At 40.9% G+C, this 57,671-nt stretch carries 46 protein-coding genes (2 of these 46 running past the window's edge); 30 read left to right on the forward strand and 16 right to left on the reverse strand.

Features of this window, described 5'->3' with window-relative positions:
- Nucleotides 1-907 carry the 5' portion of an AraC family transcriptional regulator gene (locus tag AC3KVK_RS17535; protein ID WP_490310361.1) on the reverse strand. The gene continues 98 nt to the left of window position 1, outside the view, so 907 of the gene's 1,005 nt are visible here — the first part of the coding sequence; the start codon lies at nt 905-907; its stop codon lies beyond the left edge, outside the window.
- 105 nt (nt 908-1,012) lie between these two features.
- On the opposite strand from AC3KVK_RS17535, the gene AC3KVK_RS17540 reads away from it, so the two are divergent.
- Both AC3KVK_RS17540 and AC3KVK_RS17545 read left to right on the forward strand, forming a co-directional pair.
- The gene (locus tag AC3KVK_RS17540; RefSeq protein ID WP_518526954.1) at nt 1,013-1,423 is read left to right on the forward strand and encodes an SRPBCC family protein; all 411 of its coding nucleotides are present in this window, start codon (nt 1,013-1,015) and stop codon (nt 1,421-1,423) included.
- Complete coding sequence (locus tag AC3KVK_RS17545; protein WP_490310359.1) at nt 1,413-2,288, forward strand: sterol desaturase family protein; 876 nt, start codon at nt 1,413-1,415, stop codon at nt 2,286-2,288. The genes AC3KVK_RS17540 and AC3KVK_RS17545 overlap by 11 nt, the downstream gene beginning before the upstream one ends.
- A gap of 4 nt (nt 2,289-2,292) precedes the next feature.
- Here the strand turns inward: AC3KVK_RS17545 and AC3KVK_RS17550 are convergent, their stop codons facing one another.
- Entirely contained in the window at nt 2,293-2,751 is a 459-nt protein-coding gene (locus AC3KVK_RS17550; RefSeq protein ID WP_490310358.1) for a methyltransferase family protein, read from the reverse strand.
- 68 nt (nt 2,752-2,819) lie between these two features.
- Here AC3KVK_RS17550 and AC3KVK_RS17555 point away from each other — a divergent pair, with 68 nt between their 5' ends.
- Complete coding sequence (locus AC3KVK_RS17555) at nt 2,820-3,620, forward strand: ABC transporter substrate-binding protein (RefSeq protein ID WP_490310357.1); 801 nt, start codon at nt 2,820-2,822, stop codon at nt 3,618-3,620.
- A 198-nt stretch (nt 3,621-3,818) separates the two neighbouring features.
- Here the strand turns inward: AC3KVK_RS17555 and AC3KVK_RS17560 are convergent, their stop codons facing one another.
- Nucleotides 3,819-4,502 carry a TorF family putative porin gene (locus AC3KVK_RS17560; protein WP_490310356.1) on the reverse strand — a complete coding sequence of 228 codons (684 nt, stop codon included), beginning with the start codon at nt 4,500-4,502 and terminating at the stop codon, nt 3,819-3,821.
- Nucleotides 4,503-4,818: 316 nt separating this feature from the next.
- On the opposite strand from AC3KVK_RS17560, the gene AC3KVK_RS17565 reads away from it, so the two are divergent.
- Both AC3KVK_RS17565 and AC3KVK_RS17570 read left to right on the forward strand, forming a co-directional pair.
- Nucleotides 4,819-6,696, forward strand: a complete 1,878-nt coding sequence (locus AC3KVK_RS17565) for a putative bifunctional diguanylate cyclase/phosphodiesterase (protein ID WP_490310673.1) — start codon at nt 4,819-4,821, stop codon at nt 6,694-6,696.
- 130 nt (nt 6,697-6,826) lie between these two features.
- Nucleotides 6,827-7,549 (forward strand): tetratricopeptide repeat protein, encoded by a 723-nt coding sequence (locus tag AC3KVK_RS17570; protein WP_490310355.1) that lies wholly within the window; start codon nt 6,827-6,829, stop codon nt 7,547-7,549.
- Between the two features lie 25 nt (nt 7,550-7,574).
- Here AC3KVK_RS17570 and AC3KVK_RS17575 read toward each other — a convergent pair whose 3' ends face one another.
- The 5 genes from AC3KVK_RS17575 to AC3KVK_RS17595 form a co-directional block, all read right to left on the reverse strand.
- A complete protein-coding gene (locus AC3KVK_RS17575; RefSeq protein ID WP_490310354.1) occupies nt 7,575-8,138 on the reverse strand; it encodes a TetR/AcrR family transcriptional regulator in 564 nt (187 codons plus the stop codon).
- Complete coding sequence (locus AC3KVK_RS17580; RefSeq protein ID WP_490310353.1) at nt 8,135-9,541, reverse strand: coniferyl aldehyde dehydrogenase; 1,407 nt, start codon at nt 9,539-9,541, stop codon at nt 8,135-8,137. The genes AC3KVK_RS17575 and AC3KVK_RS17580 overlap by 4 nt, the downstream gene beginning before the upstream one ends.
- A 155-nt stretch (nt 9,542-9,696) precedes the next feature.
- Nucleotides 9,697-12,849, reverse strand: a complete 3,153-nt coding sequence (locus tag AC3KVK_RS17585; protein WP_490310352.1) for an efflux RND transporter permease subunit — start codon at nt 12,847-12,849, stop codon at nt 9,697-9,699.
- A 13-nt stretch (nt 12,850-12,862) separates the two neighbouring features.
- Entirely contained in the window at nt 12,863-14,053 is a 1,191-nt protein-coding gene (locus AC3KVK_RS17590) for an efflux RND transporter periplasmic adaptor subunit (protein ID WP_490310351.1), read from the reverse strand.
- Nucleotides 14,054-14,110: 57 nt separating this feature from the next.
- Complete coding sequence (locus tag AC3KVK_RS17595; RefSeq protein WP_490310350.1) at nt 14,111-14,425, reverse strand: hypothetical protein; 315 nt, start codon at nt 14,423-14,425, stop codon at nt 14,111-14,113.
- A gap of 254 nt (nt 14,426-14,679) precedes the next feature.
- Here AC3KVK_RS17595 and AC3KVK_RS17600 point away from each other — a divergent pair, with 254 nt between their 5' ends.
- Nucleotides 14,680-18,330: a pilus assembly protein gene (locus AC3KVK_RS17600; RefSeq protein ID WP_490310349.1), complete on the forward strand. Its 3,651-nt coding sequence runs from the start codon at nt 14,680-14,682 to the stop codon at nt 18,328-18,330.
- Between the two features lie 28 nt (nt 18,331-18,358).
- Nucleotides 18,359-18,652 carry a TapY2 family type IVa secretion system protein gene (locus tag AC3KVK_RS17605; RefSeq protein ID WP_490310348.1) on the forward strand — a complete coding sequence of 98 codons (294 nt, stop codon included), beginning with the start codon at nt 18,359-18,361 and terminating at the stop codon, nt 18,650-18,652.
- A gap of 29 nt (nt 18,653-18,681) precedes the next feature.
- On the opposite strand, the gene AC3KVK_RS17610 is transcribed toward AC3KVK_RS17605, so the two are convergent.
- On the reverse strand, nt 18,682-19,569 hold the full coding sequence (locus AC3KVK_RS17610) for a cation diffusion facilitator family transporter (RefSeq protein WP_490310672.1): 888 nt from the start codon (nt 19,567-19,569) through the stop codon (nt 18,682-18,684).
- A 220-nt stretch (nt 19,570-19,789) separates the two neighbouring features.
- Here AC3KVK_RS17610 and AC3KVK_RS17615 point away from each other — a divergent pair, with 220 nt between their 5' ends.
- Nucleotides 19,790-21,007 (forward strand): M24 family metallopeptidase, encoded by a 1,218-nt coding sequence (locus AC3KVK_RS17615; protein ID WP_490310347.1) that lies wholly within the window; start codon nt 19,790-19,792, stop codon nt 21,005-21,007.
- A gap of 166 nt (nt 21,008-21,173) precedes the next feature.
- Complete coding sequence (locus AC3KVK_RS17620) at nt 21,174-22,688, forward strand: leucyl aminopeptidase (RefSeq protein WP_490310346.1); 1,515 nt, start codon at nt 21,174-21,176, stop codon at nt 22,686-22,688.
- Nucleotides 22,689-22,703: 15 nt separating this feature from the next.
- Here AC3KVK_RS17620 and AC3KVK_RS17625 read toward each other — a convergent pair whose 3' ends face one another.
- The gene (locus AC3KVK_RS17625; protein WP_490310345.1) at nt 22,704-23,396 is read right to left on the reverse strand and encodes a transporter substrate-binding domain-containing protein; all 693 of its coding nucleotides are present in this window, start codon (nt 23,394-23,396) and stop codon (nt 22,704-22,706) included.
- Between the two features lie 148 nt (nt 23,397-23,544).
- On the opposite strand from AC3KVK_RS17625, the gene AC3KVK_RS17630 reads away from it, so the two are divergent.
- The 14 genes from AC3KVK_RS17630 to AC3KVK_RS17695 all read left to right on the forward strand — a co-directional run bounded on the left by AC3KVK_RS17630 (nt 23,545) and on the right by AC3KVK_RS17695 (nt 42,215).
- Nucleotides 23,545-23,970: a GFA family protein gene (locus AC3KVK_RS17630; protein ID WP_490310344.1), complete on the forward strand. Its 426-nt coding sequence runs from the start codon at nt 23,545-23,547 to the stop codon at nt 23,968-23,970.
- A gap of 71 nt (nt 23,971-24,041) precedes the next feature.
- Nucleotides 24,042-24,725, forward strand: coding sequence for a tRNA (adenine(22)-N(1))-methyltransferase TrmK (locus AC3KVK_RS17635; protein ID WP_490310343.1), 684 nt, complete (start codon nt 24,042-24,044; stop codon nt 24,723-24,725).
- A gap of 52 nt (nt 24,726-24,777) precedes the next feature.
- Nucleotides 24,778-25,293 carry an NUDIX hydrolase gene (locus AC3KVK_RS17640; protein WP_490310342.1) on the forward strand — a complete coding sequence of 172 codons (516 nt, stop codon included), beginning with the start codon at nt 24,778-24,780 and terminating at the stop codon, nt 25,291-25,293.
- An 11-nt stretch (nt 25,294-25,304) separates the two neighbouring features.
- Nucleotides 25,305-26,060, forward strand: a complete 756-nt coding sequence (locus AC3KVK_RS17645) for a ribonuclease H family protein (RefSeq protein WP_490310341.1) — start codon at nt 25,305-25,307, stop codon at nt 26,058-26,060.
- Between the two features lie 147 nt (nt 26,061-26,207).
- Nucleotides 26,208-26,804, forward strand: coding sequence for a hypothetical protein (locus AC3KVK_RS17650; protein ID WP_490310340.1), 597 nt, complete (start codon nt 26,208-26,210; stop codon nt 26,802-26,804).
- Between the two features lie 63 nt (nt 26,805-26,867).
- Nucleotides 26,868-27,254 carry a hypothetical protein gene (locus tag AC3KVK_RS17655; protein WP_490310339.1) on the forward strand — a complete coding sequence of 129 codons (387 nt, stop codon included), beginning with the start codon at nt 26,868-26,870 and terminating at the stop codon, nt 27,252-27,254.
- Between the two features lie 45 nt (nt 27,255-27,299).
- Entirely contained in the window at nt 27,300-28,544 is a 1,245-nt protein-coding gene (locus tag AC3KVK_RS17660) for a TMEM143 family protein (RefSeq protein WP_490310338.1), read from the forward strand.
- Between the two features lie 47 nt (nt 28,545-28,591).
- Nucleotides 28,592-29,605: a LacI family DNA-binding transcriptional regulator gene (locus AC3KVK_RS17665; RefSeq protein WP_490310337.1), complete on the forward strand. Its 1,014-nt coding sequence runs from the start codon at nt 28,592-28,594 to the stop codon at nt 29,603-29,605.
- A 34-nt stretch (nt 29,606-29,639) separates the two neighbouring features.
- Nucleotides 29,640-30,872 (forward strand): glycosyltransferase, encoded by a 1,233-nt coding sequence (locus AC3KVK_RS17670; RefSeq protein WP_490310336.1) that lies wholly within the window; start codon nt 29,640-29,642, stop codon nt 30,870-30,872.
- Nucleotides 30,873-31,022: 150 nt separating this feature from the next.
- Nucleotides 31,023-32,249 carry a threonine/serine exporter family protein gene (locus tag AC3KVK_RS17675; protein WP_490310335.1) on the forward strand — a complete coding sequence of 409 codons (1,227 nt, stop codon included), beginning with the start codon at nt 31,023-31,025 and terminating at the stop codon, nt 32,247-32,249.
- Between the two features lie 180 nt (nt 32,250-32,429).
- Nucleotides 32,430-33,767, forward strand: coding sequence for a tetratricopeptide repeat protein (locus tag AC3KVK_RS17680; protein ID WP_490310334.1), 1,338 nt, complete (start codon nt 32,430-32,432; stop codon nt 33,765-33,767).
- Between the two features lie 9 nt (nt 33,768-33,776).
- Nucleotides 33,777-35,420 (forward strand): FecR family protein, encoded by a 1,644-nt coding sequence (locus AC3KVK_RS17685; RefSeq protein WP_490310333.1) that lies wholly within the window; start codon nt 33,777-33,779, stop codon nt 35,418-35,420.
- Between the two features lie 6 nt (nt 35,421-35,426).
- Entirely contained in the window at nt 35,427-40,004 is a 4,578-nt protein-coding gene (locus AC3KVK_RS17690) for a PKD domain-containing protein (RefSeq protein WP_490310332.1), read from the forward strand.
- Nucleotides 40,005-42,215: a CHASE2 domain-containing protein gene (locus AC3KVK_RS17695; RefSeq protein WP_490310331.1), complete on the forward strand. Its 2,211-nt coding sequence runs from the start codon at nt 40,005-40,007 to the stop codon at nt 42,213-42,215. It begins immediately after the preceding gene.
- Between the two features lie 3 nt (nt 42,216-42,218).
- On the opposite strand, the gene AC3KVK_RS17700 is transcribed toward AC3KVK_RS17695, so the two are convergent.
- A complete protein-coding gene (locus AC3KVK_RS17700; RefSeq protein ID WP_490310330.1) occupies nt 42,219-43,436 on the reverse strand; it encodes an iron-containing alcohol dehydrogenase in 1,218 nt (405 codons plus the stop codon).
- 268 nt (nt 43,437-43,704) lie between these two features.
- Here AC3KVK_RS17700 and AC3KVK_RS17705 point away from each other — a divergent pair, with 268 nt between their 5' ends.
- The 4 genes from AC3KVK_RS17705 (at nt 43,705) to AC3KVK_RS17720 (ending at nt 47,793) form a co-directional block, all read left to right on the forward strand.
- A complete protein-coding gene (locus tag AC3KVK_RS17705; RefSeq protein ID WP_490310329.1) occupies nt 43,705-44,184 on the forward strand; it encodes a hypothetical protein in 480 nt (159 codons plus the stop codon).
- Between the two features lie 105 nt (nt 44,185-44,289).
- Complete coding sequence (locus tag AC3KVK_RS17710; protein WP_490310328.1) at nt 44,290-45,522, forward strand: PqiA/YebS family transporter subunit; 1,233 nt, start codon at nt 44,290-44,292, stop codon at nt 45,520-45,522.
- On the forward strand, nt 45,506-47,164 hold the full coding sequence (pqiB, locus tag AC3KVK_RS17715; RefSeq protein ID WP_490310327.1) for an intermembrane transport protein PqiB: 1,659 nt from the start codon (nt 45,506-45,508) through the stop codon (nt 47,162-47,164). Before AC3KVK_RS17710 ends, pqiB begins: the two co-directional genes overlap by 17 nt.
- Nucleotides 47,161-47,793: a PqiC family protein gene (locus tag AC3KVK_RS17720; RefSeq protein ID WP_490310326.1), complete on the forward strand. Its 633-nt coding sequence runs from the start codon at nt 47,161-47,163 to the stop codon at nt 47,791-47,793. Before pqiB ends, AC3KVK_RS17720 begins: the two co-directional genes overlap by 4 nt.
- A gap of 38 nt (nt 47,794-47,831) precedes the next feature.
- Here AC3KVK_RS17720 and AC3KVK_RS17725 read toward each other — a convergent pair whose 3' ends face one another.
- Nucleotides 47,832-49,037 (reverse strand): aromatic amino acid transport family protein, encoded by a 1,206-nt coding sequence (locus AC3KVK_RS17725; RefSeq protein WP_490310325.1) that lies wholly within the window; start codon nt 49,035-49,037, stop codon nt 47,832-47,834.
- Nucleotides 49,038-49,207: 170 nt separating this feature from the next.
- Nucleotides 49,208-50,623, reverse strand: coding sequence for an MATE family efflux transporter (locus AC3KVK_RS17730; protein WP_490310324.1), 1,416 nt, complete (start codon nt 50,621-50,623; stop codon nt 49,208-49,210).
- Nucleotides 50,624-51,059: 436 nt separating this feature from the next.
- Between AC3KVK_RS17730 and AC3KVK_RS17735 the strand changes: the two genes are divergently transcribed.
- The 3 genes from AC3KVK_RS17735 to AC3KVK_RS17745 all read left to right on the forward strand — a co-directional run bounded on the left by AC3KVK_RS17735 (nt 51,060) and on the right by AC3KVK_RS17745 (nt 53,533).
- The gene (locus AC3KVK_RS17735) at nt 51,060-52,430 is read left to right on the forward strand and encodes a DNA-3-methyladenine glycosylase 2 family protein (protein ID WP_490310323.1); all 1,371 of its coding nucleotides are present in this window, start codon (nt 51,060-51,062) and stop codon (nt 52,428-52,430) included.
- Complete coding sequence (locus AC3KVK_RS17740; protein ID WP_490310322.1) at nt 52,427-52,972, forward strand: methylated-DNA--[protein]-cysteine S-methyltransferase; 546 nt, start codon at nt 52,427-52,429, stop codon at nt 52,970-52,972. The genes AC3KVK_RS17735 and AC3KVK_RS17740 overlap by 4 nt, the downstream gene beginning before the upstream one ends.
- 66 nt (nt 52,973-53,038) lie before the next feature.
- Nucleotides 53,039-53,533 carry a peptidylprolyl isomerase gene (locus AC3KVK_RS17745; RefSeq protein ID WP_490310321.1) on the forward strand — a complete coding sequence of 165 codons (495 nt, stop codon included), beginning with the start codon at nt 53,039-53,041 and terminating at the stop codon, nt 53,531-53,533.
- Nucleotides 53,534-53,587: 54 nt separating this feature from the next.
- Here AC3KVK_RS17745 and AC3KVK_RS17750 read toward each other — a convergent pair whose 3' ends face one another.
- The 3 genes from AC3KVK_RS17750 to AC3KVK_RS17760 form a co-directional block, all read right to left on the reverse strand.
- Nucleotides 53,588-54,694, reverse strand: a complete 1,107-nt coding sequence (locus AC3KVK_RS17750; RefSeq protein ID WP_490310320.1) for a DUF418 domain-containing protein — start codon at nt 54,692-54,694, stop codon at nt 53,588-53,590.
- Between the two features lie 111 nt (nt 54,695-54,805).
- Nucleotides 54,806-55,312, reverse strand: a complete 507-nt coding sequence (locus AC3KVK_RS17755) for a GNAT family N-acetyltransferase (RefSeq protein WP_490310319.1) — start codon at nt 55,310-55,312, stop codon at nt 54,806-54,808.
- Nucleotides 55,313-55,530: 218 nt separating this feature from the next.
- Nucleotides 55,531-57,671, reverse strand: partial view of an insulinase family protein gene (locus tag AC3KVK_RS17760; RefSeq protein ID WP_490310318.1) — the 3' portion only. 736 nt of this gene lie beyond the right edge of the window; 2,141 of the gene's 2,877 nt are visible here — the last part of the coding sequence; its start codon lies beyond the right edge, outside the window — the gene reads right to left on this strand; the stop codon is at nt 55,531-55,533.

A 57,671-nucleotide genomic window follows, 5' to 3' on the forward strand; every position in this document is an offset into this window, starting at 1 on the left:
ATCCCAACAACCCTGCAATGGTGCCAAAGCTATGTTCATTGACTAATAACTCAAATCGCCTTTTGCGCTCTTGATCGCGTAATTCAGCAAAACTACATTGTTCTAATTTTAGCTTTCGCTGCAAAGTTCTCGGGGTTAAATTCAGTGCCTGCGCGATCCGTTCTTGATTGACACCTTGCAAATCATGCTTTGTCATCAGAATACTGAGAACCCGCTGTGACACTGATTGAATAGCTTGAATGTCAGCTAGTTGCTTTTGCGATAATTGCATCAATGCTTGATGCATGAAAGGGTTATCACTGCAAAACTGTACTTGTAAGTAATCGTGAGGAAAATTAATTTGATTAACCGGAGCCCCTGAGACAACCTCGCAGCCAAACCAGTCACTTAACTGTTGTTTTTGTAGAACATTGAAAGCATGGACAAAATAAATACACTTTGGCGTTAAACTCGGATCGAGTAAACGGCGAACTACCGCTACCCACGCTGTCATATTGCGAAGAACAACTTGTTCTGAACATTGCTGGTTAGGGGTCCAACAAATGGACGCAGTCTCACCTTGGCAGCTAAATTGTGCAGTGCCGATATCAGCTACTAACGTATCGTATTGTAATAAGGTGTCAATGGCCGCAGAAAGATCACTACTTGATTCAATTAAATAGCCCAACACACCATAATCAGCCGTTCGGATATCTTGACCTAAATGGAATCCAAATAATGGATCGTGGCAAGCGTGTTTGCCAAGCTCTAAAATCGCTTGATAATGACATAATGGGATCCGCGCACCTTTTGGTAGCGTATTAAACTGCGTGAAGCCTATTTGCTCTAAACAAGATTGTTTATTCTGCCCTTGAGCTTCTAAGTAATGCAGCACACTTGCAAAGTAAATATCGGAAGTCGTATTCATCAATTGTCGCCTAAAGACAAAAACCTGTCGCTTTGCCACAAGTCTGCCAGTTCAAATCGCTTTATGCTAGTCCCATTGCAGAGTAAATTTACGAGTGTTCTATTGATGACTATTAACATTGTCCTAAGCCAATCCTTCAAGTGTGAAGCAAAGACGGTTTTAAACGCTTTATCTGACCATTCAAGGTTGGATCGCTTTTTCAATGCGTCCTTTCGTGTCCTGCCATCTCCGGCACAATACACTCGTAGGCAAGTCACTATGTTAGGTTACCGATTCATCGAACACGTTGAATTAATTGAGCCTTTTTCACTCATTTATCATATCGCCGGTAAGGGGCCGGTCGATAAGCACAGCGCGTCGATCCACATCACCCCATCTAGGCAAGGGTGCCATTTAGTCTATTCAATCCATTGCCAAGCGAAATGGTGGCAACCGAGCAGGTTAGTAAAAGCCATTATCACCCAAGATTTAACCCGAGCACTGTGTAAACTAAAGGAGCTGTGTGATGCCTGTTGAGTTATTACTATTAGCATTGAGCCCATTGTTTTTTATATTTATTCTGTATGAATATTTACAATATCGATCGTATTATCAATTACAAGATTCGATAGCGAACATAGCATTAGCTTTAATGCATCAGATAAGTGATGCTTTAGCATTAATTGTGCTCTTACCATTTTTCTACTGGCTTCATCAATATGCTTTGTTTAGCATTGAACTTGACGTATTCACTGTTATTGGCGCGTTTATTCTGCAAGATTTTTTGTATTATTGGTTTCATCGTGCATCCCACCATATTCATTGGTTCTGGGCTGCTCATGTTGTTCACCACAGTTCAAAAAAAATGAATTTTACTACGGCATTTAGGCAAAGTTTTTTTTACCCTTTGGTCGGCATGTGGCTTTTTTGGTTACCTATGGTTTTATTGGGTTTCGACCCTAAATTTATCATCGCCATTGTTGCAATTAACTTAGGCTTTCAATTTTTTGTCCACACGCAAATCATCAATAAACTAGGCGTATTAGAAAACGTGTTTAACACTCCGTCTCATCACCGAGTTCATCATGCCATCAACAAAGAGTACATCGATAAAAATTTCGCTGGCGTTTTAATCATTTGGGACAAACTATTTGGTACTTTTGTTGAAGAACGCGATAAATCAGATAATGAATATGGGATTATTGGCGGGTGTGAAACAAACAACCCTTGGTCAATCAGTGTCATGCAATGGCGCATAATGATGCGCCAATTAAATACTGCGCCGGACTTAAAAAGTAAACTAAATGTGATACTTGGTTATCCTAGCCACCAACAAAAACAGATAAAAGTACCATACCAACTAGACAAATCGAGTCAAGCACAGCCAAAACAACTCGATTAAACTGTTATAACCAAGGACGAACATTCTGACAATAGTGGCGATAGTGGTCTCCAAATTGCTGCTGTAACAGCCGTTGTTCTGGGTTTATTTGAAACAACTGAATATAGACAACAAAAATAACGCAACCACTGAGCGCGACAAACTGACCTAACCAGCATACCTGTGCGAGTAACAACAGTAAAAATCCTAAATACATTGGATTACGAGTGTAGGCGTACACGCCTTGCGTGACAAGGTACAGACTCTTTGAAGGTTGCGTTGGATCAACGGTTGTCGAAGCATGGTTAAATTGCCAGACACCTATTACAGGCAGTGCGATTCCACAAAATAGCAGCCCAGGCCACAACCATTGGAGGAGTACCATTTCACTATGGGGAGGACTCACCCAAATAAGCAACTGATTTAAAAGCAAGCAAATCAACAATACCGCTAAAGGATAGATTTTTAACTCTAAACATCTCATAAATTCACATTTCTCCATTAAACTGCCTACACTTAAATACTAATAAGTATTCGAGTGAAGGGCGATTCATGCGTTTGTTGTTAATTATGTTTTTCAGTGTCGCAACAAGTGCACAACCATTAAAGATCAACATTGTTTCTGATGTAATTCAAGCAAAAGATGCCACAGAGCTTGATATGAGCTTTAAGATATTACTTCAACTAACTGAACCGCTGATTGAAAGCAAAAAAATGGAAGTTGAATTTATCCCTGCAAGTCGGTTAAGAGAGTGGCGAGAATTAACCAATCAACCCAATGTCTGCCTCTACAATAAAGTAAAAACGCCCGAACGCGAGCATTTTGGCATTTTTACTCGTAGCCCTATCACTGCGTTCCCACCCAATAGGTTAGCCGTCAGCAAACAAGTAACCTTGCCTAACCAGCTCTCGCTATTTCAAGCTTTAAAAAAATTTAACCTCTCGATAGGTGCAGTCGAAGGTCGCGCATACGGACAATATATTGATGAATTCTTACTAACAAATCATGACCAGATTGTTTGGATTTCGGGTAAAGATTCAGCGAAACGACTTCGACAGATGTTAGTACTCAAAAAAGTCGATGCTATCATTGAATATACCGCCACATTTTTAGCCGAAAACCAAGCGGAGATCACTGCTTTAAGCTTCCACAAACTAGAAGAAGCCTCACAAAGTATGTATGGTTATATTGCCTGCGCGCGTTCAGCGATAGGTCAAAAAGCCATTAACTTATTCAATGCACAACTTGCTCTACCGGCTAATCAAAAAATAATCATTGATGCGCATTCCACCTCCTTTTTTGGTCAAGAAGCAGTCTACATAGCTGAAGATATCAGCAATCAATTTAATTAACGTACAAACACTTAGCCGAGAAATGAACAACAGGGATAATAAGGAATTCATCACTCTTTTAAATCATTATTTCAGAGTCAAATGTTTAGCAAACTGATTTTTCAATATCGGAACCGTACAACTATACCGATTATCACTTATATCCAAATCATCCGAACCTACCAACAATAAAAAAGGTGCTTGCGCACCTTTATCAGATTAAAACTCAAATGTTCGACTAACCATTAGCTGGACACTTGTATCATCATACGCGTCTAAGTTTGTTTGATGCACACCTAACGTAAAATCAAACCCAGACCAAGCGTAATTTGCAGCGGCTTGATAATGCACATAATTATCTTTTCCTGGTTGCCACTCAAATTTATCATCATCCAAGCTTTTCGAGTAATCGATCCCCAATAGAAAGCTCAAATTATCCGAAACAGGGAAGTTGTAATTAAACATGGCAATAAAATGTCCGGCATCTGAGCCAACAAAGTCTGGACTATACCAAAAATTTAGTTCCGCATTAGACAGGGAAAACTTCGAGTAAATCTCTGTATAATTAATATCAGAGCTATCATCGCCGCCATGATAAGTATAATGAGCAAAACCTAAATCAACTGACATTTGACTATTAATTTCAAATGCATACCCACCATAAAAATCAACTTCAACATCGGTGTCATCGCCAAAATCAACATTGGAGCCCCACGCTCCAAAATACCAACCCGCATCATTCCACCAATCGAGAGAGGCTTGCAACGCAGGATCTTCATCTGTTTGTGTAATACCGTTGAAAAGATAATCGTTTGTGAGTGACACAGTGCTCGATACATCAGCCATTGTATATGTACTGACACTGAGTAGCGCAACTGTGGATAGTTTTACGATAGAATTCATTTCACATGTCCCCTGAATTTGTTTTCATGGCTCAGTATAGTAATAAATTTGGAAGTAGACAGAATTATCAGTAAATTAGGCAGGTTCATAGAATAATAACCAAACGAATTATTTTGTTCTTGTAAATTCAATTGTCTGGCCGAAAGCTGTCACCTATACTGATAACAACGTGTGTGTATACACTTATGACCATTTCTACATCACATAAGGTGGGGCTTTGAAAAAAAGTCAATATACAGTCTTAAAATCAGCATTGACTTTGCTTGCTAGCTTAGTACTTGTTTATATTCTATTTATGCTTTCATTAGCCCAAGGAATGGGGGTATTGCACAAGGATATGTTTCCCGGCTACATCGAAACCTTCGATGTTCAAACCACGCCAACACAAACCAGTAAACACCCTTTATTATCTGCATTATTTTGGCATTCAGATGTCATTTCTAGACACAACAAATTTTATTTAGTGATTGAATCAGATTCGTCTCACATCCAAGCTATCCAGCTAAAGACCCTGTTTAGCAAAGTCATGTTTTTTACCAATATTCCATTACTTTTAATCTTAGTCGCAGCATTTTTGATTCCTGTTTTCCTCTCTATCAGGCAAAGAAATCAGCAACATAAAACCCTCAAACATCTTAACCAGCAAGCTCAAGTTTTGTTAGATGCCTTTAAAATTGACTTTTCAAATCAACAAAATTCACCTTCGAGTTTGGTTAAACTCGATTTAGCAATCACGCAGTTATGTGAGCGCGTGACCCAATACCAACGAGAAACAGAAACAAACATCGTTCAAGATAAGTTAACAGGCTTAGCAGATCGTCATGCATATTTAAGCCACCTCGAAACACAACTAAATCAAGCGCAACAAAACCAAAAAAAACAAGCATTGTTATTTATTGATTTAGACGGATTTAAACAAGTGAATGATTCTTTTGGACACAGCTTTGGGGATGAAGTACTTATTCAAGTATCCAATCGCCTTAAAAACGTCATTCGTACGCATCAATTAAGTCACCTCAATCCAACAAATTTAATCGAACAAAACTTATCCCGTCTAGGCGGAGATGAATTCTCAATTTTTATTGAAGAGCTAACCGAAGCAGAGCGTGCGGTGGATGTTGCTCAAAGCGTTTTATTTGAGATTGAGCGAGACTTCGTTTTAGGCAATAAAATTATAAAGATAGGCGCTAGTATTGGTATTGCGGTTTTTCCAGACAGTGCCTCAACCCCTTATGCACTTCTACAAATGGCTGATGTAGCCATGTACCGTGCAAAAACAGATGGCCGAGGCATTTTCCGTGTTTACTCACCAGAAATGGGCAGTAAAATGCGCCGTTATCATTACTTACTCGAAGAAATGCGTTTAGCCTTAACCAGTCAAAATTTTAGTTTGTCTTTTCAACCCATAGTACACGTTGAAGATTGCAGTATTGATTATTTTGAAGCTCTGGTGCGTTGGACACATCCGGTCGAAGGAAATATCACCCCCGCTGAATTTATTCCAATCGCCGAAGAGTCAAACCTCATCCTGGAGCTGGGTGATTGGATCTTGCAAGAAGCATGTCGGCAAATGTCCGCTTGGTTTAACGCTGGCATGCGCAAAGTGCGAATTTCAGTCAATGTTTCAGGTGTGCAGCTCAAGCATAGACCATTACATGATTGGGTCATGGCTATGTTAGGAAAAGCTGGCTTACCGGCCCACGCCTTAATGCTAGAAATCACAGAATCCTGTTTTATTGAAGCTTCTGATGCAGTGATTGATCAATTAGAATTACTCCGAAATGAAGGTGTATTAATTGCAATTGATGACTTTGGTACCGGTTTTAGCTCGTTAAGTACATTGGCTGAACTACCTGTCGATATTATCAAAATAGATAAGCTTTTTATCGATCAAGCAAATGAAAACCCTAAATACAACAAGATACTCAATTCGATTAGTGAACTTGGCAAAGAGCTCAACTTAAAAGTGGTGGCCGAAGGGATTGAACACGCAGAACAATTTGAATTAGTCAAAAATTTAGGGATTCAATGTGTCCAAGGTTATTTAGTCAGCCGCCCAGAATCTTCTCGCAATGTGGGTAACAAAGTATTGAGCCAAAACCTCAATCACATTGCAGCAACGGGTACCGGCGTTTGGCTACCTCAAGAACAAGATAAATCGGATAAGGGAAGCTATCGCAGTTATCAGATTTAATTTTTATCACTCCAATTCTCCCCTTCTACGCATTGATAAAGTTACTCACAAATTATCCGTTTGATTTGCTAGCTATGCATAGTGTTGCAAGCTAAAATTATCCTATGTTCTCTAACCAGTTGATCCAAAAATGATATTAAAACTTTTAAAACGCACGATATTGATTGGCGCTTTCTTTAGTAGTGCGGCTTTTGCAGACTTACAAAGAGGCATAGATGCGGCAAATGTCGGTGACTTTGCCACTGCCTTGACTGAGTTTGAATATTTAGCCAGCAACAATTATGCACCTGGTATTTATGAACTAGCTAAATTATACGAAAATGGCCATGGCGTTACTCGTAATTATCAAAAAGCAGCATCATTACTTCAACAAGCCATTAATCTTAATTATGAAGATGCGATGTTTTCTCTAGCTGTTCTTTACCAAGAAGGAAACGGAGTCGCTCAAGATAACCAAAAAGCCGCTGATCTTTTTACTCAAGCAGCTAAAAAGGGTGTTGCTGCAGCGCAATTTAATTTAGGTGTGTTTTATACAAATGGCATAGGTGTGATTAAAGACTACGAAATGGCGATTGATTGGTACACCAAAGCAGCAGCGCAAAACTATACACTGGCGCAGTTTAATTTAGCTTTGATGCATTTTGAAGGTCTTGGAACCCAGAAAAGCGTCTTTAAATCATACATTTGGAATACCATTGCTGAGTACAATGGTAATAAGGCTGCAAGCGATAGCCGTAAATTAGATGAACGAAAGCTATCACCGAGTGAAGTTAAACTAGCAAAAGAACAAGCTGACGCTATTTACCAGCAGATTATCGATGGCAAGTACATTGATGATGGCAGACGTATTTAACCAATAAGGAGGCGTTCGCCTCCTTTTATATTTTGAGTATCGCCATTATGATATCAAAGCTTTGTTGTACAAAGTTTTCATCTAACTCTTTTTGTGAGTTCAATGTATATTCAGCGCTGATAAACAAGCAACCTTGGATTAACTGCACGAGATAACCTGTATCGAGCGATTTATAATGGTTTTGCTGTTTACCTTCTTCAATCATGTCATACAAAAAGCCGAATAATTGCTTAATTACCAGCTCATGGATTTGGGCTGATATCTCTGGTGAATCACAATATAACTTGAAAAATAACAGTTTTTCTGGGTTATTAACGAACCATTGCAACGCGGAGCGCCATAATCTAATTGGTTTATCAGTGTCTGTACTGGTTTTCACCGCTTGCATTAACGCCGCTGAAAACTGCTGTTTTAAATCTAAATACAGCGCATCTATCAGCCCTTGTTTGGAATGAAAATGATGAAAAATACTGCCATTGGCAACACCTGCATGCTGAGCAATTTTAGCCGTCGCTGTTGCACTAAAGCCATTTTTTACAAATAACGTTAATGCTGCGTTTAAAATGGCCTGCTTTTTATCGAACTTCATTCGCGGACAAACACGCGTTTGATCACACTCATCAACACTGAGCGATAACGGATCAGTAAAGTAGATCGTGGGTTAAAACGATAGCTTTTAAACACTGTTCGTGATTTAGAAAATGTGTTGAATCCCTCAAAACCATGATACTGCCCCATCCCGGATGCTCCCACCCCACCAAAAGGTGCATCTTCTAAAGCCACTTGCAAAACGGTATCGTTAATTGCTACTCCACCACTTCGTGTTTGTGAGATAATTCTTTGTTGGGTTTGTCGATCAAAAGACATGACGTAAAGCGCCAATGGATGTGGCCTAGCATTGATGTATGCGATCGCTTCGTCCAAATCTTGGTACGTGATAATAGGTAAAATAGGGCCAAATATCTCGCTAATTAATAAGTCATTGTGTGAAGGGAGTTGGGTGACTAAATGCGGCACCATTCGACGTTGAGGCTCGTCAATACTTGGCTCGCAAGCGGAATAAATCATGGCGCTATCTTCGCGGGCCTTAGCTAATAATGTACATAAACGTTCAAATTGTGAGCGGTTAATCACAGAGCTATAATCCTTGTCGTACAATCCTTTTGGATACATGCTCGAAAAAGTCTGCTGGAACGCTTCTATAAATGCACTTTCTTGTCCTTTTTGCAGTAAAACATAATCTGGTGCAACACAAATTTGACCACTGTTTAGACACTTTCCAAAGATTATCCGTTCAACGGCTAGTTTCATGGACATCTCTGGCGCAATCACAACGGGGGATTTCCCACCCAACTCGAGAGTGACTGGCGTAAGGTTTTTAGCCGCCGCTGCCATTACATGACGCCCGACCGAAGTTGAACCTGTAAAGAACAAATGATCAAAAGGAAGCTGAGTAAAACGCTCACTGATAGCCTGCTCGCCTTGAACAATAAAGACATTTCCATCTAATGCGGCACATACTTTGACAATAATTTGATTAGTCGCAGGAGTAAACTCACTTAATTTAATCGCCACACGGTTTCCCGCTGCAATAGCTGAAATCAAGGGGGCAAAAGTCAGGTTTATTGGAAAATTCCAAGGCACCATTATACCTACAACCCCCAAAGAGCAAGCATAAACACGAACCGTTGATGGCAACATTAACAGCCCTGAATGACGCCGTTGTGGTTTGACCCATTTAGGTAATTTCTTCAATGTGTAATTTAGATGATTGACCGTCGGTAATATATCGGCCATTAAAGAGTCAAAATCACTGCGCTGGCCATAATCTTCATTTAATGCGCTGATCAAACTGGCTTGTTCAGCCAAAAGCGCCTGCTTAAGCTGCGTAAGTAGCTCAAGCCGCTCTAAAACCGATAGCTCGCCGTGCTCTTTTACACGCAATTGCATCTCATTAAATTGTTGCTCAAGTTGATCGATTTGGGTATTCACTTATTGTCTCAATATAAACTGACTGATTAGTCAGTTTATAACTTAATAACACAACATCCTCAAGTTATTTATCTTGTCAAACAACACACTTAAAAAGCACAGTCTTTAAACTAGGTGGTCCTGATTTAACCCTCACCCAGGACCACTCAACAGATTTACATGCCGCACCTTTTTAGTTGATGAATTTTATGCTTTGAAAAAAAGCCATAACAACAAGGCAAAACAAATAATGTCAGTAATGTCGATGTAACCAACCCTCCAATAATCACACTCGCTAGTGGCTTTTGGATCTCAGCCCCAACCCCTCCGGATAGAAGCATCGGAATTAAACCTAAAGCTGACGTCAGCGCAGTCATTAGTACCGGGTTTAATCGTGAACTTGACCCTGCAATGATCGCCTCAGAAGTTGACGCTTGGAGAACTAATTGTTGATTGATACTCTGGACAAGTACAACACCATTTAAGACTGCAACACCAAACAAGGTAATAAAACCCACCGAGCTTGGTACTGATAAATACTGTCCTGAAAGGTAGAGCGATAAAACGCCTCCTATAAGCGCAAGCGGCACATTGAGCAAAATCAACAATGCTTGACCTACAGAATGAAACGCAAAATACAACAAGACGGCAATTAGACACAATGATAAGGGGATAATCCACATGAGCCGTTGCTGCGCTCGTAGCTGGTTTTCATATTGCCCGCCGATCTCAATATAATATCCAGCTGGCAACACGAGTTTATCTGTGATGGCTGTCCGTATTTCTTTAACGACATTGCCCATATCCCGACCCTGTACATTGGCTTGAACGACTATTCGACGTTGAACATTCTCCCGTCGAATTTGGATTGGCCCTGTTTCATAACTCACCTTCGCAACATCAGACACCCTCAGCCACGCCCCTGAAGGGGATTGAATCGTTAACTGACTTATGTTTTCAGGACTATTACGATACGGTTTAGCCAATCGAACAACAATATCTGAACGCTCATTGCCATCGATAATTTGCCCAACCTGCTGTCCACCGATGCCATTTTGGATCAGTGACATCACATCAGCCACCGAGAGTCCAAATTGATACAAAGCATCTCGGTTAGGCGTTATCACCAGTTGCGCTTCGCCAGATGTTTGCTCAAGACTAACCTCTGTCGTCCCAGCAACACGAGCAACAAGACGTTGTAGTTGATCGCCTTGCTCGGAAAGAATAGCTAAATCAGGCCCAAACAATTTAATCGCAAGTTGTGCTTTAACACCTGAGAGTAATTCATCAACTCGGGTCGCTATCGGTTGGGAAAAGGTCAACCTTAAACCAGGAAACACGGCTAATTTTTCCTTCATTAATGCTTCTAATTGCTTACGATTTTCTGCATTAACCCAACTTGAGTGTGGCTTGAGCCCCATATAAATTTCAATATTATTAACGGGCTCTGGATCCCCTCCTATCTCAGCACGCCCAATCCGACTGACAGCATAATCGACTTCTTCAAAACTCAGCAATAGGGCTTCGAGTTGTGTAGAAACCTCCAACGCGGTCTCTAAGTTGGCAGTAGGTGCTAACGTCACTCTTAAATTTAGGGTCCCTTCTTCTAATTCTGGTACGAACTCTGTTCCAATGGACAGCAGTATCCACAAGCTGCCTACCACTCCTGTTACAACCGATGCGATTAACACTTTAGGGTGAGCTATCGAGATAGATAACCACTGTTGATAACGTTGATTTAAAGGAACAAACCGACTTTTCTTTCGGAACTTATTACTTTTGAACATCATACTCGCTAAAACAGGCACAACAATTAATGCAACTAAGACTGAACAAAATACTGCAAACACTATGCTTTGAGCCATTGGCTTAAATAATTTCGCCTCAACTCCTTCGAAGCTAAACAATGGAATAAACACCACCAAAATAATTGCTGAAGCAAACAAAATAGGCCGCGCGACCTCTTGCGCAGCTTGAGCAATTAACTGTTTTTTTTGCAGTGAATTAAGTGGTGTCTGACTAGGTGTTTGCCGAAGACGCTTCAACACGTGCTCAACCATCACCACTGAGCCATCGACTAATAAACCGATTGCAACAGCCAGCCCGCCTAACGACATTAAATTGGCGGACAAACCAAACCAAGCCATCAGCATTAATGCCATTGCCATCGACAGCGGAATCGAAACCAATACCAGTAGCGTCGCACTTAAATCCATCAGAAACAATGCAAGAATAAGCGTAATAAACCCACCTGCAATCATTAAGGCTTCAACGACTGTCGTTACAGCTTGTTCAATCAACTGTGACTGATTATAAAAAGGTTTTAACCGAACTCCTTCTGGCAATGCTTGATTGATCATTGCCACACGCTGTTCAATCTCATCAATCGTCGTGTTGGTGTTAGCTCCCATCCGCTTAAGAACGATTCCGGTTACGACCTCACCAAGTGGCTCAATGCCTCCCTGAGCACTGCGCTGCGTCATCGTCACAGCTCCTTGGCGGATCTCCCCACCTATTGTGACCTCTGCCACATCAGATACACGTACAGCCGTACCATTAATTGTTTTAATAGCCACGTCTGCTATTTGCCCAACCCCTTGAGGGCCTGATTCAAACCAACCAGACCCTCTAACAATTAATTGCTCTGAACCTTGATTTAAATACCAGCCTCCTGCATTACGATTATTATCTTCAATGGCTTGCACAACTTGATGCTGCGTCAATTGATACGCGAGCAGTTTATTTGGATCGAGTGAGACCTGATATTGTTTCACTTGTCCACCAAACGACAAGACTTCTGTGATCCCATCAATTGGCATCAATAATAACTTAACCACATAATCATTGATGCTCCGCAAATCAACAGCGTTCAGCGTGTCAGAGCCTTCGTTAATTAGTAAGTACTGGAAAACTTGGCCCAGCCCTGATGTATTCGGTCCAATGCTTGGGATCCCAGCTTCTAGAGGTATATCATTCTTGGCTATTTGCAATTTTTCAAAGACCCACTGCCTAGCTTGATGGATATCAACACTGTCGTTGAACACGACGGTTACTACTGACAACCCCGTCTTTGAGATTGATCTCACCTCGTCAATCTCAGCTAAAGAGTACATGACCGACTCAATTGGATAAGTAATTAATTGTTCAACTTCTTGTGCACCATACCCGGGTGCCTGAGTATTGATCGTTACTTGAATGTTAGTGACATCTGGAAATGCATCGAGGGTCAACTCTCGCAGCGATAAAACCGCGCACACCATTAAAACCACGACAGCAAACAACACAAAAAGACGATTAACTAACGACCATTGAATTATTTTAGCGAACATATAACTTCCTTAATTAATGGTTGTGAGTATCGAAATTTGCCTTGGCAAATTCAGAAGCAATAAAAAATGCTCCTGACTCGACATATCGAGTCCCTGGAATGACGCCGCTTATTTCAACTTTATCGCCAAACGCAGCAATATATTCGACTTCATGACGAACAAACTCTCCGTGCTTATTTTCTACGATCAATTGCCAATCACCATCACTCGCACGAGTTAATGCGCTACGTGGGATCAGGAGTTTTTTTTGTTTTTCATCAACTCTAAAAACCACCTTCACAAATAAACCACCGTGTAATTGATGCGACTGATTGTTAACCTGTAACCTAACAACTTTCGTTCGTGTAATAGGATCAATAGTGTGAGACTCTTGGATCACTGTTGCCGAGAATTGTTCAGACTGATAATACACATCCGCATACATTCCTTTGCTAATTCCAAAAGGTAAATTGGGTGAAAACCTTGCTTCGACCCAAAGCTCTTTCTCATCTGACAGCACCATAATTTTATCGCCTGCCGCCACCCGCTGCCCCTGAGAGAAGTCATCATTTTCAACCACTCCTGAGCGTTGAGCTGTGAGAGTAAATAAGCCCAAATCTGTCATATTGCCATTATTTAACTGTGTAATCATCGAATCACTTAAGCCTAAGGCTTTTAGTTTACCCAATGACGCATTAAATTCTGTTTGCGCGCTAAATTGCTCACTCTCGCTCACAGTGCCAGGTGGCAATTTACGAATACGATGCCACATTGCGTAATTAACTAAATACTCAGCTTGTGATTGTGCGATGGATTCGCTAAACAACGTGACCAAAGCTTGATCTTTTAAGACATGATCTCCTAGCGCCACATGCCGTTTCATAATCACTGAATCTGTGCGTGAAGAAACGATATAACTTTGGTAACCATTAGCTTTTACTTCACCCACCGCGGTGAATGAGTGAATTAAAGGTTCAAGCGTTAATGGGCGAACAGAGATGTTTGCAAACTTTTTTTGTAACGCTGTGAGTGTCAGTGAAGCCGGCTCTTCATCAAAATGAGCATGAGCCGCCTCATCTGACCTATCGGCATAAGTATTTTGTATCGTGAGCACCATAATAAATAACGCAATTGAAAAAGGGTGCGTATAAAGCAGGCGTAATGTGTCCTGGTATTGTTGCCATGCATTTGGCAACAAACCAATAATAGAAATAAGTTTTCTCATTGTCGTTCTCAATAAATCAAATAGTTAAAAGTATTAAACTCTAAAAATAATGATCAATTACGCGATTGGAGGGCGCAGAACGTGTTGGCTAATATGCTGTTTATTCGAATGAAAATAGAAATATTTGTGTTCAAATTGGGGCAAGTGAGACAAAATGTGTGTTGAGTGGCTATTCCACTGACTATGGGAGCCATGACAGTGACCGCAATGGTGACAATCTTGGCTATCATGGGTGAGATTCTCTGGGTTATCAAGGTCATCGGCCAAGACATCATCCTGAAAGTGACGATGCTCTAGCTCAAGATGAGAAGCAGGATCTTGATGAACTTGATTTGCTACCACAACAGTACTCAATGATTGTAAGATAATCATAAAAATGAGTGCTAAGTAGGGTAGTTTTGGCGGCATTAGGCTGTTTATTATCAGAAAACTGTCGCAACCTTAACCAGCATTATCGATGCTGTCAACTCTCGTCATTTTCAAAAAGTGTTTTTGGCTTATTTGCTTTCGAAAAAGTAGTCATTCACCTTTGTTTAAAGCCATTCTAATTAATTGCAAGCCACCTAAATGCTTCTACACTTATAAGAGTTGCATTGCTTTTTTATCGACTATGTCAGAGGTTGAACATGGCTAAATTAAAATATGGATTATTATTAACAGGCTTACTAATCACAAGTGGTGTATTTAGCGAAGATATTGAACTGTATATCGGAGATAAAAAAGTCCAATTTGATACAAAACCTCAAGTACTGATTATTTTTGATAATTCCGGCAGTATGAATACAAAAATAGAAACGGTAGCCGGCTACGATGCCAATGAAGTCTATCCTGTGGTCTCCTCTTTTGATAACTCTCTAAATGAAGACTTTGTGTATTTCACTATCGGCAGTGGGGTGGATAATGAACTTCCGCGTACGGATAAAAATAGCGACACTAAACGTTTTCACTCAAATGTAAACGGCTGTGATACCGCACAAACATCATTAAACAAATATGGTTTTTATACCGGCTTTATTCGTGAGCATCAATTTAAAGGCAATACAGGCTCTTGGGTTGAATTAAAAGAAAACTCCGGCGCAAGCACTATCTCCGCTCTAGATTGCCTAGACGATGTACTGGCTAAAAACGGTCAAAACACAGGGATGTCTCTGAAAATTGGGGGGACAACCTACACCTCTGCCGACTCTATTTTGCAAGGCCTACCCGTTAATGGTGCATCAAAAAACGCGAACAACTTTTACACAGGTGATACCTCCCCTACAGATGCCGAAGTTACGAGCGCGACAAATGTTTTCAGCGGAGGGCAGATTGTCACGCTTTATCACCCCAACTATTTGCGTTGGTATCATGCCATAGATAAGCAAATTGTCGAATTGTCGCGACTTAGCGTTGCCCAAGAAGCCATTACTACTGTATTAAATGCAACACCAATTGTTGATTTTGGTTTAATGATTTTTAACCTCGATTACAAAGGCGAAGGCGTTCGTGATGGCGGGCGTATTATTGTGCCTTTTGGCAATAAAAATGATGACGTCATCACTAAAGTTCAGGCCATAGAAGCAGAAACAAATACCCCATTATGTGAAACGCTCACTGAAGCATTTCGCTTTTTTGCTGGTCGCAGCGTCGTGTATGCCACAGAGGATACTAATTGTTCAAAAAATAGTTGCGGCTTTAGTTATACCGGGAATACGCCAGCTTATGACACCAGTATTATGTCTGGTTCTGAGTATATCTCTCCATTTAAAGAAGGGTGTGGCAGCAATGCTTATGTTATTTTGGTGACCGATGGTGTACCAACGGTTGATAATGATGCAGATGGTTATGTATCAACCCTCATTGCGACTAAAACCGACCCAAGTAATGCGACAACGGCTCAGTCCCCTTTTGGTTTTAAAGTTGGTAACAGTAATAGAACAAGCTATTTGCCCAACCTAGCCCATTGGATGAATAACAACGATGTCAATACACAGGTTTCAGGCGATCAAAACGTAAGCTTATATACCATAGGGTTTGGTGATGGAGCTGAAGATGCCGAAGAACTCTTACTTGAAGCGGCTACTAAAGGTGGCGGTAAATACTTCCCAGCTAGGTCATCCATCGAATTATCACAAGCTTTTAGTCGTGCTTTGAGTAAAATTCTTGAAGTCAATACAACCTTCACCTCCCCTTCTGTAGCCAGTAACAACTTTGATAGAACCCGCAGTTTAGACTCTGTTTATTACGCGATGTTTTTACCACAAGAAGGCGCTCGTTGGTTAGGGAACCTCAAAAAACTAAAAATTAGTGGCACATCAGTAAAAGATCAAGATGACAAAAGCGCTATTAATAATGAAGGTAATATCAAAGAAAATGCGCGAACGTTTTGGCTGCCAAGTGATGAAGCAGCAGACGGAAACCTTGTCACAGCAGGTGGCACTAACTTGATGCTGACCCAAACACAAAATCGGACCATTTATACCAACATAGGTTCAGGATCTCCCCTACCCACTTTTAGCAAATCGAACGCGTCCACTTACGCTGGTGGAGATGCAGCTCTCGCCTCCATTATGAATACGAGCGAAGCTGAACTCTCAAATTTATTTAAGTGGACAGAAGGCTATGATGTCGACGATGACAATGGTAATCAGAATACACAAGAAAAGCGTCAAGATATTATGGCAGATCCACTTCATTCAAAACCTTTAGCGATTAATTATGGTGATGGGAACGTGCGAATCTTAGTTGGGACAAATGGCGGCTTTGTTCACATGTTCAAAGACAACGGTGACACAGTATCTGAAGAATGGTCATTTATCCCTTATGAATTATATGGAAATTTAGCGACATTACGTGACAACACCGGTGGTAAAAAAATCTATGGGATGGATGGATCTCCAGCGGTATACTTTGATGACAAAAATGATAATGGTGTGGTCGATCCGGGTGACCGTGTCTGGGCATATATAGGAATGCGAAGAGGTGGCTCAAGTTATTATGCACTAGATATTTCTAAACCGGACTCTCCCTCTATGCTATGGGGCTCACCACTTACCCCTTCTGATCCTGGTTTTAACGAGCTTGGCCAGTCTTGGTCACGTCCAAAAGTGACATTCATCGATATTGATGGCGCTGGAAACCTGCCTGTACTAGTCATTGGTGCAGGCTACGACTTGAATAAAGATAACGATGCCATCACACCTGATTCGTCAGGGAGAGGGCTATTTATAGTTAACGCACAAACTAAAGCATTGCTATGGAGTCTAACGCCCGCAAGTTCAAATGGCACGAATAAGCAGTTTGATGGCCTGCATAGTGTCCCTAGTGATATCGCGACTTTAGATTCAGATTATGACGGATATACCGATAGACTTTATTTTACGGATTCTGGTGGCGACGTCTGGCGCGTCGATATGCCAAGTTCTAATCCATTTGATGGAGATGCCCCTTGGACAACAATTCAACTTGCCAGCTTAAGTAGTAGCAGTAGCCCAAATGACCGACGTTTTTTCTCTCAGCCAGAAGTAGCACGAACCTACTTCAGTAAAATTACTAAGACTAGCGTGACAGAAAATGGCGAGACGACCACGACATACGCGAGAAAAACACAACCCTATGAAGCTATTTTGGTAGGCAGTGGAAATCGTGCTCACCCGACGTACCGAAATACATCAGACGGTTTGTTTATGCTTCGTGATGAAAACACAGTGACAAAATCGTTTGTTAAAACTGAAGATATTCCTGATGTTATTACCATCGATAAATTGATGGATATTACAAATGACCCATTTTCGAATAGCGTATCAAATCCAGAGGGATTTAAAGAGCTTGAGATTGATCTAGCAGCATTTAATGGGTGGAAATACCGACTAGCTAGTGGTGAAAAATCGTTATCAAAAGCAACCGTTGTTGGCGGTATTGCATATTACACCAGTTTTTTACCCTCTGAAAATAATGATTTAGAACAATGTGTACTCGATGGCGGCGGCGGCTCTTTATATGCATTTCATCTGCATTATGGAACGAAAATCTACGATAATTTAACCATAGATGTTGGCAATCGAGTACCTGATACACCACAACTATTTTTTGGTGATCATGATGGGAATAGTCAATTTTTGTTAATTGGTGTGGGCGCCGGAGAAGATGCCAGTGGAACTGTACAAGCAAAATCGATTGTCAATAATCTAGTCCCTACAGACCTAGATGGTGATGGGAAAATTGACCTCGTGCAACAAGGTGCAGGCTTTTTTGGCTTAAAAACACACCGAACCTACCTGTACAGAGAGCAAAAATAAAGCAAAGCTAACATTGAAAGGTAACATTATGAAATACTCATTCGCTCTATTGATATTGGCTTTCACAGTTTGTGCGCATGCAAAAGAGCAGCGATACCCTTATAAATGTCATATTGAAATTGCAGACAAACAACAAGCTATCATTGATGTAATGACAAAAATAAATAGTAACATTGCGGCAACGAAAGTCGCAGCAAAAAGCAAATTCAGTTGGCCTCAGCAAAAAAAGCAGCATATAGCCAAAATACACCAGTGTATTCCTGCATCATCAAAATTTTCGAGTGTCGAAATTAACAAACTCGACGAGGATACACTGAGATAAGCAATGAATATGGCAAGTTGATAGAGCGGTTAATGACGACAGCCACTCGTCTCGACCTGAAGTACAGACTCACTGACTTTAAACTGTAGCTTTAATATTTTTTCTATTTCATGGCGGCACATTTCATCATGTTTTTCAATTGTACAAGCGTGTTTTAAGACTATATGCGCTCCGACTATGAAACGATTATCCAGTGCTTTCACCGTTAGGTTATGTACATTTTCTATGTGTTCAATTTTCAGCATTGCGGCTTCTATTTTCTTGAGCGATGGTAAACGTGGTTTTGCGAAAAACAAGCCCCTCAAACAATGAGTTATTAACTTCAAACCAGTAAATAATACGAACACAGAAATCAGCATACTAGAGAGCACATCCACCACTAACCAGCCGGTGAAATGAATAATCACGCTCGCGATAAAAGTCGACACAGTCGATAGTAAGTCAAAAAAGGTATGAAGAAATACCGCATAAACATTAATACTATCTTTTCGCCCTTTGTATAACACCCAAGCAGCTGCTGCATGAAACAAAAAACCAATCGCAGCAACACTCGACATAACAAACGTATTAATAGCTAACTCTTCACCATGGTGATGCTCGAAAAACCGCTCGCTGCCTTTAAATAAAATAAAACTGCTAATTAGCAAATACAGCGTACCGTTAATTAACCCACCCGTTAACTCAGCTTTTTGATAACCATCGTGGTACGTTTTCGCTAATTTAACCGCGATAGAAGATGCAATGAGTGCAATAAATAAAGAACTGTTATGAATAAATAAATGGCCGGCATCAGCTAAGACCGCTAACGAATTAGCATAATAGGCGCCAAACAACTGGATGACCATAAATGTGCAGGTAATAGCCAGTGCAATTAATAAACGTCGGCGGGAAGCCTGATGAGTTGTTATATCTGTCATTAAGAAAAAAGGGCCTTTGCCAAGCTGTGCAAGTTTAGTATCAATAATGGCAAGGGTGACGTCTTGCAAATTAAATATGTTATATAGTCTCAATTGTATAAGTTAAGTCGTAGAAAAGCACTCAATATTTAGAATATTCAGCTCAAACTCTAGTAGATGCCTTTTTTTTAAACGCCTATCGTGATAAGTTCTGCACATTGTATACAATCCGGAGTGTGAGATGACTATTGGTGTAGGTGGTTCAACCCCAGAACAAGAATTAGCAAATTTGAGCGATATGACCTTAGATATTCAGCCTATTGAGGAAAGTGAATATCAAACAAGGATCAGTCGCGCACAAACTTTAATGAAACAAAACAATATTGCTGCGATGTATCTCGATGCTGGTACGAACTTATATTATTTTACTGGCTTAAAGTGGTATAAAAGTGAGCGAATGGTGGGTGCAATACTTCCGGCTGATGGAGAGCTTGCTTTCATCGCTCCTTTTTTTGAGGAAGGTTCATTACGTGACCACATGTTAATCCAAGGTCAATTTATTGGCTGGCAAGAACATGAAAGCCCCTACGATGTTTTCGCAGATACCCTGACCAAACTCAATATTTACCATGGTCAGGTCGCGATTGATGAGTCAGCTTCATTTTTTATCTTTGATGGTTTACGCAAAGCAGCCCCATCGCTGAGCTATGTCAATGCAGATATCATTACCGCAACATGTAGAGAACAAAAGTCAGCGGCCGAAATTGCATTGATGCAACGCGCAAAAGACATGACCTTAGCTGTTCATAAAGCGGCAGCGAAAATACTGAAGCCCGGTATGTCTACACGAGAAGTCAGTGAGTTTATTGATCAGGCGCATCGGAAAGTTGGTGCGAAAGGAGGCTCATCTTTTTGTATCGTTCTATTTGGCCTAGCAACATCCTTTCCCCATGGTGTTAAAGAAGCGCAAATATTGCAAGAAAATGACTGGGTACTCATTGATACCGGTTGTTTAGTGCAAGGTTATAACTCCGACATCACTCGGACTTACGCTTATGGACACGCAACCGATGAGCAAAAACGAGCTTGGCAAGCTGAGAAAGATGCCCAAGTTGCCGCTTTTGAACAAGCACAAATAGGTCATAGTTGTGGGTCAGTCGATGAAGCCGCACGTCGTGTGTTAGCTGAATATGGTTTCAGCCCTGATTATGATCTACCTGGGCTGCCACATCGAACCGGGCATGGGTGTGGATTGGATATCCATGAATGGCCTTATTTGGTTAGAAATAACCCCAAACCACTTAGTGTGGGCATGGTATTTAGTAATGAGCCTATGTTAGTTATTGAGCACCAATTTGGTGTACGTTTAGAAGATCATTTCTATATATCTGAAACTGGGCCTGTCTGGTTTACGCAGCCTGCGTTTAGTTTAGACGACCCATTTGGCTTAAACGCATAATCCGTTTGGGTTGAGCGGCTGCTCAGCCCAAACTTAAAATTAAATTAAACTAAACATTAAACTAATTATTTCACCGCATACTGCCCACAGCTTGTCTTATCTGTATTTACTTTTTATAAAATGATAATTAAAACATCAGCATTACCATTTTTAGACAAGGCATCTCATGAAAATCACTTTTTTAGCTGCGAGTTTAGCGCTCGGTTTAACGACTATTTCAACAAATGCAGAAACTATCCACTTTACCAATAAATTCACTAAACAAGCTGATTCACTCGTTGTCTTTGCATCTGAAGATCAACAAAGTACACAATTTAAAGAATTCGATGCCATCACCAAGGGTCAACTGAGCAAAGCTATCGCTGCGAATAAGTTCGAAGGTAAATTTGGTCAAAAGGTCGAAGTTATCGCCCCGTCTAATCTAGATTACCAACGTGTTGTAATTGTCGGTTTAGGTCAGCAAACCAAGCTAGATACCGCGGCAGTAACCCGTCTGGGCGGACAGCTATCAGCAAAGCTGAATCAAGATTCGATCGCAACTATACATATTGCCGCGGATAATATAACAACTGCCAGTAAAACATCATTTGGTGCACAACTTGCGCACGGCATCAATTTACGTGCCTACAAATTTGAGCAATACCACAGCAAAAAACGCGTTGAAAAAAACTATTCTATCGATACAGAAACAACTGAAATAGATAAGGCTGCTTATCAAAAATTACTTAATTTAGAAAAAGCGGTCTTTTTTGCTCGCGATTTAACCAATGAAACAGCCTCCGCTATGACCCCGGCAATGTTTGCAAAAGAAGCATTAAAGCTTAAGAAACTTGGGGTTGAAGTTAAAGTTCTTGAACCTAAACATCTGAAAAAATTAGGGATGGGTGCACTTGAGGCTGTCGGGCGTGGAAGCAAAGAAGGTTCTCGCCTCATAATTGCTCATTACAAAGGCAGTGACGATGCACCGATTGCATTAGTCGGGAAAGGTATTACGTTTGATTCAGGCGGCTACAGCTTGAAAACAGGCGCTTCAATCGCACGTATGAAATCAGACATGGCGGGCGCGGCGGCGGTCCTTGCAACTGTAAAAGCATTAGCACTCAATAAGAGCGATAAAAATGTCGTCGCTGTCATGGGAATGGCTGCTAATATGGTTTCAGAGCACTCTATTGCACCAGGTGATGTTGTTACAACAGCTGAAGGCTTAACAGTTGAAGTGGTCAACACCGACGCAGAAGGACGTTTAGTATTAAGTGATGCAATGTGGTATGCCCGAGAATTTTTCAAGCCGCAAGTAATGGTCGATATTGCCACATTAACTGGTTCAAAAGTCCGTGCGCTCGGCAATGAGTATGCGGCCATTTTTTCTGAGGATGATACACTTGTAGAGCAACTTACTTATGCAGGTAAACAAGTTAACGAAAACGTCTGGCGTTTGCCTTTAGGCTACAAAGACGCATTAAAGACTGATATTGCTGATTTAAAGAATATCGGCTCATACGGTCCGGGTGCAACGACGGCAGCATCATTTTTGCAACATTTTAGTGGCGATGTCCGTTGGGTTCATCTCGATATCGCTGGCAATGCATTGGCGAGTAAAGCTAAAGATGAAGTACCAAGTGGCGGTACTGGCTTCGGTGTGCGCTTATTGAACGAGTGGATAGAGACACAATCAAAGTAACTTATTGACTCTGACTTAAGGGCGTTTAAAGGCAGCTTTAAGCGCCCGTACTTTTTCTGGCTCCATATCTTTGTGGCACGCGAAATATAAATCACTTTTTGCAGCTTCTATTCTATAAATTGGCTGTAGTTTTAATAAACTTTTATCAACTGTCTTTCTAAAATCAAACTGCTCTTCGTTTAACACTAATAATTCAATTATCTCCTTTCGTGTATCCACTAACTCATAAATTTTATCAAAGTTGTCAATGACGATTAAATTCGATAACTCAGAAAACCCAGCATGTTTTAAATAATGATGACTAAAGTTGTCGCGCACGACTGCAATCTTATACTCTTTGGCGTGTTCTAACGTTTCGAGCAAAATATCACTTCCTACCAGGGCATAAAAAGATGCATTGAACCTATGTAACTTGGCAATCCAATTAAATTTGTCTTCCCTTGCCTCAATTCGGGCAATTGAAAATATACATGTATTGCGATCTCTTAGAGCTGCATTATAGGCTACAGACCATGGGTAAATCGTCAAACTATAATCAATATCCGCAAGCTTTAATGCTTGCTCTACTTTCTGTGTTGATAAACCGATTAATTGGCCTTGTGGATTCAAATACTGAAAATTAGGTAAGATTTCTGTCACGATATTAATTTTGGCAGAGGCTGAAAAGCTCAATAGCAGGGTTAACACACAGTAAACGATAATTTTCATAACAGTTGAATTTAATTTGTCATTACAGTCAGCTTAGTTTAAAAAGGTCAACATTCATATTATTTGTTACAAAACAATAAGAACGATTCTCTTCTTTAGGATTTTTATCTATACTGCCGTCACTATCCAGACCACTAATGGTAAAATTATGTGCATTCAAGGTCAGTGTTTATGTGGTGCCATTGTATTTGAAATTAACGGTGAAATATCAGATATCATTCATTGCCATTGTTCTTTATGCCGTAAGTCTACGGGCACAGCTTACGCTACAAATGGTTTTATCAATACCAATGAGTTTTCCATAACCCAAGGTAAAACCTTACTCAGCTCTTATGAAGTGAAGCCCGGAAAAGAACGCCATTTTTGCTCTCGCTGTGGTTCCCCTGTCTACAGCTCAAATCGCGATACTCCTGATAAATTACGCATTAGGTTAGGGTTAATAGATACACCAATTGAAGCTCGGCCTATATCGCACAATTTTGTTAGCTCAAAAGCAGAGTGGGACGACCTAGACGATACACTCCCCCGTTATGATAGCTTTGAACCCAGCCGGCAACAAAATAAAGTCGGCTAACAACCTGATGCTCTTTCATTTAACTGGCTATTTTTATAAAGTGCTGCGATAAACATAAAGAACCAACAACGATGAAAATCAGTAAACGCATTATATGCATTGAGCAGCTCATTCTTAATCACTATCAACACATTTGGGACTGCTGTTGCGATCATGGATTTTTAGGTGCGCGATTACTCGAATCTAAACGAGCGCCTCATATCCACTTTGTTGATATTATCCCTGAGATAATGACCAAACTAACGCAACAACTCGGGCACTTTTACCCACCCGGGCTGCCTATGAATTCAACATGGCATGTTCACTGTCAAGATGTTGCAACCATCGAGCTCCAGCAATACCCGAATGATAGCCATTTAGCCGTCATTGCAGGAGTTGGAGGAGAGTTAACGGCGCATTTAGTCACCCAAATCAGCCAAGCGCATCCTCATATTAATATTGAATTCTTACTTTGCCCTGTCAATCATACCTTTAAACTCAGGCAAACACTGGAGCAAATTAAGATGGGATTGATCAGTGAAATGCTATTTGAAGAAAAGCAACGTTTTTATGAAATAATACACGTCAGTCAACGCGCAAAAGACCAGATCAGCGCGACGGGATTTAACCGTTGGCAAGCAGATAAAACCATGCACATCCAATACCTGACTAAATTACTTAACCATTACGAAAAAAGCCGTCAACACAGTCAATCCGATCATCAAGCGTTTTTAGCTTATCAAACACTATATGATCAACTTAACAATGCCCTTTAGCCTGATCTTCATTTGATTTATACTGCCCAGATTGTTCACTACCTTTGAAACTATGCATTTACTCAAACAAACTCGCCACCCCGATGCTGAATCAAACCCTTCGACGACATTATTACGCATCGCTACTCGCGCCATCGTTTTACGTGGTGATATGATCTTGTTACTTTATACCAAACGCTACGATGATTATTCGTTACCTGGTGGGGGGGTTAATGAGGGGGAATCTCTTTATGATGGTTTAAAACGCGAGCTCGCCGAAGAAACTGGCGCATCCGATATACAGATTATTGATGAGTTTGGGCTATTTCGTGAGTGGCGGCCTTGGCATAAACCTCCTTACACAACGGTACAAATGGACTCATACTGCTATGTATGCCAAATCGCACAGACATTATCTGCCACACAATTTGAAGCGCATGAAATCAATAATGGCATGGAAGCTTTATGGATTAACATTCATCAAGCCATTGCCCATAATCACTACATCATCAAACATAGTGATAAAAAAGGCTTATCAATTGAACGCGAAACCTACTTACTAGAGCGTATTGCTACGCAGTTATTATAAATAGGAACAAAATGAGCAAAAAATTTTATGTCGTTTGGCAAGGCTTAAAACCAGGGATATATCAGAGCTGGGCCGATGCAAAACAACAAATCGATGGGCAAAAAAATGCCCAATTTATGGGCTTTACTTCAGAAGTCGAAGCAAAAAGAGCATTTAGCGCACCGTACAGTGTCGCCCTCAAAGCGCGATCCAAAACATCCCCGGCTGCCAAGTCATCAACCATCAAAACCAATCAGCCACAGTCTTCGCACCCAGTACACATATACTGTGATGGGGCCTGTTCGCCCAATCCTGGAAAATCAGGCACTGGTATCGCGACTTATCAACAAGGTAAGCTAACTGATTTGTGGTACGGGTTATACAACGCTAATGGCACGAATAATACCGCAGAATTATTAGGCCTCTTAATGGCTTTTCGTATGGCTGAAAACTTTATTGCTCGGGGTTTAACCGTAAATGTGTTATCAGACTCTAAATATTCAATTGATTGCATTACTAAATGGGCACAAGGTTGGCAAAAAAAAGGCTGGACACGCGGAAAAGGTGAAGAAATTAAAAACCTCGCACTAATTCAAGACTGCTTTGCACTCTATCAAGGCATTAAAGATCAGATCAGTGTCAGTTATGTCAAAGGTCATGCAAATATTGAAGGGAATGAATTAGCCGATAGAATGGCTGTATTCGCAAGAAACCAAAAACAAGTCGAACTCATTCCTTATAAAACCAGTTTAGACATTCAAACGGTTCTGGCTATGCCTTCTGGTTAACATAAATATTTCAATAACTTACTTAACTTTAACAATTCTTTAGTTCAAATTTAGGTAAAAATCAAGCCAGTTATCGCCCAAAATGTAGACTATTTCATCGATTTCTTTATAATTGTTTCAGATTTAACAACGAAAGCGATAGCATAAATGGACTTTTCAAGCGAAGAACTTGCTTTTTTCAAACATGTTTTTCGAGATAATGATAGTCAATCAGATCTCGATAACCATAAACTCACAGTACAAACTCAAGTGCCTAATAACCTTTCTGCAATTTTAGAAAATGCCAAACTCAGTTTGCTAGCAGAAATCAGTCATTATCAATTGTGGTTTCCGTTATCACTGCAACTAGATGAATTTGGAGAATTTAAAACTAAACTGGGCACACCGGAAGTCATCGATGTTAATGGGATTGAACGCAGCTGGCGAATTGATGCGCCCGAAAATGTCACCATTTTCGACGAACAAACTCAACAAAAATATGATGTCCTTTCTCTTTCAAGCACAGGTGTGACACTTAGGCCACAAGATTCTGAGTATTTACAACACTCATTTGATCAGCAATCACTGCAAATAAATTTACCCGATCTTGGTTCTGTGAAATTAAAACTTGAACCAGTAAGAAGCCAAGACAACATTATCAGTGCTCGCTTTCAACAATTAGAAGCAGGGAGAGAACGCTTACGAAAATTTCTTTTTAACGTGCACAGAAGCCGTTATTCACATTTATATCATGACTTAAAATAATGACTCACTAGCCACTTAGCTTAAATTCAGCTAGACTTCGCGGCCAACTAAAAAGGGCCTCAAATGATTGATCAGTTACGCACCCATCTAGAACAACTTGGTGAACCTTACGTAGAAAAAAATGCCATCTTCAAAATTAAGGTTATTCCTATTTTCTGCGCCATCTCAATAAAAAAAGATCACAAAAACGAAGGAAAACTCACCTTCTATTCGAATCAGTTAGTTGAAATTTTACTGATTAGTTTGTTTACATTATTTGGTTTAGCTATTTTTGACCCGCAAGAAGGGTTAACTCAAGGCCCACTTCAACTGTCAATTTCAGCGTTTATGAGTTTAAATTTGCTCATCAAACAAATCGCTATCGAGTCACTTAAAACGCGCCTCATTCATTGCAAAATAATGGACAACCAGCAGAGCCTTATAGAAAATACATCTGCAACAAGTCAATAAATTAGTTATAGTGTTTAGCAAAGGTAAATTAATCAGTTAGTTAAAATGACAATACAAGTAAACGGACGCGAGAACTTTATTCCTCTGACAAAATCAGATATCAAATCCCTTTGCCAAGATTGTCTGCCAACAGAACATCTGCATGACTTCACTGCATTTTGTTCGATGTTAGAACACACACTCCACTATGAGCATTATCAGTTACTCAACACACTAAAAGAAAATTACGCCCCTTTTGACCCAAATAAAGATACCCGCGACTTACACCCGTTAACACCACAACAGCGAGAAACAGCGCAAACACTTTTTAATCACGCTTTTACTGAAGTCTTAACTAAGGCTAATTTTGAACAAATTACTGCAAATGATTTAACTCAGGCACTTAACGAAGAAAGTTTATTTAAGGTGCGCTTGGAAGTGAACTTTGATGATTTTGCTCATGTGGTCTTTTATCGTCGTGGTGAACAGCAAAAAACAGAAACCATTCGCACCTGGTGGGGGCTGCGTAAACAAACACTGAAATTTACCAACTATGATCGGGTTGCTGTGTATATCCAATTCAAGGATGAAGCCTATTTTGCCGATTCCAAGCGAACATTACTCGGTTTTGAACCGGGTGCTACCATAATAAAACTGTTCCAAAATGTACCAAAAGCTGATTTAGAGATGTTATTCCCTAATTCAGAAGTAAGAATGCGGCCCATCGATAAAGTCGTCATTGGTGGTTCGGCCATTATTGGAGGGGCCATTGTATTAATTACAAAATTGGGTGCCTCGATCATCTTGCTATTTGCTTTACTATCGTATTGGTTTGGATTATCAGATAAGCCCGTTACTTTAAACCAGCAACAGCTGATCGCTTTAGGGATTGGCAGTGCCATTTTCGGTAGTTTTATCTTTAAAGAATGGGGTAAATTTAAAAACCGTAAAATAAAGTTTATGAAAGCGCTCGCCGATAACTTGTATGTAAAAAATTTAGATAACAATGCAGGGGTCTTTCATCACCTACTGGATAATGCCCAAGATGAAGAGTTCAAAGAGGCACTCCTAGCTTATACCGTGCTGGTTGATGCAAATAAAAGCATGAGCGCGCAACAAATCGATCAAAAAATTGAAACTTGGCTTGCACAAAAAACAGGGATCGAAATTGATTTTGAAATTGACGACGCACTTAATAAACTCACCCGACTAGGGTTAATCACACAACAAGCTGATCTCTTTTACGCTTTTCCTATAAGCCAAGCGAATCGTATTCTCGATACGCAATGGGACAAGGTATTTGAATTTTAACCTACGGATCCGTTATTATGCGTTTTTAAGTCAACATTCCCCTAAGCATGGCTGAAACTCCTATTAAACAAAACATAACTATTTTTGATGTTGCCCATGAAGCGGGCGTCTCAAAGTCCACAGTTTCATTGGTTTTAACCGATAGCGACAAAACATCTGATAAAACCAAACAAAAGGTCATCGCCGCCATTGAGAAATTAGGATATGTCTACAACCGCGAAGCTGCATCATTACGCAGCAAGCGTTCGAAAATTGTCGGTGTATTAATTAATGACTTAACCAACCCTTATTCTGCCCAATTGGCGGTTGGCCTAGAACATCATTTACATCAACTTGGTATGTTGCCCATGCTGATAAATAGTGATGAAAACTACCAACGACAAAAAGACATTGTGCGAACCTTACGCGAATATAATGTTGCAGCAATCATTATGTGTCCGGCTCCTGGCACTGAAACCAATTGGGTTGATCAATTAATCAGTTCTGGTTTACCCGTCATTAATATTATGCGTGAAGTCCCCTACTCGAATGCGCCATGTGTTTTGCCTGATAATCAAAAAGGCAGTCACCAAGCAACTAATCACCTGCTTAGCCAAGGATTAACAAAACTTGCCTTTTTAGGGGGTACTGATGATATCTCTGATTTTCATCAGCGCCTAGCCGGGTTTCATAGTGCAATCAAACATGCCAATATTGATGTAAACCACTGCCCTGTGCTTCAAGCCCCCACTAATCGTCAAGGAGGCCGTGAAGCAATGAAAACACTGCTTAAACAACACCCTGATTTACAAGGTGTCGTGTGTTTTAGTGATGTCATTGCTTATGGCGCAATTGAAAGCCTAAAAGCGAGCCAGATCAATGTAGGTGAACAAATAAAAATTGTTGGATTCGATGACTTAGCTGATTCGAGTTTAATGAGCCCTGCGCTGACTACCGTTCGTATCGATGCCGATGAGATTGGTAAACGAACTTGCCAAGTTTTAACTGAAATTCTACAAGGGACCCAGCCGCCTGTTCGGACCTTAGTTGATGTGAATTTAAAAGTTCGAGCTTCGGGTTAAGAACTTTACACTTATAATGAATGAATCAAATACTATGAAAAAAGTGCTTGTTATTGGCTATGTTTGGCCAGAGCCAAACTCATCCGCAGCAGGATACCATATGATGTCTTTGCTAAAATTGTTTAAACAGCAAAATTGGCTAGTTGAATTTGCTTCCCCCGCGCAGCAAACTGAGCATATGGTTCAACTCGTTGATGAGGGCATCACTCAACAAGCAATAAAATTAAACTGCGATAGTTTTAATGATTATATCGCGACATTAAACCCAGATATTGTGATGTTCGATCGTTTTATGATGGAAGAACAGTTTGGCTGGCGTGTGGACAAATATTGCCCTGATGCAATTAAAATTTTAGACACTGAAGATTTGCAGTGCTTACGTGATGCACGATTGCAAGCACATAAAAAACAACGACCCTTTACCACTACAGACTTACACAGCGATCTCGCTAAACGAGAAATTGCCGCGATTTTACGCTGCGATCTATCCTTAATCATTTCAAGCTTTGAAATGCAGCTGCTTAACGATGTTTTTCAGGTCGAAGCACAAATTTTACATCATTTACCATTCATGGTTGCCGCAGAGAAAGTTCCAGCCCAAACCCGGCCGTTTGAGCAAAGGCAACATTTTATGACTATCGGTAATTTCCGTCATGCTCCAAATTGGGATGCCGTGTTGTATTTACAGCAGATCTGGCCGCTGATTAAAAAACAACTTCCCGATGCAGAGCTCCATATTTATGGCTCTTACCCACCACCAAAGGCTACGGCTTTGCATAATCCAAAAACGGGGTTCCTTATAAAAGGGTGGGCACAAGATGCCTATGAAGTGATGGAACAGGCCAGAGTGTGCCTCGCCCCGATTCGCTTTGGTGCTGGTATTAAAGGTAAATTACTTGATGCGATGATTATGGGCACTCCCAGTGTAACCACGTCAATTGGCGCAGAAGGTATGCATGGTGATCTTCCTTGGGGGGGGACTATTGAAAATGATCCGGTCAGTTTTGCGCAGGCTGCAGTCGCACTGTACCAAGATGTAAACCAGTGGGAAAATGCTCAACTGTGTAGTGATAAAGTGTTATCAACCTTTTATCAAGCAGAAACACTTGGTGATCATTTGATCCGACGGATTGCACAAATCAGTGCGAATGTCACAGAGCACCGCCATAAAAATTTCCTCGGGGCTATGCTTAAACACCACACTTTAGCGAGCACTAAGTACATGTCACAATGGATCACTGAAAAAAATAGGAAAACAGTGAGTTAAATCTTAAAATAATTTAAATAAACATGGACAGCAGGATTAATCACACTACAATCCGCAGCGAGAATTGTTCTGCTATTTTTTTAAGCTTTTATAGCTAATTTAGTGGCAGAACACTTAATTTAGACCTTATAACTTCGACTGGAACCCGTGTTGAAAACTGCGACATTTACCGAAAAAAGAAAATTCATAGTAAAACTAGGCAAAATGCTCCATAAATATGGTACGCCCGCCTATCGCCTTGAAGCACATCTAATTGATGTGACTACTTTTTTAGGCCTTAAAGCATCATTTATTATCATCCCAACTGCACTCACGTTTGTTATTTGGACAGATGGCCATGAAGATGAATACACCCATGCTGCGCGAGTTAACCCAGGCGATCTTGATTTGGGCTCTTTGTCTCGTACTGATGAGTTAGTTGATCAACTGTCAAAAGGTTTGATGACATTGAAAGAAGCAGATCAACGACTTGATGAAATTGACCAAATGCCAAACCCGCACAATAAGGTCAGTATTGGTGTTGCTTTTAGTATGTCATCAGGTGCTTTTGCGATGCTAATGGGCACTAGCTGGAACGACGTGTTTTGGTCAGCCATCATAGGTACGTTAGTGTATCTGTTTGTTGTATGGTCGGCGCGTTCTAAACGAGTGGCACATATGCTCGAACCGTTAGTGGCCATTGTATCGGCGTTTGTCGCCTGTACTGTGGCTGCATATATTGATCCAGCGATTAATATCCGGCTTGTCGTGCTCTCCTCTATTATTGTGTTTATTCCAGGTTTAGCGCTTACCTTAGGGCTTGCAGAGTTATCTGCGCGGCACTTAGTGTCTGGCACTGCGCGAGTGATGGATGCAATGATGTTGCTATTTAAGCTCTACTTTGGTGCGTTTTTAGGAGTCGCATTTGGTTTAGCTGCGTTTGGAGAAGTCGAATTTATTAAGCCTGAGCCGATCCCTAAATGGACAGCTTGGTTAGCTATTGCCATTTTATGTTCTAGCCTAATTGTAATTTTTAGAACAAAAGCCAAACACATTGTTTGGTCGATAGCTGCAGGCTTCATTGCCTATGGTGCAAGCTTGTGGGGTGCGATTTACTTTGATTATGCCTTAGGCGTATTTGTAGGGGCATTTGCTGTGGGTGTGTATAGTAATTTATTTACACGTATCGCAAATGCGCCAGCTGTTATTGTGGCAATGCAGGGGTTAATTGTACTTGTCCCGGGTAGTAAGATTTATATTGGCTTAAATTCGTTAATATCAGGTCAAAACTTTGTCAGTGCAGATCACATAGGCCAACAAACATTTTTAATTTTGATGTCACTGATCGCCGGTTTAATTTTCGCCAACGTCGCGTTACCGCCAAAGAAAATTTTATGATACCCAAGCCCTCTCATTAAATATGAGAGGGCTTGCTCTTTTAACCCACTCAACCCACTGATAAATTTCGATTGTCGTATAAATTTTTCTAAAATCCACACTAGAAATATACCTTTTTTTACGTTGTAGACTAGCCTTATCAAGGAACCATTTAATGGTTAATTATTACAAGGTTGATCTATGCACAATAAAAAACAACGACCGTTATTCATTTTTTTTGCTTTGTCGTTTCTCATAATTCCACATATTTTATGGGCTAAACAACCTGCTCAAGCACCAATTCATGCCCTCTTGCGACATGCTAATCAATTACTTCAACAAAATAATTTCTCGGCTCTTTATAATTTTCTACTGCCTTATGAATTAACCTATGCTGGGAATGAACAATATGATTACTTACTTGGGTTAGCTGCATTAGAATCCAAACACGCCAATATCGCAGTTCAAATATTGCAACGGGCGGTTGATATGGATGCGATGTTTTCAGGAGCCAGAATGGCATTAGCTCGTGCGTATTATACTACTGGCGATTACGAGCGCGCCCGTCATCACTTTGAATTATTGCTGTTGCAGAACCCACCCGCTCCAGCACAAAGCGCCATCAAACAATATTTAGTTAATATTGACCTACACGCTCAAAAATATACTCCACACCTGTCAGCATGGATAGAAGGCACATTAGGTTATGACACCAATGCAAATGCGTCGACAGAGCAAGACTTATTTTACGGATTTCAATTAGACGAAAAAAACATCGAGACCGCTTCCTCTTTTGCTTCTATCAATGCAGGTTCATATTACTCACACCCTTTAACTTCTCAATCTCGATTTGCCGCATCGGCGAATGCGGGACATCGAGCCAATCCCTCCGCCACTTATGTCGATCTCACATACTTGAGCCTAGATGGTCAATACCATCACAAATTCGACCCTTTTTCTGCTTATGGTTTTTTAAAAGGAACCACCACACTAATCGACAGCCATTATAATCAACGCTCCCTTGAGCTTCATAGCGGCATTGACTATGCTGCCAGCCAAACAGTCAGTTTTAATTTGCATTTAAGTATCGCTGAACAACTTTACGCTGATGAATTAAGTGTTCAAGATGCCATGAGTTATGCTTTGTGGCTCACTTCAACAAAAACCAACAGAAACAACTCACTGGTCGGGTTTTCAATCGGCGTCGCTACAGATGAAACCAAACAAGCAGACAGCCCATATTCAAATAATAAAGTAAGTGCGCGGTTATTTTATCGGATCCCATTATCCAACGCATTAAGGGCTAATTTTCAGTTAGCTTCTTACCACACAGATTATGATTCCGAGCCCGGTTTTTTTGGCGAAGTTCGCAAAGACAAACGTTATAACGGCTCTGCAGCACTCACTTGGCTAAATTTCATGGGCGAACAGTGGCAAATGACTGCTCGGTTGTCTATTACCAACCATCAGTCAACCGTTTCTTTGTACGAGTTTCAACGTACTGAAATTGGCCTTTCTGTACGAAAAATTTTTGAATAAGGATAGTCCATGAATAAGTCAACTATCATTTTTTTAGTGCTTTGTCTTAGTTTTTCTGATTTTGTTAGCGCCAACGCAGGGCAAATACTCTTCGCTATTGGTGATGTAAAAATTAAGAACAATACAACTATCAAAGCCAATAAAGGGGACTCAATACATGAAGGTGACACGATAATTACTGGGGATAAGTCTCGCGCTCAACTACTTATGTCTGATGGGGCAAGAGTATCAATTAGAGCCAACTCACTATTAACGATTGATGAGTATCAATACGCTTCTTCAGGCCAGAGCCAAGTGTCTACAACCCAAGCTAAAAGCTCTATGAGTCTGCTAAAAGGAGGGTTTAGAACAATTACTGGGGCAGTTGCATCTGGACCCGATAAATCGGGTTATCAAGTAAAAACAGCGGTTGCTACCATTGGCATCAGAGGGACCGATTATACGATTCTTTATTGCGATGATGATTGTTTATCTTTAGATCACAAAAATAATCAACCAATTAAAAATGGTCTTTATGCTGGGGTCAGTCAAGGTGCCATCGTGCTCAATAATTCTGTAGGCCAGCTACTACTCAATCCCAGTGAATCTGGGTTCGTGGAAACTCGCTTTAAAACACCTGTCAAATTACTTGGCCCACCGAGTAGCTTATTTGGTGAAACAACCGCTACGCAAAAACCAAAAGATGAAGAAGAAGCTGAAGCTGATAATGGCTCATCTTCAGATGAAACATTAATCACTGAAATTGCGACGGTGAGTAATGCGCTTCAAATGTCTGCACCAATCACTAAACCAACTGATACTACCACGACATCAAATGCTGACATTGCGAGCGCCGTTACGCCCGATAAAAGTGATATTGTCATTACTAAAGTGATAAAAGATGATAATGGTGACGATGTAGTAATTGATGATGGGCAAGCACCAGAAATTGTCGCATCAAGCCAAGCTGTCATTGCCGCTTCTGAACTTCTGAACAATTTAGGAATTGCTCAACCAATTAATGATGCTAACGATAATCAATTTGATAACAACGGAAACTTAATCGCATTTAATACATTGCTCTCCGATCAAGTCGCGGCTTTAACAATTGGCTCAGCGAGACAAAAAAACCTTGGCTATGATGCAACATCAGGCTTTCGTTGGGGTCGTTGGAGTAATGGTTTAGCCAGTATTAACGGCTCACCTTTAGATTTATCTCAACAGAGTATTCATTGGCTTAGCAATGAATCATTTGATCCCAGTGTTGTTTTAACCAAAACAGGTCAAGTTAGCTATAGTTTAATAGGTAATACAGACCCAACTAATAATCATGGCGATCGGGGGATATTAGGCAATGCAACATTCTCCGCAGATTTTACGAATCAATCCGTTACAAACGAATTATTGATTGGGATAAGAGGACTTGTTTGGCGAGCTGTAGGACAGGGCTCGATCAGTAATGGGTTTAATGCATTTACAGGCCGTTATGATCAGGTTGAAATTGACGCTGTTTCAGGTGGAAGTGGTCATTTTAGTGGCTTTTTTAGCTCAAGTAGAACAGCAGACAATTTACCGTCCGCTGCAGGGCTTGTTTATAGCTTGAAAAATCCTTCTGCTGAAGACGTAGTGTCGGGTACGGTGATTTTCTCTAATCCTAAGTTTAAAAATAGGTAAGCGCTAATGTGGTATAACACCTTAAAAACCTCACTTAAATTAGCAGTCATCACTATCATCACGGGCCTTCTCACTGCGTGTGGTGATGGAAGTCCTTCTCAAGACTTACCGGCCGCTCTGCAGCCGATCGCGACTGAAACTACCATATCCGGCAGTGCTGCAAAAGGCGCTTTGATTAACGCCGTGATTAAAGTATATAACCTTGATGAAGGTGGGAATATCAGCGATCCTAATCCTGTTTTTGAAACTACCACCAATGACTTAGGTGAATTTACGCTTACAATCCCACCAAGTGATACCCCTCGATTAATTAAATCTTTTGGCGGCAGTTACATCGATGAAGCCGATCAAGAGCCAGATATTACCCTTAAACGTAGAATCAACTTCACACCCGAGCAAGGCCTAACATCGGTGTTGTTGCCTAATCAAACATCTGTTGCCATCACGATCGCTTCAACAGCTTTGATTGCAAAAACAAAAGCTGAGAGCACCAGTAATAACTTTTTACAAACTCTCACACTCAACCAAACCAATGCAGCAACCGCTTTCGGTTTTAATATTATCGACACGGTTCCTGCCGATACCCTTTCACCTTCAGATACTGCAACAACCACTCAGATGCAGTACGCCTTAGTACTAGGGGGTCTTGCAAATCTAGTCAATCGCTATGCCTTAGAGCTCGGGTTTGGCGAACCAAACTTTTCAATCATCGAGGCGATTATCCACGATCTTTCTGATGGTATTGTTGATGGCCAGTACCAAGGAGTCCCCCTTGAGTTTGAAAACAAGTACGGCGAGCAACAAGCTTTACCACAGGACATCAGCTTAAATGAACAAATTAACCGATTCAAAAACAATAACAGTGAGAATTTTTCACAAACGCCCTCTATCACAGTCAATGAACTGATTTTACAACAACCGCAAATCACCAACTTGTCTCCGCTTGTTTCCGTTTCTCAGCCCCTTGAAGTTGAGGGACTTAAGACAGCAAGTATTACCGCTTCAGCATCAGATCCCGATGGTCAAGTAGAAAGCATTAACTGGACACAAACCAGTGGGCCAGAACTAGAGCTGCAAGATACTCACACTGAAACCCTAACATTAACTGCGCCAGACGTGCTGACTAATTCGAAAGCTTTTTTGCTTGTCAATGCCATTGACGATCAGGGAGCAGTGTCTAGCGCTACAGTAGAAGTAATAATCATAGCTCGTAATCGTGCCCCAATCATTACCTTGCCTGAGAGCTTTGAAATCAATGAACAAACTCAAGCTTCAATTGCTGCGACAATCACAGATAGCGATGGCAGTGTATCCGAAATACAGTGGCAACAAACTGCGGGGCCTAAAGTTGAATTAGTTGGAAGCAATAGCGCGACAATCCGCTTCACCACTCCTGAGGTTACTACAAAAACACCTATCAGTTTTGAGGTCACTGCAACTGATGATGATGCTGATTCAGCCTCTAAAAATATTACCATCACAATTATCCCTTTAAATATTCCTCCAAACGTGTCAGCAGGCTCACCTCAGATTATATATTCTGAGAAAATAGCAACACTCACAGGTGAAGCATCAGATAGTGACGGTAGCATTTCCTCCTCTGTCTGGTCACAAATTAGCGGCCCTGCCGCGTCAATAACTTCACCTTCATCTTTAAATACACAAATTATTGCCCCTAAAGTCAGTGTGATCTCTGATTTAACTTTTAACTTACACGTCACAGATAATGAAGGGGCAACAAGTAGTGCTGATGTCTCTGTCATCGTAAAACCTATCATAGCTCCAACTGTTTTTGCGGGCGAAGATCAAATTGTTGAATCTAATTCATTAGTGAACTTACAAGGCGCTGCATCTGACTCAGATGGTGAGATAGTATCCATAATTTGGGCACAAACGACTGGCACGGTTGTTTCTTTAGCCAATAAAAATTCACTTACCACACACTTTACGGCCCCAACCGTCACAACAAAGGTACAGTTATCTTTTAGCTTAACCGTCACTGATAATACAGGTGCAAGTACTTCTGACTCACTCATCATCACCGTCGAGCCACCCAACCTTCCCCCGCAAGTTGATGCTGGGGAAAATCAAGTCACCCATTCAGGATTGCCAGTGATCTTGTCCGGACAAGCAACTGACTCTGATGGCACTATTACCGCTTACTTGTGGGCACAAACAGCTGGCCCCTCTGTGGCCCTTTCAAGTCCAACAGAAGCTTCAACCAGCTTTACTGCCCCCATTGTTAGCACCAATCAAGTACTCAGTTTTACACTCGCTGCAACCGATGATGATGGCGCGACACATTCAGCCAGTGTCGACATCACCGTTGAGCCATCTAACCTTCCCCCGCAAGTTGATGCTGGGGAAAATCAAATCACCCATTCAGGATTGCCAGTGATCTTGTCCGGTCAAGCAACGGACTCTGATGGCACTATTACCGCTTACTTGTGGGCACAAACAGCTGGCCCCTCTGTGGCCCTTTCAAGCCCAACCGAAGCTTCAACCAGCTTTACAGCCCCCATTGTTAGCACCAATCAAGTGCTCAGTTTTACACTCACTGCAACCGATGATGATGGTGCGACACATTCAGCCAGTGTCGACATCACCGTCGAGCCACCGAATAAAGCGCCCGACATAGCTTTAACAAGTTTTCAAACTGTGAATGCAAGTCAAAGTGTCAGCTTATCCGCAACGGTAACTGATACAGATGGCACGATTAGCAGCTATTTATGGCAACAAACATCGGGTACGACCGTCGCTTTAAGTGGTGCAAACACTGCTAATGCAAGTTTTATCGCACCAAATGTGAGCCAAGACACTACATTTACCTTTACGCTATCTGTGACTGACGATGATGGATTAACTGCTTCAGCCAATACTACAGTCCTTGTTGTAGCCATAAATACACCACCCACAGTCAATGCGGGTCCGGATCAATCAATTCATGGTGGGCGTGTAATCAGTCTAGCAGGATCAGCATCTGATAATGGCTCAATCAATGCGTATGAATGGTCGCAAATTTCTGGCAATATAACTGTCAGTTTTTCATCTCCTACAAGTGCCATCACCACGATTAACTCTCCTATCGTTCAATCAAATGAAATACTTGTATTACAGCTGAAGGCGACCGATGATCAGGGCTTAATCGGTACAGACACCGTTACAGTGACAATCATGCCCCCTAATTTAAACCCCACTGCGAGTGCAGGTCTTGATACCACAGCGATCGGTAATCAGATCATCACATTAAATGGCACAGCCTCTGATTCCGACGGGACAATTTCAAGCTACCTTTGGACTCAAGCAGCCGGAACCAGCGCAACAATTAGTAATATTAACGCGTCATCTACGCAAGTTACTATTCCAGCGAATAGCTCCGGTGAAGTCCTGACTTTCAAATTAACCGCCACTGACGACGATGGTGCCATAGCTCAATCATCTGTCGATGTAATCGTCTATGCCCCAGTACTTGCATGGCAATTTAATTCCAGTCAAGCGATTCACTCCTCACCCGCAATAGACAGCAATGGCAACATCATTTTTGGCAACGATGGGAATAAAATTTATTCTATCGCTCCTGCAGGTACTGAAAATTGGCGCTATACCGCAGGTGGCGCAGTAAAAAGCTCTGTGATGATAGATAATACTGATAATATTTATGTCGGTGCTGGCGATGGGGCCGTTTATAAATTATCCTCATCTGGAGCAAATCTTTGGACTTTTGCAACCAGTGATCCAGTCATAAACCCTGTTACACTTGCAAGTAACAGTGAAGTATATGTATCTTCAGGCAATAATACCTATGTATTACTTGCCGATGAAAGCGGTACTCCCGATCAAATAGGCGATGTTAGTTTTTCAGATACGCTCTCTGCCGGTTTAACCGGCTTGCCTGGCGTTGTAAATGAAAATGCACAACTAATATATCCTGCAAGCACAGCTGTAATTAATCAAATTGAGCTTTCAAGCACACCGGTAATAACTTCTACCTTCATGTCTCCAAGCGCACCGGTCGCTTCAGGGATATCTCTACTGGGGACTGATTCTGCCGGCTATTTCATTGATAGTAATGATCTGGTGACTTATTTCGAAAATGTCGATGGAATTGTTGTGCAAACTGTTCAAATTCCTTTAGCTGATAGCAGTGTCACCCCTATCGTTATTGGCTATGATAATGATATCTATTTCGGCACACAAAATGGTTATTTTTATAGATATACTCTTAACAACGCAGGATCTAGCTTAAATTGGCAAAGTAATATAACTAGCTTGATTTCCAGTTCAGCTATTCTGTTAACTGATGGCGAAGTGATCAATTCTGTCATTTTTGGTGCTGAAGATGGATATGTGTATAGCTTAAATCCGAATGATGGCGCGCTACAGTGGAAGTTTAAAACAGCAGCAGCCATTAAAACAGCCCCTGTATTTTACAACAACACACTGTATGTCACGTCTACCGATGGTAAATTATATGCCATTTTACTTACTGGTCAGTCTCTATCAACCAGTCCGTGGCCGATGTACCAACGTGATCCCAAACATCAAGCCAATATGGATAATTCATTACAGGCTGGAATGAACTAAGTGAGTGCAGAGAATGTAAAAAAATATTTCTCCCGAGTCGTGATTTCGACGGTTGTATTTGTCCTGCTAGCTATCCACACAAGTGGTCATGTAAAGTGGTCAATCATTACAAAAGTCGAAAATTATTTGTATGATCTTCGACTATTGATGACCATGGAACAAACCATGGATAAACAAGTTATTATTATCGATATTGATGAAAAGAGCTTAAACGAACAAGGCCAATGGCCTTGGCCCAGAGATAAACTCGCCAACCTTATCAATACTTTATTTGACCATTATCAAATCAAAAGCATTGGCTTTGATGCTGTATTCGCAGAAGCAGGCTCCGCCAATTCACTTAACACACTACGACACTTGCTTAACCTAGGTGTAATTAACCAAACACAATTTCAAAATTTGCTCATAGACTTAGATGATGATCAAAAATTCAGTGAATCTCTAATAGCACGTGATGCAGTCATGGGTTTTGTATTCAAACATAGCATCTACGATACACAGCAAAATGGTGAATTGCCTATGCCGTTGGCTCCCTTAGACATGTTGAGTGTTGTAAAATCCGATCTGTACTTTGGCACAGGCTATGCCGGTAATTTACCTCTTCTACAACAGGCGAGTGGCTATGGCGGTTTTTTTGACTATATTCGAGATGATGAAACCCTAAGAAAAGTACCTTTAATTCAATATTTTGAAGACGGTATCTATCCATCTCTCGCATTTGAGTTAGCGCGGGTGAGTTTAAACTTACCTCCCATAGAGTTTCAGCTTTCGGGGAATAAACACTCCACAAGACGCTCCCTTGAGTATATTAAATTAGGTAATTATCCTATTCCTGTAGATCAAACAGGTTCTATTTACGTACCTTTTAGGGGGAGGCAAGGAAGCTTTTCTTATGTTTCTGCAACCGATGTACTGTCACGCACTGCGCCGTCTTCCCAACTTAATGATAAAATCGCTTTATTGGGCACCAGCGCTTCCGGTTTACTTGACTTACGGTCAACCCCTGTTGGAAAAAGCTATATCGGTGTTGAAGTACACGCTAACATTGTTTCTGCAATACTTGAGCAACGTTTTAAGCACGCACCTGGGTATCGTTTAGCCATTGAATTACTTAGTTTATTTGTATTAGGTCTATTGATGACCTTCATTTTTCCATTCTTACAGTCTGTGGGCGCAGCTCTGTTTCTAATAACCCTAAGTACCGTTTACACTCTGCTTAATATCTATTTTTGGCATTGGCAAAATATAATATTAACACTCGCGACTCCGTTATTTTTTATTTTGATCTGTGGCTTTTTACATCTCAATTATAATTTCTTTGTCGAACAAAAAAATAAACGCCGATTATCCAAAGTATTCAGCCAATATATTCCTCATGAATTAGTGACTGACTTTGATACTAATCAAGCAGAAATGTCACTAGCTGGTGAAAATCGAATCATGAGTGTGTTGTTTACCGATGTACGTAATTTTACCAATATGTCAGAAAAAATGACGCCCACAGAACTGACTATTTTAATGAACGAATTTCTCACCCCCATTACTCACAGTATTCATCAGCAAAAAGGTACTATTGATAAATATATGGGCGATGCAGTCATGGCTTTTTGGGGCGCGCCAATCAGCGATGAAAAGCATGCCGCACATGCTATTTATGCTGCTTTGGACATCATTCAGCAAATGGATAAACTGACCCAAGAGTTTACTGCAAAAGATTGGCCTGAAATCAAAGTAGGGATTGGGATCGCCAGCGGTGAAATGAGTGTTGGAAATATGGGCAGTGAATTTCGTATCGCTTACACGGTAATGGGTGACACTGTAAACTTAGGCTCTCGATTAGAAGGGATCACCAAAGTCTATGGTGTGGATATTATCGTCAGCGAATCAACTAAATTAGCCGCACCACAATTTTTGTATCGCACGATTGATAAAGTCAAAGTTAAAGGTAAAGATAAACCCGTAACCATTTTCGAACCACTCGGCGAAATCCAGCTCATCGACAATCAGTTAACTGAGTTAACTAGCCAATACGAAGCTGCCCTAAATTTATATTGGCAAATGCAATTTTTAACTGCGCACCAAGCATTCAGTGCCTTACATCAATCACAGCCAAGCAAGCTAATCGAAATTTATCTTGAACGGTGTCAACTTTACCAAACCAATCCACCCGCCTCGCCTTGGGATGGCTCATTTACTCATACAAGTAAATAGTCCTCAGTGCGGTTGAATCATTAGCTGCACAAGCAATTTTTCACATTCAATACGATCCATAAATTTAGGCACCGGATAATCTGGGTGCGCTTCCGCTAAAATTAGTTTTGCTAATAAAGGAATATCCCCTTGTTTTATTTGAGGGAACCCTACTGGAATACCCATTTTACGGTTGAGTAACTCAATATGTTCAATCACGCAAACAGCAGCTTCAAAAATTGATAGCGACGGCTGACATAGCCCACTATTATAGGCAATATTTGATAATTTAAAGTGAATGCTTTCTCCATACCAATGCAAAATATGAGGTAATATCACCGCATTTGCATACCCATGTGCAAGCCCATACTTGGCACCTAAATTATGGGCAAAGGCATGGACATACCCCACTGATGTCCGTGTAAAAGCTTCTCCCGCATAAAATGAGGCCAATAATAGCTGCTCTCTGTGACAACGTTCATTCAAATTGTCTAAACACAATGGTAAATGATTAAAAATTATCTCGCATGCATCGAGTGCTCGTTCATCGCTAAACACTAAGCCATTTATCCCTATATAAGCTTCTATCGCATGTGTTAAAGCATCCATAGCCGTGGTCGCAGTCAAAGAGGCTGGTAAAGCAGTTGTTAATTCTGGCAATAATACCGCTACTTTTGGCATCAAACATAAGTCCGATACAGCATATTTTTGGTGTGTATTAGGGTCAGTAAATACCGCCGCGATGGTTGTTTCTGAACCAGTACCAGCTGTAGTTGGCAAAGCATGCAAAGGAGGTAAAGATTTGAGTACTTTGAACAAGCCCTTCATTTGCAATAAAGACTTCTGTGGTTTAACGACTCGGGCACCAATCAATTTAGCACAGTCAATCACTGAGCCACCGCCAACCGCTATCAATGCCTCGCATTCATATTGCCTAAATGCACTCACCCCCATTTCAATAGTGTTGATACTCGGGTTAGGTTCAACCTCGCTAAAAATTGAATAGGCAATATTCAATTCATCCAATAAAAGGCGAATGGGTTCGAGCACTCCCAGTTCATGCAATGTTGCATCACTAATGATTAGCACACGTCGATATTGTTGGCGTATTAAGTACTCGCGCCACTGCGCGAACGCACCGTGTCCTTGGATAAGTGCAGGTTGAGGAAAAGGGTAAACACGTACAAATAATCGTAGGCCAGCATGATATAAACGGTAAAAAAAATGTCGTAACACTGTCATAAAATGCCTGTAGAGTGATGATTGTTATAAGCACAGTGGTCAATGCACTTACTCATTTACCTGAAATAGAATGAAGTACTGAGTTGTTTTGTCAAAAAAAGCGACAAAACCTCACTCATTAATATGCCTTAAGTTCAACATAAGTAAATAGCGCAGTGTATTAATCAGTCTATTTTTAATTTACCGACCAGATTGTCATAATGCTGTAACATGAATAAATCACAATAATTAGTATAGAAAATACACTCTCACTCACATAGGCAAAACAGTGACTCGTTATATTGGTTTTTCAGAACAACAATTACCTGCGGTAGCGCATTGTCAGGGCAAAGCATTTGACTACCAAAAAGACGATCCTTTTTTGTTAACCTTAGATTATCAACGGAAAAGTTATCGGGTTGACCATTCAAATCAGTTTGTATTCCATTTTTTATTATCTGATGAAGCGAAGCCGGGTGACGTTATTGTTATCAGTGCCAATGCACTGGAACACCGTAAAGCGCAATTTCATGGTGAAGCACGCCTAACATTAGCAGACATCAATCTAAAATATGTCGATATTACCATGAGTGGTCATGGAATAAGTGGTGATTATGTGATCCAACAACTTTGGCAGCGCCATAATAAAATTTTATTGTTAAAAAACCAAACTGCGCAACTTCAAGTAACACAACGTGCGGTTTTTAATGAAAAAGAGCAATCGCGCTCATCGCGATTGCTTAAGCGGATTTCCCACTTTTTGGGTTAACTCACGTTTAAAAGTACCTAGCTGACCGCTTTATTGACATTAACTATTTGATAAATGGGTGCAACTCGCGCAAAATTAGGACTTTCGCAATTAACATAAGTAGCTATGGAACAGCAGATTGCTTGTCCACAATGTGATTTATTGATTGAACTCCCTCCCTTGGCAGTCAACCAACGAGCCCATTGTCCACATTGCGGCTATCAAGTGTCCCGAGGTAATTTTCATCAAAATACCACAGTGGTAGCCCTTGCGTTTAGTGCCTTAATTATGCTTTTAAGCTCGATGTTTTACCCCTTTATTTCTTTTAGCAATCAAGGGCTCACTCAAACAATTACACTTCTTGATGCAGCAAAAATTTTATTCAATTATCACACCCCTTTATTGGGTGCCTTACTTGATTTATGTATTATTTTACTACCGATATTTGTACTGCTTAGCCATATCTTGATGCATATGGGGCTTCTCAGCGCACTGCCAAAAGCCTATAGCCGCCAATTATTAAAGTTAACCCAGACTTTAGTGCCTTGGGTCATGTCTGAAATCTTTTTAATTGGTGTGCTCATCAGTATGGTTAAAATCATGGCAATGGCGCAAATCAGTTTTGGTTTAAGCTTTTGGTCATTTTGTATTTTTGTTATTTTATATTTAGCGTGTCTGCGTAGAGTAAATTACCCATCTCTGTGGCAACAAATCGATGCATTTTCCCTCGTTAACCCGATCAATAACTCAAGGGCTATTGAACAGCAACTGAAAGCTTGCCATGTGTGCCACCAGCTGAGTACTCTCAATCGTTGCCCGCGTTGTCACACCAAAATGCACCTTCGCAACCCACAATCCATCCAGCGTGTGATGGCTTTTTTACTCACTTCTTTTTTACTCTATATACCAGCCAATTTTTTTCCTATCATGCACACTGTGGTGTTAGGACAAGATGAACCATCAACTATTCTCGGTGGCATTGTGATTCTATGGGAAATAGAATCATACCCAATTGCCATTATTATTTTTATTGCCAGTGTGGTTGTCCCCATAGCTAAAATGATCGTGTTAGCCAGCTTGTGCTTTCATGTTACATACCGAGAGCACTATAATCTCAAGCAAGCCACCAGACTGTATCAAATCACAGAATTCATTGGTAAATGGTCAATGCTCGATGTATTTGTAGTCATTATTCTGGTTGCACTTGTCCAGCTTGGCAATTTAATGTCCATCATACCGGGCAGTGGCGCATTATTCTTTTGTGCTATGGTGATAACATCAATGCTGGCCGCCCACGCATTTGATCCTCGATTAATTTGGGATACTCAAACAAAGGAACGGAATGACCCAATCAGCTGAAATTAAACAAACAGAACGCTTTTCATTCGTGTGGCTTTTACCTTTGGTTACTGTGTTTATCGGTATGTGGATGTTATACAAATACCAGATTGACCAAGGCGAGACTATTTACATCAATATGCCCTCAGCGGAGGGGATCACCAATGGTAAAACAGAAATAAAAGTTCGCAGTGTTAAAATAGGTTTAATAAGCCATACACGACTGTCTGATGATCAAAAAAGTGTCATCGCTCGAGCTGAAATAGACAAGCATTACGCCCATTTACTCAATGAAGATGCCAAACTATGGTTGGTAAAGCCCCGCATTGATGAAACAGGCATAACTGGCATGACAACACTCTTATCTGGAGTCTTTATTGAATTTTTGCCCGGTAAAAGTGAGTTTACTTCTCACCAATTCAAGCTTCTCGAAGATCCCCCCTTAATTTCTAACGATATCGAAGGAGGTCGGATAAAATTACTCAGCCGAGATGCTGAAGTCATTGATGTCGGTACCAGTGTTTTTTACAAGGGCTATAAAGTAGGCCAAGTTGAAACGGCCACCTTTGATTGGCAAGAGCAAACCATGCGATATGGTCTGTTTTTAAAAGCGCCCTATCAAAACTTAGCCACACTCAATAGTGTTTTTTGGATAAATTCGGGCATCGAAGTCGACTTAAATGCCGATGGGATCAGCATCAAAACAGGCTCATTAAGTAAACTACTGAATGGCGGAATTTCGTTTGCCGTGCCCGAGCGAGAAAACCCAGGAGAAATCGTCAAAGATGGTCATATTTATTCGCTCAGCCATGATTATAAAACCGCATTAGAACAACGTTACTTCGAACACGATTATTACATCATTGAATTCGAACAATCCATTCGAGGGCTCAAGGTCGGTGCGCCGGTCGAATATCGAGGAACCCGAGTCGGCAGTGTCGTAGAAACACCTGCGATTTTAGTCGTTGATGGCACACCGGCTCATTTTATGTCCGATAATACCGCCGTGCCAGTAATGATAAAAATTGAGTATCGACGTATTTATCATCAAGCAAAAGTTGCCAAAGATTTTTGGCAAAATAATGCAAACCAATGGATAGAACGAGGACTCAGAGCATCATTAAAACCGGGTAACCTCTTGACTGGGGCTGTGTATGTTGATTTAGATTTTTACTCCGATCCTGAACCTTATTTGGCAAGAAACCTAGGGCAATACCAAGTTTTTCCAAGTGTTTCGAGTGGCTTATCAGTATTAACCAATCAAGTATCAGAAACTTTAGCCAAAATTAATAAACTCAATGTCGAGCAATCACTGAGTCAGCTCAACAGTGCCATGAATGAATATCAACAACTCGCAACCGACATGCGTGCTTTTATCAACGCACAAAAAACCCAACGCATTCCTGCGCAATTTGCCACCAGCCTCGATAAAGTATCAACGTCCATGACTCAATTTGATCTTACCATGAAGCAATTTGCAAAAACGATGGCAGATTATCAACAGGGATCGCCGATGTATCACGATCTCAATAGCACAGTCGAGGAATTAAAAAAATTAACTGAGCAGTTGCAACCACTCACCCAGTCATTAAACGAGCAACCTAATATGCTTATTTTTGATAAAAATGCACCTAATGACTTACAGCCAAGGAGTAAGAAATGATCAACAATCCTCTGAACTTGCGTTTATTGTTAGCAACATGCAGCTTTTTGTTACTCTCGGGGTGCAGCGGATCAAACCCAGCAATCGAATATTACCAATTTTCCCATACAGCAACGATCAATCAACCTGAAGTGAATCGTACATCCGCCACCTTAGTATTGGCCGATCCGGTTCTCTTTGGTGCTATCAGCAATCGAGGCATTGCCATGAAACATTCAGAGCATCAAATGCGTAATGCCCATTATCATTTATGGGATCAACCACTCGATGGGATGTTACTAAACAGTGCAGAACAGCAGTTAGCTACAGTTTTACCTGACGTATTTATTAGTAAGAAACGTGCAGCGTTACCTTTTACAAGCCACTCGCAGCATTATGAATTACAGTGGGAATTAACAGAATTTAATGGTGGTATTACACACAATGCCGAAATTTCAGGCCTGTGGCGAATTATAAAATTCAAAAATGGCTTAGCTGATGTCGTACTTTTAAATCAATACTTCAATGTATCGATAGATTTAGAACAAGATGGCTACCGAGGCTTAGTACAAGCTCTTGAGTCAGCGTGGCAGCAAGTCGTACACCAAGCCGCCACTGAGTTCACGCACCATAAGCTAAACAAACACTGATCATAATAAGTAAGAAAACGCCTCACTTATTGCTTGATTTAGCCAACAGCGGGGATCACGCCTAGCATCTGTAATCCCTGCGCACTAATAATTATCACGCCCAATAAAGCGACAAACGCTAAAGCAGGCGTACCTCCCGCGACTCGGTACCCATCTGGCATGCTCTGATTTTTTCTTTGCTTCCAAACCATCGCAACCGGTAAGAAAATAGCTAAAACGACAAGCGCAATGGCAGCATAACCCAACGCCATAATAAACCCTTGCGGGTAAAATAATGCAAAGCCCAGTGGCGGTAAAAAAGTGACAACTGATGTTAACAAGCGATCTTTTTTACTGTTTGACTTTTTAAGTGCATCACTAAAAAAGTCAAACAACCCCAAACTCACGCCTAAAAATGAGGTGGCAAGAGCTAAATCAGCAAAAATAGTTACCGCTTGGCTAATAGCTGGATTATTCAGTAACGTCGATACAGAACCAATAAATCCCGATAAGCCTTCACTGCCTAATAACTGATGTTGACTCATCATCCCTTGGCTGACAATTTGCCACACAAGGTAAATCACCAAAGGTAAAGCCGCACCGGTAATCATCACTTTTCGTAATATCTTGACATCTTTGCCAACATATTTAACCACTGAAGGAATGGAGCCATGAAAACCAAACGAAGTAAATACAACCGGGAGTGCAGATAAAATCAATCCTTGCTCCACAGGCATCTCCAATAAATGCTGCATTTTCACATGAGGAGTCAGCATGTAAAACATGCCAATTAACACTAAAATTTTAACACTGAACAAGACTCGGTTTACTTTATCAACAGTGCTAGTGCCTAATGTAATAATAAAACCAAATAATAGAGCGAAGCCAACAGCCCCTATTTGTGGGGGTAATTGCCAAGCAAACCAATTATTAAGATTGCCTTGTAATTGCGATCCACCACCAGTGATATAGGCCGCACATAGTGCATAGAATAAAAAAATCATCGCAAAATTTGCAAGCACTTGTCCACGACGGCCTAAGAGCTGTTTTGCTAAGGTATTGAGTGTTGCATCCACATCAGCATGTTGGTGCACTTCAATCATTAAGAGCGCAGTATATGTCATGAGTAGCCAAGTTGCTAAAATCACTACGATTGACGTCGAAAACCCAAGCCCTGCAGATGCGATAGGTAAAGCGAGCATACCTGCGCCAATCGTCGTGCCCGCAATTATTAACATACTACCGATTGTTTTATTTTTACTCACTCAATACGCCTTGTTACAACATACAACTACATAGAGCGGTTAACGTAAACGTAACGCATACAAAAATAAAGTAAAATAGGTTAAATCACCTTTTTGAATTGTAATAATACTTTTACAAATAGATAACAAGACTCCGCTTTTATCAATATTAGCAATGTAAAATCAAAATATTAGCGAGCGCTTAGTGGCAATGGATTCGCTTGTGTGGTTCGAGGTAAACGCAGCTTAAACTGTCTTTTTAATAATACAAAACTTATCATTGCCTGCACTATCACTGTCCCCACAGAAACATACCACACTTGTTCCAGTGTAAAGTCACCTTGTTGACTCAAGCCAATTGCGATCACAGCAAACAGGCTAATACGTACAGCTGTACTGTACAAACCAGGTAATGTATTACCCAGTGCCTGAAACAAGCCGGAGCAAGTAAATACAATGCCGGTTGGAATAAAATTCAAACAAATAATACTCAAAAAACCAGCGGCGACTAAAATCACTTGCGGATCATCAGAGAATCCACCGACCAACTGTTGGGGGATATTAATGCACACTAAGGTCAACACAGCCATCATACTGCACGTCAATATAGCCGACCAAAAAAACGTATCTCGAACCCGATCAAATTGCTGCGCCCCAAAGTTTTGACCTGCCACTGCGGGTGCTGAAAATGCGATTGCCATAGCCGGTAAAAAGAGCGACTGCATAATGCGTGATCCTAACCCTAATCCAGCTTGGGCATCTGCCCCAAAACCTTGAATCAACCAATAAATTAACGCCATATACGCAAACATCAAGAAAAACTCTCCCCCTGCGGGTAAGCCTATTCCCAACAATCGTTTTACAATTGGGCCATTTAAGCCCCACAAAGGCCATGCGAGTGAAATAAATTTTTCTGTTTTAACAAAATATATGCACAACATAATGACAGCCGTGACCACAGATATAGAGCTTGCTAGCCCAGCACCGGCCACGCCCATCGCAACACCCGCCCCCCAGCCTGCAATCAATATCGGTGACAAAATGATATTGATGATAATTGACAACGTCTGTACTAACATAGTCGGCTTAACGATCCCAGTGCCTCGAAGCGCCGCACTGACCGCGACCAGTGGAAACTGCAACGCCATACCAGGTAAAAACCAATATAAATATTGCAAGCCTGCAACTAATGTATCTGGATCTGATGTAAAAGCGATTAAATACCGCTGCGCTCCGAGGTAACCAATAATCATAACAACTACGGCCAACAGGCTTGCTAGCATCATGCTCTGATTGAATATGGCATTGGCATCAACGTGATCTTTTCGACCAACGGCATGAGAAATCAACGCCATAGTGCCCACATTCAGAACTTGAGTGAATGCAAAGATCAAAAACATCGCATTGCCCGCTACACTCAGTCCCGCCAGCGCAGATCCCCCAAGCTGACCAACAAAATATAAATCAACTAAAAAATAGAGTGTTTGGATCAGCATCCCAACCATCATCGGCACAGCCATGGTGATTAAATGTTTCGGAATTGAGCCTTGGGTTAAGTCATTCATGATGTAGTTACGAATAAATTGATCAGCCGATAACCGTAACATATAACCTCGCCAATAACGAACGATATCGCTCAAATTACATTAAGGTTTGATTCAGTTTCAATAAGTTATAATTCAGTTATCCTTTTGGATAAATACTTTCCCTTATACATTTGTTGATGTAATCAAAGTCGGTGAGGCTCACTCACCGACTTTTTATACCATTAATTAGCAGCTCGCAATTTCTTCAAACTTTGTATCTTTTAAACGTTGCTCTGTATTTTCAAAAAGTCTGCAAACGCTTTTTGATCAACTTAAGTTGCTATAAAAAAAGTGTTTATCCTTCGCTCTTTTTACAGCAACGATCACAATCAGGCTCAAAAGATATCTCTCGCTTATTTTATTTGCACATCAAGCTTCACTGCCGATTATGGCTAGTGTTTCAAAATGACTCAGTTATAGTGTGATGAGACTGTATACCATAATGTGAATCCACTCATTGAAACAACTTGATACTCAAATTTGTCAAAAAGCGCGTTATGCACGCGATCCCCGTTTTGATGGGCAGTTTTTTATTGCCGTTACCAGTACTAAAATTTACTGCCGACCAATCTGCCCTGTCGCCCCTCCGAAAGAAGAAAATGTCCGATACTATCAAACAGCCGTACAAGCCGCCGAGGCAGGCTTTCGCCCGTGCTTACGCTGTCGTCCAGATAGTGCACCAGGCTCAAGTGCTTGGCGAGGCGTGAACACCACATTAGATCGGGCAATCAAACTCATTAATCAAGGTGCGCTACAGCAAGGAACAATCCCTGATTTAGCTGAGCGTTTAGGGATCAGCGATCGCTATTTACGATTATTGTTCGAACAACATTTTGGCCTATCGCCTAAAAAGTATGCTTTATATCAACAATGTTTATTTGCTAAGCAATTATTACATCAAACACAACTGTCGATCACAGATATTGCCTTAGCCAGTGGCTTTAAAAGTATCCGTAGATTTAATGATTGCTTTATTCATGAGCTAAAGTTAACTCCGAGCCAAACTAGAATGAAAAAAACAGTTGATACCGCTGCTTTACAGCTTCTTTTAGCCTATCGCCCCCCATTTAATGTCGAAAAAATGCTTAACTTTTATCGGGCTCGATTGATTGTAGGTCTTGAGTGGGCCGATGAGCATAGTTACGGCCGTACCTTTGAATGGCAAAAGGCCAAAGGTCACTTTACCTTAACTCATTTACCCAACAGTCACCAATTTGCCTTGAGTATCGAAATTGATGATCTGGCATATTTAAGTGCCGTAGTTGACAACATTCGCCGACTGTTTGATTTAGATGCCGATTTAGTTGCGATTGAAACCGACTTAGCTCAAGCAGTCGATAGTCAATTCACGCTTGTCTCTGGGATCAGATTACCCGGCATTTGGTCAATGTTTGAAGCTGGGATCCGTGCAGTATTAGGGCAACAAATATCCGTCAATGCGGCCAAAAACTTAGTTCAACAATTGGTGAGCTCGTTAGGAGAAAAAATCGACGAACGCTATTTATTTCCAACTCCAGCTGCGATCGCCAGCAGTGATCTGGCATTTTTAAAAATCCCAAGAACGCGCAAACAAACCCTCATCAATCTAGCCCAGCATTACTTAGTACATCCAAGCCCAGACGAGGGTAACCATTGGCTCTCACTCAAAGGCATAGGACCTTGGACTACAGATTATGCAAAAATGCGCGGTTTAAGTGATCCTGATATCTTTCTCGGAGGGGACTTAGGGGTAAAAAAAGCCTTACAAAAATCAGAGCCGACCTTTCAAGCACTCCAAGCCTCACCATGGCAAAGCTACTTAACTTTTCAATTATGGAACCAATTATGAGTCATGCACTTCGTTATGTTCAATACCTAAAAACCCCCCTTGGCACACTCGAAATTGCAGCAAGTGAGCAAGGGCTTACACATGTTATATTTTGTGGTCAACAACCCCAGCAAGCAGCCTTTACCAACACACATACACTGCAAGCAGCTCAACAGCTTACTGAATATTTTACAGGCTTACGTCGCGATTTTGACTTAGCACTCGCACCGATTGGCACAGCGTTTCAACAACAAGTCTGGCAGCTCTTATCAGCCATTCCTTTTGGACAAAGCCGCAGTTATGGTCAGCTCGCCGCACAACTCGATAACCCGAAAGCCGTGCGCGCAGTCGGTGGAGCTAATGGTCGCAACCCGCTAACAATTATTGTGCCGTGTCACCGTGTGATTGGCGCAAATGGTAAACTAACAGGTTACGCAGGCGGAGTTGAACGAAAACTCTGGCTCCTCCAACATGAGGGCATGGCAACAGATAGTTTGCTCGACAAAGATGAACTCGAGGCTGTTATTCAAACCCGCCAAGCCAAAACACAATTTTTAAACTAATTTAAGCGACCATTGCCTGCCCTACACGTTATACTAGCGGCAATTTTGATATGAACGAAGAAACAGATGATAACCTTTAGTACTAATTTTGGTGATATCACTATCGAACTCGATATGAACACCACCCCAGTAACCGCAAAAAATTTTTTAAAGTATTGCCAAGATGGCTTTTATCAGGGCACCATTTTCCATCGTGTTATTAAAGGCTTTATGATCCAAGGTGGCGGTTTGACTGCCAAAATGAAAGAAAAACCAACCCGTGATCCGATTGTAAACGAAGCGAATAAAGGCCTCAGTAATACTCTTGGCACCATCGCCATGGCCCGCACCGATGCACCTCATTCAGCGACAGCTCAATTTTTTATTAATGTCGAAAATAATGATTTTCTCGATCATATTGCGACGACTAATGATGGTTGGGGATATTGTGTATTTGGTAAAGTGATCGCTGGAATGGATGTGATCACCCAGATAGAAAAAGTAAAAACTACTATGGTTGCCGGACATGAAGATGTACCATTTGAGCCGATAGTCATCGAAAAAGTCACAATCTTAGAGTAAAAGAAGTGATAAAATGAAGTTCCTAGGTTGTTATACCGTGAACTTCATGCAGATCTATCCCGCTTTTTCGGTTTTATTGGGGGCGTTCATATATAGTTTTCGCCACAACCACTCAGCGGGACCTTGCACAAAAAAGTAGCGATGGCCATGCGCCAAACCAACTTGTAATACAGTAAAACCCATCACCCAATACAGATAATCTAACCGGGTGAAGTCCAACGCCCATGTTTGTTCCCACACTCTAAATATAAAAGCAAATACAATAGATTGGAATAGATACAAGCTCAGTGAAAGCTTGCCCACTGGGATCAGCCAACTTAAAAGGTTCTCACGACGATTGCACAGCAAAATGACGCAATGTGCATAAATTAACGCGCCAGCTAATCCGCTAAAAATCGACAAATTTCGACCTGACATACCCAAAGATCTCAGGTAGCCGTCAAGACTAGAAAGCAACACCATGACTATCACACACAATAATAAAAAGTGAGTGGGCAAACCTTGCTGAAAAAACTGACTTTTATACAAAGCCATGCCCAGTAACATCACCCCCGCAATACACCACAATGCACTGATCGGGATCGTCAATAATGAAATTGCGGTGTAAAGTGTTTGAGTCAGCAATTGTTCGATATAGCTACTGTGCATCGTCGTATAATATGCAATAAACTCTTCGCTATAACGCTCTGGTGTGTCATCTGGCAAAAAAGAAAACACCAGTGAAATAATAAAGCCTATCGCTAAATATCGAGCACTGCGTTTAAACAGCTCATTAGCTGAATCATCGAGATGATGCTTAATAAACAGCGCACACACAGCATAAGTTAATAGAATATCTCCGAAAAAAATAAAACAGCCATGCACAACACCCAGCCAAAATAACCATGTTAAACGAGACTTGATCACAGCATGAGCATCAAGCTTTTGAGTACAAAGTGACTGGTACTGGATCAATAAACCGACGCCAAATAATAGGCTAAATAGGCCAACAAACCGTCCCTCTAAAAAATAAATAGAGAAATAATTAATCACCTGATCAGAAAGTGGCGGCTCAGAAAAAGGGCTATACCCTATCTCCATCAAAGCATGAGAGTAAATATTTAAAAATAAAATGCCTAAAATTGCGACGCCTTTAAGTACATCAACTGATTGAATTCTCATAAGATAATAAATTAATGATAATGTTTGCTTAGTCTAATATTGAAGATCTTTGAGTGAAAATAAAGATGATAAATGGTCGATTATTTGTTTAAGCGGCACACCTAACAATTATTATTCATAATAACTGCTAGCGCCCAGATAGCCAGGGACATACAATTGTTTCTTAAATGTCAGCCCAAGCTTAGTTAATACCCGCTGCGAGAAAACATTATCCGCAGAGGTAATCGCAACGACTTTATTTATCCCTAGCTGACGCTTAGCATACTCAAGCACTGACTGAGCGGCCTCTGTCGCATAACCTTGTCCTGCTGCACTATCTAACAACGCATAACCAATATCAGGAAAATCAAAACTATCGCGTTTGACCAAGCCACACACCCCTATTGATTGCCCTGTCTCTTTTAAGACAACAAGATACAAACCAAACCCGAGTTTTTCATACTGGCTCAAAAAACTTGTGTGAATATGTTCTTGCGCCGAAAATAAATCCGTCACCCCTTTATCGCCTATATGGGTTTTAAAGGAGGATTGATTCACCAGTTTCAAAATAAATGGCGCATCATCTAGTGACACAAATCTCAGTTTAAGTCGTTCCGTTAGCAAAAAATACTTATCCATATCCACCCTTCAACTTGCTCGCTCATTTCGACCTATGAGCTTAGCGAAAATACCGCGGCTTGAATATGAATATTTTTTGTTGTTTTACACCCAGAAAAAGTTAAATTTGTAGCAATTTAACATAATAAAAAATGTCGCTGAAAAAAAAGACAACGCGACCTTTAAGCCACGTTATCTTTAATAAACAAATCATGCTGCAACATACAGCCCAGCATAGTTTATTGCTGATATTTCATGTGTTGTTTTAGTTCAGATAATTCAGTTATTTCTACCGCATTTTTAATCGTTGCAAAGTCGGCGTCTTTAAATTTAGTGCCACGCATTTGTACATTAATACGTGCCGCTTCACTGTTACCCATTGTTTCACTGTAGAAAGTTTTGATGTCATCTAACGTGACTTTTTCAACTTCAGCAATCAATTGAGCACGACTATTAAAATCAAAGTTTTCACGATACCAATCACCTAATAAAGGCGATAGCTCATCGCCAAGGTTTTTCGGTTGTTCTTTTAGTCCAACCAACGTTGCATTTTTAAGTTGCTCAAACGTTTCTTGAGTTACTTTATTGAGCTCTGCTACATACTGCGTTTTGAACGCATCAAAACGCGCCTGCATTTCCTTCGGTCCTTTGACTGGCGTTTGAATATACAAACCTAAACCTGCAAACTCATCAACTGGGCGAGCAAAGCCACCGACCGCATAAGCAAGCTGCTCTTCGGTACGTAATTTATCAAAAGCTACGGTACGGAAATGACTTTGCAAAATACTTGCTCGAGCTTTTTGTTTGTATCCCGCTTCAGGGTGAAACACAACATCAACAATCGCTACGTCAGCAACATCGATGTCTTTTTTCATAACAAACACTTCACCTTTTTGTGGCAGCCAGGCTTTATCACGACTATAAGTCGATACCTGATGCTCAGCTGGGATCAACGCTTGTAACTGCTTTGCAATCAGGCTGACATCTTGTTGATCATAATTTCCAAACACAAAGCTGCGGATCTGGTTACGAGCAAAAGTTGCTGAGATGAATGCCTCTAAATCAGCCACTGTTAAACTTTGTGCTGTTTGGATCAACGTCTCGTTCGAGTAACTGTTGTTCGATACTAAGTTATTAAACTCATTAAATGCTTGGTAAAATGGAAATTGTTTACCTTGATTTGCTAAATCACGACTGAAACGGTCAATCGCTTGTGCAAAACCTTGCTGATCAACGGACAAGTCTAACGCAGCTAGCCCTTGGGTAAGCAGCTCACTTTGCTTATCAGTAAAACCATTAATAGTTAAGGTTAAGCCATTTGATGCCGACACACCAAGGTTCATCCCAGCAATGCTGGCTTCTGTACTGAGTGCGCTTTGCTGCAAATTGTATAAATCAGCCCAAATAGAATACAGCACCTGTGCTTTAGGCCCAGATTCGGCTAAATCACTGTTGAGATAGACTTTAAGCAATCCTTTTGGTTGATGCGCAAACTGCTCACTGGCCACTTGCCAGATTTTCACGCCTGCTTGGTCAAACACGACTTCTGGCGTAGTCGCAGCACCAGGTGAGGTTTTAATCGCAAAGTTTTCTGGCAGCATACGATTGACGGCCGGTAAATTCATTACGACTTTACTTGGTTGTTGCCATGACGCTACCTCATCGGCTGTTAAGTCAGCTAAGCGGTATTGACCATCATAAAAATGTAGCTGGCTATCAGTTTGCTCTTGTTGACTGATGTACCAGATTTTTAAGGCTGCGGGTGTGAGTTGGTTTAAGACATTTGTCACCGCTTGTGCATCAAACTTGGCATAATAATACCCAGCATTGATCACATTATTCAGCGGATACTTTTGCATGCTGTCTGCTAAGTTCGAGACATAACCGAACTCATCACCTTTTTCTAAGAAGGTGAATTGATTATTTAACGATGTGCGAATTTCATCAAAATATTTATCATCAATGCCCTGCGTACGAATTAATTCAATGTATTGCATCACAATCGCCACAATGTCATCGCGATTGGTCATGCCCAGATCGGTTAACTCCAAATCAATGGATAAACTTCCGTAGTTACCATACATATCAGGGGCTGCACTGGCGGTTAATTGTGACACCCAGCCTTTATCACGCAAAATTTGCGCAGGTGTCCCCGGCATTTCTGAACTCAATAAATAAGCGATAAAACGGTTTGGTTTAACGGCGTAATCGGCTTGATTATTTTCGATGGTAAAATCAAGTTTCAGCTGTTTAACATCTTCATTAGGCTTGTAATAAACACGTTTACCGGCCACTTTGCTTAAGTCGAGAGAGTGTGTGACTGTGGGTTTTTCTATGTGTTTATTTTCAATTGTTGCAAAGTGTTTTTTCGCAAGCTCTG

Source organism: Pseudoalteromonas sp. J2K-J979 (genome assembly GCF_058169715.2).

What these genes read in the sequence shown, in the direction of transcription:
- AC3KVK_RS17540 (WP_518526954.1), top strand. Translation starts at nt 1,013, where the DNA reads ATGACTATTAACATTGTCCTAAGCCAATCCTTCAAGTGTGAAGCAAAG.
- AC3KVK_RS17545 (WP_490310359.1), top strand. Translation starts at nt 1,413, where the DNA reads ATGCCTGTTGAGTTATTACTATTAGCATTGAGCCCATTGTTTTTTATA.
- AC3KVK_RS17550 (WP_490310358.1), bottom strand. Translation starts at nt 2,751, where the DNA reads ATGAGATGTTTAGAGTTAAAAATCTATCCTTTAGCGGTATTGTTGATT.
- AC3KVK_RS17555 (WP_490310357.1), top strand. Translation starts at nt 2,820, where the DNA reads ATGCGTTTGTTGTTAATTATGTTTTTCAGTGTCGCAACAAGTGCACAA.
- AC3KVK_RS17560 (WP_490310356.1), bottom strand. Translation starts at nt 4,502, where the DNA reads ATGAATTCTATCGTAAAACTATCCACAGTTGCGCTACTCAGTGTCAGT.
- AC3KVK_RS17565 (WP_490310673.1), top strand. Translation starts at nt 4,819, where the DNA reads ATGGGGGTATTGCACAAGGATATGTTTCCCGGCTACATCGAAACCTTC.
- AC3KVK_RS17570 (WP_490310355.1), top strand. Translation starts at nt 6,827, where the DNA reads ATGATATTAAAACTTTTAAAACGCACGATATTGATTGGCGCTTTCTTT.
- AC3KVK_RS17575 (WP_490310354.1), bottom strand. Translation starts at nt 8,138, where the DNA reads ATGAAGTTCGATAAAAAGCAGGCCATTTTAAACGCAGCATTAACGTTA.
- AC3KVK_RS17585 (WP_490310352.1), bottom strand. Translation starts at nt 12,849, where the DNA reads ATGTTCGCTAAAATAATTCAATGGTCGTTAGTTAATCGTCTTTTTGTG.
- AC3KVK_RS17590 (WP_490310351.1), bottom strand. Translation starts at nt 14,053, where the DNA reads ATGAGAAAACTTATTTCTATTATTGGTTTGTTGCCAAATGCATGGCAA.
- AC3KVK_RS17595 (WP_490310350.1), bottom strand. Translation starts at nt 14,425, where the DNA reads ATGATTATCTTACAATCATTGAGTACTGTTGTGGTAGCAAATCAAGTT.
- AC3KVK_RS17600 (WP_490310349.1), top strand. Translation starts at nt 14,680, where the DNA reads ATGGCTAAATTAAAATATGGATTATTATTAACAGGCTTACTAATCACA.
- AC3KVK_RS17605 (WP_490310348.1), top strand. Translation starts at nt 18,359, where the DNA reads ATGAAATACTCATTCGCTCTATTGATATTGGCTTTCACAGTTTGTGCG.
- AC3KVK_RS17610 (WP_490310672.1), bottom strand. Translation starts at nt 19,569, where the DNA reads ATGACAGATATAACAACTCATCAGGCTTCCCGCCGACGTTTATTAATT.
- AC3KVK_RS17615 (WP_490310347.1), top strand. Translation starts at nt 19,790, where the DNA reads ATGACTATTGGTGTAGGTGGTTCAACCCCAGAACAAGAATTAGCAAAT.
- AC3KVK_RS17620 (WP_490310346.1), top strand. Translation starts at nt 21,174, where the DNA reads ATGAAAATCACTTTTTTAGCTGCGAGTTTAGCGCTCGGTTTAACGACT.
- AC3KVK_RS17625 (WP_490310345.1), bottom strand. Translation starts at nt 23,396, where the DNA reads ATGAAAATTATCGTTTACTGTGTGTTAACCCTGCTATTGAGCTTTTCA.
- AC3KVK_RS17630 (WP_490310344.1), top strand. Translation starts at nt 23,545, where the DNA reads ATGTGCATTCAAGGTCAGTGTTTATGTGGTGCCATTGTATTTGAAATT.
- AC3KVK_RS17635 (WP_490310343.1), top strand. Translation starts at nt 24,042, where the DNA reads ATGAAAATCAGTAAACGCATTATATGCATTGAGCAGCTCATTCTTAAT.
- AC3KVK_RS17640 (WP_490310342.1), top strand. Translation starts at nt 24,778, where the DNA reads ATGCATTTACTCAAACAAACTCGCCACCCCGATGCTGAATCAAACCCT.
- AC3KVK_RS17645 (WP_490310341.1), top strand. Translation starts at nt 25,305, where the DNA reads ATGAGCAAAAAATTTTATGTCGTTTGGCAAGGCTTAAAACCAGGGATA.
- AC3KVK_RS17650 (WP_490310340.1), top strand. Translation starts at nt 26,208, where the DNA reads ATGGACTTTTCAAGCGAAGAACTTGCTTTTTTCAAACATGTTTTTCGA.
- AC3KVK_RS17655 (WP_490310339.1), top strand. Translation starts at nt 26,868, where the DNA reads ATGATTGATCAGTTACGCACCCATCTAGAACAACTTGGTGAACCTTAC.
- AC3KVK_RS17660 (WP_490310338.1), top strand. Translation starts at nt 27,300, where the DNA reads ATGACAATACAAGTAAACGGACGCGAGAACTTTATTCCTCTGACAAAA.
- AC3KVK_RS17665 (WP_490310337.1), top strand. Translation starts at nt 28,592, where the DNA reads ATGGCTGAAACTCCTATTAAACAAAACATAACTATTTTTGATGTTGCC.
- AC3KVK_RS17670 (WP_490310336.1), top strand. Translation starts at nt 29,640, where the DNA reads ATGAAAAAAGTGCTTGTTATTGGCTATGTTTGGCCAGAGCCAAACTCA.
- AC3KVK_RS17680 (WP_490310334.1), top strand. Translation starts at nt 32,430, where the DNA reads ATGCACAATAAAAAACAACGACCGTTATTCATTTTTTTTGCTTTGTCG.
- AC3KVK_RS17685 (WP_490310333.1), top strand. Translation starts at nt 33,777, where the DNA reads ATGAATAAGTCAACTATCATTTTTTTAGTGCTTTGTCTTAGTTTTTCT.
- AC3KVK_RS17690 (WP_490310332.1), top strand. Translation starts at nt 35,427, where the DNA reads ATGTGGTATAACACCTTAAAAACCTCACTTAAATTAGCAGTCATCACT.
- AC3KVK_RS17700 (WP_490310330.1), bottom strand. Translation starts at nt 43,436, where the DNA reads ATGACAGTGTTACGACATTTTTTTTACCGTTTATATCATGCTGGCCTA.
- AC3KVK_RS17710 (WP_490310328.1), top strand. Translation starts at nt 44,290, where the DNA reads ATGGAACAGCAGATTGCTTGTCCACAATGTGATTTATTGATTGAACTC.
- pqiB (WP_490310327.1), top strand. Translation starts at nt 45,506, where the DNA reads ATGACCCAATCAGCTGAAATTAAACAAACAGAACGCTTTTCATTCGTG.
- AC3KVK_RS17720 (WP_490310326.1), top strand. Translation starts at nt 47,161, where the DNA reads ATGATCAACAATCCTCTGAACTTGCGTTTATTGTTAGCAACATGCAGC.
- AC3KVK_RS17730 (WP_490310324.1), bottom strand. Translation starts at nt 50,623, where the DNA reads ATGTTACGGTTATCGGCTGATCAATTTATTCGTAACTACATCATGAAT.
- AC3KVK_RS17740 (WP_490310322.1), top strand. Translation starts at nt 52,427, where the DNA reads ATGAGTCATGCACTTCGTTATGTTCAATACCTAAAAACCCCCCTTGGC.
- AC3KVK_RS17745 (WP_490310321.1), top strand. Translation starts at nt 53,039, where the DNA reads ATGATAACCTTTAGTACTAATTTTGGTGATATCACTATCGAACTCGAT.
- AC3KVK_RS17750 (WP_490310320.1), bottom strand. Translation starts at nt 54,694, where the DNA reads ATGAGAATTCAATCAGTTGATGTACTTAAAGGCGTCGCAATTTTAGGC.
- AC3KVK_RS17755 (WP_490310319.1), bottom strand. Translation starts at nt 55,312, where the DNA reads ATGGATAAGTATTTTTTGCTAACGGAACGACTTAAACTGAGATTTGTG.